Raw genomic sequence first — 56,518 nt, forward strand, 5'->3', positions numbered from 1 at the left:
CTTGTGCCAAGAGGCCCGTGATGCTGGCTTTACCCACACTAAATTCAAGGTGGGGCAAAGTGTCGAAGATGATATCCGTCGACTGACCATCGCCCGCGACGTACTGGGCGACGAGATGAACATTATGATCGACGCCAACCAAGTCTGGGAAGTTGATCAAGCTATTGATTGGGTAAAGAAACTTGCTTTTGCACGCCCGCTGTTCATCGAAGAACCAACCAGTCCGGATGATGTCATGGGACATCGCAAGATCCGCGAAGCCGTTGCGCCCATAAAGGTCGCAACTGGCGAAATGTGCCAGAACAGGATCATGTTCAAACAGTTCATCGCCAATCAAGCTATTGATTTTGTGCAGATCGACAGTTGTCGATTGGGTGGGTTGAACGAAGTGCTTGCGGTGCAATTGATGGCCGCCAAGTATGACTTGCCTGTGTGGCCTCATGCCGGGGGTGTTGGCTTATGTGAATATGTACAACACCTTTCCATGATCGACTTTGCCGCCATCACCGGCGAAAAAGATACCAAACGGATCGAGTATGTTGACCACCTGCACGAACATTTCCTGACCCCGTGTCGCGTCCGAAATGGTGCGTATATGGCACCAACAGAAGCTGGATTCTCTATCCAGATGAAGCCGGACACGCTGAGAGACTTCCAGCACAATCGTCGGATTGAGAGTGCCTGACCCAAGGAGCAGGGCCGATGCATTCGCCCAAATACCGATTGCAACGGCTACGAAATCCAGCCGCAACCAGGTTATGTTTCTCTAGAGCCCATGGCTGCGATCGTAGCCGTTCACACTTGGGCTGGCCCAGCTTGTCAATGCGCCGTTCTGTGGTTTGAAAGTTTCAACCAAAAGCGGGTAACACGCCGCTTCATCCGAACTGTGCTCGCTCGAACAGTCCCCGCCCGGACAGGCACTCAGCCCACCCAAAAGATCGATTTCCGCAAAGAAATCAATATAGTCACCGGGACGCACCGGGCTGGCCTTCATAAAGTACTGCCCCGTGTCCCGTGTGAACCCAGTACACATGAATACGTTCAAAACGTCATGCACATGCGGTTCTGCCTCATGCAGCGACAAGCCCAAGTGATCCGCCAGCGCGCGGGTCAGGTTAGAATGGCAGCAATAGTGATACTGGTTCGAGCTCAACAAGTTACCTGTATAGGGATCACATCTTGTCCCGATCACGTCATGTACAGACCCGCCGAAATCATCGATTCCGTACCAATCGAGACTGTCGGACACGACAGTCGCCATGGGCCGCAGATTCGGGAATGATGACCACATCCGCTCGCCGGTCGAAATATGTGTCCCGTGCAGCGCGCGCGTTTTACCGGAGTAAAACCGCTCAGACAGGTCAGTTAAATTCCAAAGGTTCAGGTCGCCCACTTGTGATCCTTCCACCGACGAAATGCGGAAAAAATGCCCGGCGGGCACCTCAAAACACCGCGCATCGCGCGCAGGAACCAATACTTCGTCTACCTTCTCTGCCGTGGCTCGTGCCCTCTGATACAAATCCAACGGCGCAGCAGGCAGTGTGTCATTGGGATAGCAAATAACCGGCTCCACTCGCCGCCGCGCCTCGGCATCTGAAGGCGGGGTGTGAATGTCTGTCATAGGCTATCCCAATACGTTGTCTTTGTTGATTATTTCACCGTGATTGTGATCACCTCGGACACAACGGGCGGATTGTGCGGCACATGAAATTCGTCCCCCAGAACCAGCTGCAGAGTATGCTCTCCGGCGGGCAAATCAAGCGCGACTTCGGTCTGGCCGCCACCAAAATGACGATGGTTATCGTCAGATGGAATACCAATCTCCAAAAGCTCCGCATCATCCGCGCCCTCGCCCAAGGCCGGACGGTTCAAGAAAATATGGTGATGGCCGGTGTTTTCCACTTCTGTCCCTGCTGGCGCAACACCCATGCCGGACAGGCCAAACCGTATCACAACCGGGCCATTAATCTCGGCGCCATTTTCGACTCCGATGAAATAGACTTTTGCGCCATCCGCTGACGGCGTGTCCCCGGCAAACGCCGCGCCCGCCATCAACCCTGCAACCAGAAAAGCAATTTTTTCATACCGTTAACTCCTGTTCGATATTTGACACTGCGGATCATACCGAAAATGCGTTCACTTACTCTTCACATCCTCGACACAGCCCGCGCAGGCGACCCCAGAGAACAATCGTCGTCTCAAAACTGCCCCCGCATCGCGACTTTACCGTGATACCCACTGCCCCCAAACCTGCTAGCCCTTAAGTTCTATCGTGCTGGCCCGCGTGTCAGCCGCCGACCATTTTCGCGCCAAGCCAAGGCAAATAAACCGCCGCGAAAACAAAAAAGCCCGCACAGATGTGCGGGCTTTCCAAAGAATGTAACTCTCGATCAAACGTGGCGTTCAACCATCATCTTCTTGATCTCGGCAATCGCTTTCGCCGGGTTCAGACCCTTGGGACAGGTCTTGGCGCAGTTCATGATCGTGTGACAGCGATACAGTTTGAACGGGTCTTCCAACTCGTCCAACCGCTCACCCGTGGCCTCATCTCGGCTGTCGATAATCCAGCGATAGGCATGCAGCAAAGCAGCTGGGCCAAGGTAACGATCGCTGTTCCACCAATAGCTCGGACAAGATGTCGAGCAACTGGCGCACATCACGCATTCATACAAACCGTCAAGTTTCTTACGATCCTCAATCGATTGACGCCACTCTTTCGCCGGACGGTTGGTCTTGGTCTCAAGCCACGGCATAACCGACGCGTGCTGAGCATAGAAATGTGTCAGGTCAGGGATCAGATCCTTGACCACTTCCATATGCGGCAGCGGATAGATTTTCACGTCACCCTTGATCTCGTCCAGACCATAGATACAGGCCAGCGTGTTGATGCCGTCGATATTCATCGAGCACGACCCGCAAATCCCCTCGCGGCACGACCGGCGGAAGGTCAACGTTGGGTCAATCTCATTCTTGATCTTGATCAGCGCGTCCAGCACCATCGGTCCGCATTTATCCATATCAAGGAAATACGTGTCGATCCGTGGGTTTTTGCCATCATCCGGGTTCCAGCGGTAAATCTGGAACTTGCGCACATTGGTCGCGCCTTCCGGTTTGGGCCATGTCTTACCCACCGTTATGCGCGAATTCTTGGGGAGTGCAAATTCAACCATCTGTTTGTCTCCTAATTTCCGCTGACATTGCCTGCAGTATCCTCAAAGGGATTACCGCGCTTTGGCACATTTCTCATCAGCAATAGCTATTTCCGCCGTAAATACCGCCGCTAGAATTGCGACAAACGAAGTGACCATACGTGCCGACTTCCTGAGCCTGACGCTTCACGCCTGCCCGATCAAGGCAGTCGCGGTATTCGCGATTTCCGGTCACGCCAACCGCAACCCCACCCCAGAATATCGCGGCGGCCGGTACAGCACCCGCTGCGACAAAGGTTCCGGCTGTCAAGACGCCACCCGCCGCTTTCTGCTGATTACGCGTGGTCTTACACTGCGCGGCACTTTTGTTTTCCCCAGACGCCGGACTGGATCCAGTTGCAGACTTCGCCCCGAACTGAACCGCGTATTTGTCTTGCAAACAGTCGTTCACATCGCGTGCGCCGCGCTCGGTGCCTCCATTGGAAACCACTACACTGGGTACAGCCGCCGCTTGGTTCACTGCGTAGCTACCCGGTGCCCGAGTTGCCTTCATGCAGGCCCGCACGTGTGTTGCGACTTGGTTGTTTTGCGCCTGCACTTCTACAGGTGAACCAAAGACAACACTCATCGCGCACGCCGCACCAGCGATCAACCGCACCGCCCCCGAAACCATCAGAATGTCCGCGCCTTTGGGGCGATTTTCTTGAGGCTGATACCGCCTTCGTCTTCGGTGGTCAGCGGGTCCTTGATGACTGGACGATAGCTCAGATCAACTGTCCCGCCGTCAACGCGCGCCACTGTGTGCACGCGCCAGTTCTCGTCGTCACGCTCGGAATAATCCTCATGCGCGTGTGCACCGCGGCTCTCCTTGCGCGCTTCGGCCCCCACAATTGTCGCCATGGCGTTTGGCATCAGGTTGGTCAACTCCAGCGTTTCCATCAAGTCGCTGTTCCAGACCAGCGACGTGTCAGTCACGCTCAGATCGTCCATCTTGGTCGCGATCGCTGTCATCTTCTCGACACCCTCTTTCAAGGTTTTGTCGGTCCGGAAAACAGCCGCGTCAGCCTGCATAGTACGCTGCATTTCAAGGCGTAGTTCTGCGGTGGGTGTGCCACCCTTGGCGTTGCGCAGCCCGTCCAGGCGATCAAACGCTTTGTCGACAGACGCCTGATTCAGAACTGGGTTGGGCGCCTCGGCGTCCACGACCTTGCCCGCGCGGATCGCAGAGGCGCGTCCAAACACCACGAGGTCAATCAACGAGTTTGAACCTAGACGGTTCGCACCATGCACCGAGGCGCATCCCGCCTCGCCCACAGCCATCAGGCCCGGTACAACTGCGGTTGGATCCCCCGCCGATGGGTTCAGCACCTCGCCCCAATAGTTTGTTGGGATACCGCCCATGTTGTAGTGCACCGTTGGCAGAACCGGTATCGGTTCCTTGTTCACGTCAACTCCGGCAAAAATCTTGGCGCTTTCGGAAATACCCGGCAGGCGTTCGGCCAATGCTTCGGATGGCAGGTGGCTCAGGTTCAGGTGAATGTGATCCCCGCCTTCGCCCACACCGCGACCTTCGCGAATTTCCATGGTCATCGAACGCGAGACATAGTCACGCGGCGCAAGGTCTTTGTACTGCGGTGCATAGCGTTCCATAAAACGCTCGCCTTCGGAGTTGGTCAGATAGCCACCCTCTCCACGCGCACCTTCTGTGATCAGACAGCCAGAGCCGTAAATGCCTGTCGGGTGAAATTGCACAAATTCCATATCCTGAAGCGGCAATCCGGCGCGCGCCACCATCCCGCCACCGTCACCAGTGCAGGTGTGCGCCGAGGTTGCCGAGAAATACGCGCGACCGTAACCACCCGTAGCCAAAACGACCATTTTGGCGTTAAAGACGTGCATGGTGCCGTCGTCCAGCTTCCAGCAGACCACACCCTGACATTGACCATCGTCAGACATGATCAGATCGATGGCGAAATACTCGATATAGAACTCAGCGTTGTTCTTGACCGATTGGCCATATAGCGTGTGCAGGATCGCGTGACCGGTTCGGTCCGCCGCAGCACAGGTGCGCTGCACGGCGGGGCCTTCGCCAAACTCGGTTGTGTGGCCACCAAATGGGCGCTGATAAATCTTGCCCTCTTCGGTGCGCGAGAATGGCACGCCGTAATGCTCAAGCTCGTAAACCGCTTTGGGTGCCTCGCGGGCGAGGTATTCCATCGCGTCCGTATCACCCAGCCAGTCGGACCCTTTGACGGTGTCATACATGTGCCACTGCCAGTTGTCGGGCCCCATATTCGAGAGCGACGCGGCAATGCCGCCTTGTGCGGCCACTGTGTGGGAGCGTGTCGGGAAAACCTTGGTCACACATGCGGTGCGCAGGCCCTGTTCGGCCATGCCTAGCGTCGCGCGCAAACCTGCACCCCCTGCGCCTACGACAACGACGTCGTATTCGTGGGTTTCATATTCATATGCTGCTGTCATCGTTCAGAATCCTTACGGCGCGTTCACAGGGCGAGTTTGACAAGGGCAAAAAGGCCCGCGGCGATCAGCGTATAGGCAATGGCGCCTACCGCGATATAGGTCAGTTTTTCCGCCAAACCGTGCATGTAATCTTCGATTGCGGCATGGGCTTCGCGCATCAGGTGAATGATGCCCACAACCAGCGTCAACCCGGTCACGATGGCCGGGAAAGGCCTGCTGTAATACGCCAACACCTCTTCATAGGTGCCGCCCAGTCCAATACCGAATGTCAGGACAAAGAGCGGGACCAGCACCACCAGAAGCGTAGAGCTGACCATCATCTGCCAATGATGATGCGTGCCGGCCCGGCCAGACCCATTTCCCACGGCGCGTTTGCGGTCGGTAAGGTATTGCATCGCCAGTCTCCTTATACGATCAGCGCGGTGAGCAACGTTAAAACGGTCGCCCCCACAAAAAGAGCAGTGCCCAGTTTCAGCGATGTCTCAAGATCAAGGCAATAGCCAAAGTCCCAGATGACGTGCCGCAACCTGCCCAGCATGTGGTAATAAATCGCCCAGGTTCCGCCCAGCAGGATCAAGTCACCCAAAAAGCTGCGTACTATACCATCAACGGTTGCAAACGCCTCAGGACCAGATGCCGCCGCCAAAAGCCACGCGACCACGATCACCGAAAGAACCAAACAGGCGATACCAGTGATACGAACCATGATCGACGATATCGATGTCATCTGCGGGCGGTAAATGGTCAGATGCGGAGACAGCGGGCGTTGTACCCTTTTTACCTCGGCCATACTCTTTCCTTTCATATTCCCTTGGATACTTACTAACGGTTTTTTCGTTTAAGTCACCTTTCCAAGTCGGGAAAATCTGCGTTTTTTTGGCACATCAGGTCAGATTTTTTGATTTTCGTGATCACAGCTTTTTGTTAGTGATCACAAAACCAAATTTAACTTTTTTTGTCAGGTAATTCCGACGATTTATTGAGGAAATATGGAGACTCACTTATCACCAGAGCCAAAATCGAATGTTTGCGCTCGCAGAAAAACCCAAATGACAAGGTGACGTGCGCGGATCAATATTCAGCAGTGAACAGAGAAATCTGTTCCGCAACTTCCCTAATCAGCTTTTCACGGATGCGTTTTGGGTATTCCTCAAATCCATTGGCGGTCACAACAAAGGCCCCAGAACCTGTGATCACATTTTCCCAGAAATACGCGGTCAGATCAGTTTCATCTGTTTCTATGACCAACGCATTCACCGTGATCTCTGCCGCCTTCATGATCCGCCGCACCTCTGACGGCTCCGCGCCTTCATTTGAGATACCGTCGCCCGACACGTCAATAACCCTGCGCCGACAGTCTGGCGCAGTATCAAATTCGTTGCGCGCGCGCAGCAGCGCATCACCAATCGCCGTCGAATATCGGTCCCAGCTTCGCGGAGCGGCTTCGATGGCAAGTGCCAGATCTTCCGCGGCCTCAAAACTCTCAACCGACGTCCAGGGAACAACCAGCGCCTGACGCCCTTCTCCGGTCCATTGCATCAATGCCACGGCGGCCTTTGCCTGCACGAGTGCTTCGACCACCACGCCATCGCGCATCCCGGCGGCCAGCCCATCCATCTGTATCCGGTATTCTTTGGGGTCCACACTGCCAGACACATCGACCGCCAGCAAAAGTGCAATGTCACAGGCCCGCGCCGAAACTGGCGCGATTCCGATCATCAGACACATCAAACGTCGCAACCACATGGCTTACCCTAGCGAGCAACAGACAATCGCAGCATCACAATGATGTGCAGACCGCGATTGCGACGGGCTACTCTGGTGCGATCTCGACCAGCCAATCAGCAAACTCTGTGCACATTACAATCTCGGCATACTGTGGATCGTAGAACGCGTTGGCCTCCTCGCAGGGGATAACAGACACCCGCAAAGTCTCTGGCAGACGGAATTCCATGTTCAGCGCCGCAATCTCGTCAGAGATCAGATCAAGCGTCAGCTGCCCGCCGTCTGAAACAACATCCACATCATGCATCTGGATCGATTTGCCCCCCTTGGGATGCGTCACCTCGTCCAGCGCGCGCCCCCAGCTGTCAGCGGCCTGCTCATATTCATCCGGACAGTATTCTGCCCGATCCTGCGGCAAACCCAAATCTTGGGCCACGTCATCCCGCTCATCAGGGTTCGCACCGTAAAATATGCACACCAGATTATAATAGCGCTGCAAATCTGGGCCGTGCACATCCCAGAACGCGACGTCCCCCGTGTTCTCCGCCTCGCCCAGAAATCCAAAGGCTGTGTCATACGCCAATTGAACCGCGGTGTCCTCTTCATAAAATGCGTCGATCAGGAACACAGACAATACATCCGCCGCATCCTCTTCTTGACCAAAAATAGGAAGGCCCAGAATGTCGATCAGCGCATGTCCCAGTTCATGATAGAAAATGCCAAGAAGGTTGCTTTCGACATAGCCAAGAACTTCGTCCGGCGTCTTGTCAAACTCGACCTCGGCGCGGGCGGGCGTCGCCAGCGCATAGGCCATGGCTATCAGTACAAGGAACTTATTGATCATGCACCGATCAAACTGGCATCAGTGCCCAGTAGTCAAGATCAAGCAAAACGTCCGGCAAGTATTTTCCATCGTCTCCGCGCAATTCAAATGGCGCGCCACCGCGTGTCGCCACCAGCCGCAACCGGATCGCGCCAACACCTGGCGCGCTGGTCTCGGCCTTGTCCAGTACTTCGGACCACGCTTTGACCGTTAGCCCGGAAAATGCCGGGTTGGCATGGGCCCCACCGTTCAGGCCGACAATCATCTGCGCATTGGCCAGCCCATTAAAGCTCAGCGCGCGGGCCAGCGAGATAATATGACCGCCGTAAATCAGCCGTTGCCCATCGGGTCGGAACGTCGCGTCAAAATGCACCTTGGCGGTGTTTTGCCACAACCGCGTCGCCATCATATGCTCGGCTTCTTCCAGCGTCACACCGTCGACGTGGTCAATGGTTTCACCAATCTCATAGTCACCCCAGCGATGCGTCTCACCTGCTTGCGCAAAGTCGTAGTTGGTGAAATCCAACCCCTCAGGGATCACCAGATCCTTGGGATCCATCACTTTGGCCAGCTCTGGCACGACGGCCTCTGGCGCGGGCGCGTCCACGTCACGTTTACGCACCATGACCCAACGCACATATTCCATGACCACTTCGTCGCGCTGGTTCGTACCACGTGTACGCACGTAAACCACCCCGGTTTTACCGTTGGAATTCTGCTTGAGCCCAATCACCTCGGACGAGGACCGCAGCGTATCGCCGGCATAAACTGGTTTTAACCAGCGTCCTTCGCCGTAACCGAGATTGGCCACGGCATTCAGCGAAACATCCGGAACGGTTTTACCAAACACCACGTGAAACGCTGCCAGATCATCCAACGGAGCAGCAGGCAGGCCACTGGCGCGTGCAAACTCATCCGAAGAATAAAGCGCATGGCGCGCCGGATAGAGCGCGTGATACAGCGCCCGCTCCCCTGCCCCAACAGTGCGAGGAACGGCGTGCTCGATCACCTGCCCCAGAGTGTAGTCTTCAAAAAACCGGCCCGGATTGGTCTTGGCCATTTACTGCTCTCCCAGTTTGATCTCCGGGCTGTAGTCTCCCTCAACCTCCTTCACCACGGATTGACCGCAGCGCATCACACCGGCGGCGTGATCCCAGGTTTGGGTGGGGGAGCCATACAGCTCCCAGCCCTTGTTTAGCGCGTCCGTCACCTTGTGACAAAACGCCGACGTGTCCTCTTCGGACAGAAAACGATAAAGTTTCATGCTTAAGACCTCACCCCGGAAACACTGGATAGCCCAGCCACCCGTGCACAAATCCAATGATCGCCATCAAAATCAGCGACGCGACCAGAAACATGCCGTCCTTGGCAATTGTGCCGGTTTCCGTCGGCGTCCAGTCCGGCTCGGATTTGTTGATCAACATCACTTCGACCAAGGCCCACACGAACAGCCCACCAAACAGGATGACCGACGCCAGATCGCCATTCACCAGCAAATGCGCAAACGCCCAGGCGCGAAAACCGGCAAGTTGCGGATGACGCACATTATTGAACAGCTTACCTTTGCGTGGCGCCGGGCTCATCAGGAACAGCGCAATCAGCACCAGCAAGTTGTTGACGTGCAGCGTCCAGCTTGGCGGGTACCAAAGGTCGACAGTTGGCGACATGCGATAGCCAAAGATCATCGCCAACACACCTGCAACGATAATGACCGTTGAAACCATACGCGCGCGGCTTCCTAGCCCTTCGTGCACCGCAGGCAAAGCCCGTTTCCACAAATGTCCTGCAATCCACAGCAGAACCCCCAGCACCAGCAATGTCATTTCGCTCTCCTATAAGATGGCTTTGAGACCAGCCTTACTCTGCCAGAGCCGCGATTGCATCCGCCTTTGCAAGAATTTCACGCGCCGTGACCACGTGCAGGTTCTCAACAATCTTGCCATCCACCACGGCCACGCCTTGCCCGCTGGCCTCGCATTCTTCAAACGCGGCAATTTGACGGCGGGACAGATCAATCTCTGCCTCTGACGGAGCAAACGCCGTGTTGGCCACATCGACCTGCGCCGGGTGGATCAATGTCTTACCATCAAACCCCATGTCACGCCCTTGGTCGCATTCCACCTTCAGGCCGTCCGCATCCTTAAATGCGTTATACACACCATCAACAATCACGATCCCTTCAGCCTTGGCCGCCAACAGGCAAAGCCCTAGCCCCGCCATCATCGGCAACCGGTCCGGGCGGAAACGAGTTTGCAATTCTTTGGCCAAATCGTTTGTGCCCATCACAAACCCGGTCAGCTGCGGATAGGCCGCGATTTCCGCAGCATTCAGCATGGCGCGCGGGGTCTCCATCATCGCCCAGATCGGCTTGCCTCCAATCAGTGCGGTCAGCGCATCCAATTGCTCTGTGCTTTCGACCTTGGGCAACAAAACGGCGTCGCAATCCATTTCTGCGGCGGCGCGTGCGTCGGCCTCGCCCCATTGCGTGTCTAACCCATTGATCCGCACGACGCGCATCCGATTGCCATAACCGCCTTGCGCCAACGCGGCTTTCAACGTTGCGCGCGCATTTTCTTTCTCATCCGGGGCAACTGCATCTTCAAGGTCAAAGATGATTGCATCCACCGGCAGGTTGCGGGCCTTATCCAAGGCCCGGTCCTTGGAACCAGGAATATAAAGAACCGAACGATAAGGGCGCGCGCGCTGATCCATGAACTTACTCCGCAATAATGTTGCGCGGAATGAGCCATTAATTGATAAAAAGTTCAAGCCCAAAAATGCCGCAGCGCAGAGAAAGCACGCCCGAACGCGCCATTAACTTATATTTTTCGCCTTTGGCGCGATGATTTTCATATCGAACCAAGCGGGAGGTCCGGGTCGGGTGGCACCGATAACCGGGGATAATCAAGCGTTCGATCCAACTTGCAATCCGGGGCCGCGCCGCCTTCGGGCCTGTCTGGCCCGGTCGCCACCGTGGCGCGCTCCGCATTTGAAAGGACAGACAGATGAAACGCAAACTTCTGACAATGACGTTCGGGCTTGGCCTCATGACGTTGGGTGCTGACCTGGTTCAGGCGCAAAATGCTCGGCAATGTGGTCCGCGCGATGTTGTGGTTCAACGGCTGGCGGACGGCTTTGGCGAAACCCGCCAAGCGCTCGGGTTGGGCACTCAGGGTGCCGTGGTGGAGGTGTTTGCCTCTGAGGCATCAGGCAGCTGGACCATAACGGTCACATATCCAAACGGCGCGACCTGCCTTGTCGCCAGCGGGCAGGCTTTCGAAACTCTTGCCGAAGCACTGCCCCCCAAAGGCGATGGTGCCTGACACCGCCTTGCTACGCGGATGTCCGCGCGTGAGATTGCCTCAAAAACGACTCTGCCCGCCAGCATCGGCAGGCAGAATCACCCCTTCGCGCGCTTTCATGCGCGCGCCATATTCCGGTTTCTGATTACTTGCGGTCCAGAATTTTTTCACGTTGGTCCTTGTATTCCTTTTCGCTTAGCAACCCGTCGGCATACGCTTTCTCCAGCGCTGCAAGCTCATCGCCCACCGTCGTCGCCGCAACGGTATTTTCGGTCGTGCTGTTGCCACATGCAGATAAGCTTGCCCCCAGAAAAGCCACGACAAGCAAGGATTTCAAAGCCAGTTTCATATGTTCACTACCCTAATCAAATGTGTGTTCACGCCGAACCTAACCAGCAAATTTGAGACGGGCAAGAATACTCATTCTAACGAAAACTATTTTGTTTTCACCCTGGGTAATTGGGCCTGCGTCCGTTTGCTGCAACTGCAAAGACTTGCGTCAGAGGGCAAATCGCCCTAAGCCACCTGCGATATTTCAATCGACCGGAGACAATTCCAATGGCCAGACCCAAGATTGCCCTCATCGGCGCCGGCAACATCGGTGGCACACTTGCTCACCTCGCAGCGCTCAAGGAACTCGGCGACGTCATCCTCTTTGACATCGCAGACGGCCTGCCCCAGGGCAAGGCGCTCGACATCGCGGAATCAGGCCCTGTCGAAAAAATCGACGCCCAAATGTCCGGCACCAGCAACTATGCGGATATCGCTGGCGCGGATGTGTGCATCGTAACTGCCGGTGTCGCTCGCAAACCGGGCATGAGCCGCGACGACTTGTTGGGAATCAACCTCAAAGTCATGAAATCGGTTGGCGAAGGCATCGCAGCACACGCACCTGACGCATTTGTAATCTGCATCACCAACCCTCTGGACGCGATGGTTTGGGCTTTGCAAAAATTCTCAGGTCTGCCTGCACACAAGGTTTGCGGCATGGCCGGTGTTCTGGACAGCGCGCGTTTCCGCCACTTCCTGGCAGACGAGTTCAACGTCTCTATGCGTGACGTGACCGCCTTTGTTCTGGGTGGCCACGGCGATACCATGGTACCGTCGGTTCGGTACTCGACAGTCGCCGGCATCCCCTTGCCCGACCTGATCGAAATGGGCTGGACCACGCAAGAGAAGGTGGACGCAATTGTTCAGCGTACCCGTGACGGCGGCGCTGAAATCGTTGGCCTGCTGAAAACCGGCTCCGCCTTCTATGCGCCTGCCGCATCGGCGATCGAAATGGCCGAAGCGTATCTGAAAGACCAAAAGCGCGTTCTGCCCTGCGCCGCCTATTGCGACGGCGACCTTGGCGTCAAGGATATGTATGTCGGCGTACCTACCGTGATCGGCGCGGGCGGCATCGAGCGTATCGTCAACATCAAGCTCAACAAAGACGAGCAAGTTATGTTTGACACATCGGTCAAAGCTGTTCAGGGCCTTGTTGACGCCTGCAAAGGCATCGACAGTTCTTTGAACTAAGCCACTTAAACAAACGACCTATCAAGCCCGCCTTATGGCGGGCTTTTTGTTTAAGCAGGACAGGTTCGGCAAAAGTCGACTTGCGCATTCGACAACACATTCCGGTTGGCGTTCGCTAATACCCATTTTTTCTGCTCAAATCGATTCAGACCATATCGGTTAAAAAGCACATGAGTCGCACATCGCACCGCAGCGTTAGCGCCACCTGTGCAGATTTGTGATCACAGCTAGAAAAAGTGTGATCACAAAAACCAATTATTTACCCAACATCCCAAAAAACGCTTAATAGACTGGTAAAACTGTGCCAGAACCAATCCAACCGCAGCAAGATGGGACAGTTCAATGAACATCCATGAATACCAGGCGAAGGCACTCCTTCGTTCTTACGGCGCCCCTGTTTCCGAAGGCCGCCCCGTCACCAGAGCCGAAGACGCAAAAACCGCAGCAGGCGAACTTGACGGCCCGCTTTGGGTTGTCAAAGCGCAAATCCACGCAGGTGGCCGCGGCAAGGGCACGTTCAAAGAAGCCGATGCCGGCGAAAAAGGCGGTGTGCGCCTGACCAAATCGGTCGAAGAAGCTGCTGAAGAAGCCAAGAAAATGCTGGGTCGCACCCTTGTGACCCACCAGACAGGCCCAGCTGGCAAACAGGTCAACCGCATTTACATCGAGGCCGGATCTGGCATCGAAAGCGAACTCTACCTCGCGCTGTTGGTCGATCGCCAGACATCGCGGGTTTCATTTGTCTGCTCGACCGAGGGTGGCATGGATATCGAAGAAGTCGCCGCCGCAACGCCTGAGAAAATCCTGTCCTTCTCTGTTGATCCCGCGACCGGCTATCAGGCGTATCATGGTCGCCGCATCGCGTTCTCCCTCGGCCTCAAGGGCGCGCAGGTCAAGCAATGTGTCAAACTGATGGGCCAGCTCTATACAGCCTTCATGGAAAAAGACATGGAGATGCTGGAAATCAACCCACTGATCGTTGCGGATGACGGCAACCTCAAAGTGCTGGACGCCAAGGTCGGCTTTGACGGCAACGCGGTTTACCGCCACCCCGACATCGCTGAACTGCGCGACACAACCGAAGAAGACCCCAAAGAGCTCGAGGCGTCGAAATACGACCTGAATTACATCGCTCTGGACGGTGAAATCGGCTGCATGGTGAACGGCGCGGGCCTCGCGATGGCCACCATGGATATCATCAAGCTCTATGGCGCAGAGCCTGCCAACTTCCTCGACGTTGGTGGCGGCGCGACCAAAGAGAAAGTGACCGAAGCGTTCAAGATCATCACTTCGGACCCGCAGGTCAAAGGCATCTTGGTCAATATCTTCGGTGGCATCATGCGCTGTGACGTCATTGCCGAGGGCGTTGTCGCCGCGGTGAAAGAGGTGGGCCTCAAGGTTCCGTTGGTTGTGCGCCTCGAAGGCACTAACGTCGAGGCCGGGAAAGAGATCATCAACACTTCCGGTCTTGATGTGATCGCTGCCGACAACCTGTCGGATGGCGCGGAGAAAATCGTGAAAGCAGTGAAAGGGTAAGATCATGCGGAAAGCGTTTGTCATGGCACTATTGGGTTTCAGCACACTCTTCGTGGCCGCATGTGGCCAGAACGAGTCGTTGCCAGTTCGGACCACACCTCAGGCCGCAGACCCGGTTAGCCCCCCCTCTTCGATCAACTAAGTTTGCGATGATTTTCTCCAAGGCGCCTGGGTCGCCTTGGGGGCACGTTCATCTCACAGTTGGTCCGAAATGGGATCCGCCACGGAACAAACCTGCTTGGGCTTGAAACAGCTCAGGTCTTTTCGCAGCCCTTTCGAAACATCCGCGCCTCGCTGCGCGACACAAAACAAGGAAAGCCAATATGGCCATTCTCGTAAACGAAAACACCAAGGTTATCTGTCAGGGCCTCACCGGCTCGCAGGGCACCTTCCACTCTGAACAAGCCATTGCCTATGGCACTAAAATGGTCGGCGGTGTGACACCAGGCAAAGGTGGCATGGAGCATCTGGGCCTGCCAGTGTTTGACTCGGTACACGACGCCAAAGCAAAAACCGAAGCTAACGCCAGCGTGATCTACGTACCACCCCCCTTTGCGGCGGACTCGATCCTCGAAGCAATTGATGCGGAAATGGAACTGATCGTTTGTATCACCGAAGGCATTCCGGTGCTGGACATGATGCGCGTTCAGCGCGCCCTCGAAGGTAGCGCAAGCCGCCTGATCGGCCCAAACTGCCCCGGTGTGATCACCCCAGACGCCTGCAAAATCGGCATTATGCCCGGTCACATTCACAAACGCGGGAGCGTGGGTGTTGTCTCCCGCTCGGGTACCCTAACGTACGAAGCTGTGAAACAGACCGCAGACATCGGCCTAGGCCAATCGACCGCCGTCGGCATCGGTGGTGACCCCATCAAGGGCACCGAACACATCGACGTGCTCGACATGTTCCTGTCGGATGACGAGACGCAGTCGATCATCATGATCGGCGAAATCGGTGGGTCCGCGGAGGAAGAAGCCGCCGAATTCCTCGCCAACGAGCGCAAGAAAGGCCGCTGGAAACCGACCGCTGGCTTTATCGCAGGCCGCACGGCCCCTCCCGGCCGCCGCATGGGCCACGCCGGTGCCATCGTCGCTGGTGGTAAAGGTGGTGCAGAAGACAAGATCGAAGCCATGAAAGAAGCAGGCATTGTTGTCGCTGACAGCCCGGCGGGCCTCGGTGAAGCTGTGCTGAAAGCCATCGGCTAACGCCGAGAACACGCCCCGGGCATTGTCCGGGGCCCAAAGCGGAGCTCACGGGCACCCCCCGTGAAGAAACGAGCAAAATGGCCAACGCCATTGAACATTTTCCAGCGGATCCATCCGCCCGTGACAAAAAATATGTGACGTGCGCCGCCGGCATATTGTGCCCATTTCTTCCGCTTGACGCATTTCGGCTGTTCCGTGCCACGGGCCAGCCAATCCACCTCGGCCCAAACTAATACGGTCCTAACCCTGACGAGGTACCATCATCATGACCGAACAGTCGCCCAACGACATCTTCCACGCCTCTTCCTTTATGCAGGGGCACAACGCGGAATACCTCGAACAGATGTATGCCCGCTATGCCAATGACCCCAACGCGGTTGACGAGGTCTGGCAAGACTTCTTTCGCCAGCTGGGTGACGCCGATTTGGACGTCAAGGCAGAGGCCACCGGCCCTTCCTGGGCACGATCCGATTGGCCGCCTCAGCCAAACGATGACTGGACCCAATCGCTGACGGGTGAATGGGCCGAACCTGTGGAAGCCAAGGCAGCAGGGAGCAAGATCAAAGCAAAAGCCGCCGAAAAGGGCATCGAGGTCTCAGACGAGGCGATCAAACGCGCTGTGCTGGACTCGATCCGCGCGCTGATGATCATCCGCGCCTACCGTATTCGGGGGCACCTTGTTGCCGATCTCGACCCGCTGGGAATGCGCGATCAGACGCCCCACCCTGAGCTTGATCCAAAATCCTATGGCTTTGCCGAAGCCGACATGGATCGCCCCATTTTTATTGATAAGGTTCTCGGCCTCGACATCGCCACGATGCGCCAGATCATGGATATCGTGAAACGCACCTATTGCGGCACCTTTGCCATGCAATACATGCACATCTCGAACCCGGAAGAGGCCGGTTGGCTCAAAGAACGTATCGAAGGCTACGACAAGGAAATCCGATTTACCCGCGAAGGCCGCAAAGCGATCCTTAACAAGCTTGTCGAGGCCGAAGGCTTTGAAAAATTTCTGCATGTCAAATACATGGGCACCAAACGTTTTGGTCTGGACGGTGGTGAATCCCTGATCCCCGCCATGGAACAGATCATCAAACGCGGGGGCGCGCTTGGGGTGCGCGACATCGTGGTTGGCATGCCCCACCGTGGGCGGTTGTCGGTGTTGGCCAACGTGATGGCCAAACCCTACAAGGCGATCTTCAACGAATTCCAAGGCGGCAGCTTCAAACCCGAAGATGTGGACGGTTCCGGCGACGTAAAATACCACCTTGGGGCGTCTTCGGATCGCGAATTTGACGGCAACACCGTGCACCTTTCACTGACTGCAAACCCCTCCCACCTTGAGGCGGTGAATCCGGTTGTGCTCGGCAAAGTCCGCGCCAAACAGGACCAGTTGGGTGATGCAAACCGCACGCAAGTTATGCCGATCCTGCTGCATGGCGATGCGGCCTTTGCCGGTCAGGGTGTCGTCGCCGAGTGTTTCGCACTGTCCGGTCTGCGCGGGCACAAAACCGGCGGCACCATGCATATCGTGGTCAACAACCAGATCGGCTTTACCACCGCGCCGCACTTTTCGCGCTCTTCGCCCTATCCCACCGACAACGCACTGGTGGTCGAGGCGCCAATCTTCCACGTCAACGGCGACGATCCCGAAGCCGTGGTTCACGCCGCAAAAATCGCCACTGAATTCCGTCAGAAGTTCCAGAAAGACGTCGTCATCGACATGTTCTGCTATCGCCGCTTTGGTCACAACGAGGGCGACGAGCCCATGTTCACCAACCCGGTCATGTACAAGCGCATCAAGGGTCACAAAACCACCCTGTCGCTCTATACCGAACGACTGGTCAAGGATGGACTGATCCCCGAAGGTGAAATCGAAGATATGAAGGCCGCCTTTCAGGCGCACCTGAATGAAGAATTCGAGGCCGGCAAGGATTACAAACCAAACAAGGCTGACTGGCTGGATGGCCGTTGGTCACACCTCGACCGCAAGGACGAGGACTACCAGCGCGGGCAAACCTCGATCAAACCCGAAACGCTGACAGAAATCGGCACGGCTCTGTCAACCTTGCCCGAGGGCTTCCCGGTACACAAAACCGTCGGTCGCCTGCTCGATACTCGCAAGGGCATGTTCGACAGTGGCAAAGGGTTTGACTGGGCCACAGCCGAAGCCATGGCCTTTGGTTCTCTCATGACCGAAGGCTACCCCGTGCGCCTCGCCGGCCAGGACGCCACCCGTGGCACCTTCTCGCAACGCCATTCCGGCATTGTGAATCAGGAAACCGAAGAGCGATACTACCCGCTCAACAACATCCGCGCGGGTCAGAAACAGTACGAAGTGATCGATTCCGCCCTCTCTGAATACGCGGTCCTCGGTTTTGAATACGGCTTCTCACTGGCCGAACCCAACGCCCTCACCTTGTGGGAGGCACAGTTTGGCGATTTCGCCAACGGTGCACAAATCATGTTCGACCAATTCATCAGCTCTGGTGAATCTAAGTGGCTTCGCATGTCCGGCCTGACGGTCCTCTTGCCGCATGGCTACGAAGGACAAGGCCCCGAGCACTCTTCAGCTCGTCTGGAGCGCTTCCTGCAAATGTGTGGCGGTGACAACTGGATCGTGGCCAACTGCTCGACCCCGGCAAACTACTTCCACATCCTGCGTCGCCAGCTGCACCGGACCTTCCGCAAGCCGCTGATCCTGATGACACCAAAATCGCTTCTGCGTCACAAACTGTGCATCTCCGAGGCCGAGGACTTCACTACCGGTTCCAGCTTCCACCGTGTGCTGTGGGACGACGCCCAAAAAGGCAACTCCGACACGCAGCTTCAAGCGGATGACAAGATCAAGCGCGTCGTCATGTGCGCGGGCAAGGTTTACTATGACCTGCTCGAAGAGCGCGACGCACGCGGTATAGATGACGTCTATCTGATGCGCATCGAACAGTTCTATCCCTTCCCGGCGATGTCGCTGGTCAAAGAACTCGAACGTTTCAAGGATGCCGAAATGGTCTGGTGTCAGGAAGAACCCAAGAACCAGGGGGCTTGGTCCTTTATCGAACCCAATATCGAATGGACCCTGACCCGCATCAAAGCCAAACACACCCGCCCGGTTTATGCAGGACGCGCCGCTTCTGCGTCACCTGCAACCGGTCTGGCAAGCCAACACAAAGCACAACAAGCAGCGCTGGTAGATGCCGCGCTCTCCATGGAAGGAAACTGATCCATGACCGAAGTTCGAGTCCCCACACTGGGCGAAAGCGTCACCGAGGCAACCGTGGCCACTTGGTTCAAGAAACCGGGTGATGCGGTGGCAGTGGATGAAATGCTGTGCGAGCTGGAAACTGACAAAGTCACCGTCGAAGTCCCCGCTCCGTCTGCCGGTGTGCTGGGTGAGATAGTGGCCGCCGAAGGTGAAACCGTGGGTGTAGACGCCCTGCTCGCCACGATCAACGCGGGCGAAGGCGCGGCCCCGGCTCCCGCGGCCCCTGCCGCCGTTGAGGCCCCCGCAGCAGGCGGCGACAGTGTAGATGTCATGGTACCTACATTGGGCGAATCCGTAACCGAAGCCACTGTATCGTCATGGTTCAAGGCTGTTGGTGACACCGTCGCACAGGACGAAATGCTCTGTGAGCTGGAAACCGACAAGGTCTCCGTCGAAGTACCCGCGCCCGCTGCTGGTGTGTTGGCCGAAATCACAGCGCCCGAAGGCAGCACAGTTGACGCCACCGCCAAATTGGCCGTGATCTCCGGCTCAGGCGCCGCACCGGCCCCAGCTGCCCCAGCAGCAGCGCAAGCCCCTGCCACGGCAACCACCCCGGCACGCGGTGATGTCGAAAATGCCCCCTCAGCCAATAAGCTGATGGCCGAAAAGGGTATCGATGCTGCCAATGTTGCCGGCTCTGGTCGCGACGGTCGCATTATGAAAGAAGACGTTCTCAAGGCCGCGCTGGCCCCGGCGCCCGCCCCGGCCGCCTCCGCACCCGCCCCGGCCGCAGCACCACGCGCTCCGGTTGCCGCCGAAGACGCGGCCCGCGAAGAACGGGTCAAAATGACCCGCTTGCGCCAGACCATCGCGCGCCGTCTCAAGGACAGCCAAAACACTGCCGCCATGCTGACCACCTATAACGAGGTGGACATGACCGAAGTGATGGCTTTGCGAAACCAGTACAAAGGGGACTTCGAAAAGAAACACGGCGTTCGTCTGGGTTTCATGTCCTTCTTCACCAAGGCCTGCGTGCACGCGCTGAAAGAAGTGCCCGAAGTCAACGCCGAGATTGACGGCACCGACATCGTCTACAAGAACTTCGTGCACATGGGCGTCGCCGCTGGCACGCCGACCGGCCTAGTGGTGCCCGTGATCCGCAACGCCGACGGCATGAGCTTTGCCGAAATCGAAAAGGCAATTGCCGAGAAAGGCAAACGCGCGCGCGACGGTAAACTGTCCATGGCCGAAATGCAGGGTGGCACTTTCACCCTGTCCAATGGCGGCGTCTATGGCTCGCTGATGTCCTCTCCCATCCTGAACCCACCGCAATCGGGTATCCTCGGTATGCACAAAATTCAGGACCGCCCCATGGCCATCAACGGCCAGGTTGTGATCCGTCCAATGATGTATCTTGCTCTGTCCTATGATCACCGCATCGTCGACGGCAAAGGCGCCGTGACCTTCCTCGTGCGCGTCAAAGAAGCGCTCGAAGATCCACGCCGCCTGTTGATGGATCTGTAAAACAAAGAAGGGAAGACCCACGTATTCATTTCGCTTCAAATATCCCGGGGGAGTCACGGCCTGCCGCGACGGGGACAGCGCCCCCTCCCCACCCTCAACGCGTCAAAACCACACCGACGCGATACCGACGTAATACCGACGCAAACCGAACCGGTTTCAGTCGTCGTTTTTCAAAGGAAATGACCCATGTCCCAATATGACGTCATCATCATCGGCGCGGGCCCCGGCGGCTATGTGTCGGCCATTCGCTGCGCTCAGCTGGGCCTGAAAACCGCCGTGGTAGAGGGGCGCGAAACCCTCGGCGGCACCTGCCTTAATGTGGGCTGTATCCCGTCCAAGGCACTGCTACACGCTACCCATATGCTGCACGAAGCCGAGCACAATTTTGCCGATATGGGCCTCAAGGGCAAAAGCCCCTCCGTCGACTGGAAGCAGATGAAAACCTACAAGTCCGACGTCGTTGGCCAGAATACAGGCGGCATCGAATTTCTGTTCAAAAAGAACAAGATAGACTGGATCAAAGGTTACGGATCGATCGAGGCCGCCGGCCAGGTCAAAGTGGGCGACACGACTTATGAGACCAAGAATATCGTGATCGCCTCCGGCTCCGTGCCCTCGTCTCTGCCCGGCGTCACGGTCGACAACGACAAGGGTATTGTGGTCGACAGCACCGGCGCGCTCGACCTGCCGAAAGTCCCAAAGAAAATGACCGTGATCGGCGCAGGTGTCATCGGGCTGGAACTCGGCTCCGTTTATGCCCGTCTCGGCTCCGAAGTCACGGTTGTCGAATACATGGACGCCGTCTGCCCAGGCATGGACGCCGACGTCCAGCGCACCTTCAAACGTATCCTTGAAAAACAAGAGCTTACCTTCATCATGGGTGCTGCTGTCTCTGGCGTGGATGCAACCAAAACCAAAGCCAAAGTCAAATACACGCTCAAGAAAAAGCCCGACGACGAACAAACGCTAGACGCCGACGTGGTGCTCGTCGCGACCGGTCGCAAGCCGTTCGCCGAAGGTCTCGGCCTTGACAAGATCGGCGTTGCCATGAGCGAACGCGGCCAGATCGCCACCGACGCCCACTGGGCCACAAACGTTCCGGGCATCTATGCCATTGGTGACGTGATCGAGGGCCCGATGCTCGCCCATAAGGCCGAAGACGAAGGCATGGCCGTGGCAGAGGTGATTGCAGGCAAACATGGTCACGTGAACTACGGCGTCATTCCTGGCGTGGTCTATACCACCCCCGAGGTAGCGACCGTCGGCGCAACAGAAGCCTCCCTCAAGGCCGAAGGTCGTAAGATCAAGGTCGGAAAGTTCATGTTCATGGGCAACGCCCGCGCCAAGGCGGTGCATCAGGGCGACGGGTTCGTTAAACTGATCGCGGACAAGGAAACTGACCGTATATTAGGCGCTGCGATCATCGGCCCGGCAGCGGGTGACATGATCCACGAGATCTGCGTCGCCATGGAATTTGGCGCGTCCGCTCAGGACATCGCCCTAACCTGCCACGCGCACCCAACCTATTCAGAAGCAGTGCGCGAAGCTGCGCTGGCCTGTGGTGACGGTCCGATCCATAGTTAAACCACTCGTAGGTCGGACAAATTTGCCCGACCTACCTAACCTACCACATGGTCGATTTGGCCCGTGCCAACCAAGCGTCGTCGTATGGTCGACCGCCCTCTTCGCCATCTGTCATCGCGGCAAGGATCTCGCCGGCACTGGGCAAGCCAGCGCTTTCATCCCCCGAAGCCCAAGTCTTTGCCCGCATCAGGGCCCGCGCGCATTGGGTGTAAATCTCACCAATCCGGATCACGATAACCGAACGTGGATTGCGCCCGTTCATCTCAAAGCTCCGACCAAGTGCCGCATCCGTCGTCACACGCGCAAACCCGTTCACCCGCACCACGGTGTTCGATCCCGGCACCATGAACATCAGCGAGATGCGCCCATCCGCCACGATGTTCGCAACGTGTCCATACGGTTGTTGCCTCGCCAGTCCGGCATGGCCAGCGTCTGTGTATCCAGCTCGCGTACAACCGGGCCATCATCGCCACGCGGGCTCCCATCAGTACCCTCTGGCCCCACGGTCGAAACGACACAAAACCGGCTTGCCATGATCCAACGCCGGTATTCCGGCGTCAATGCCTGCGCGACTTTGCGCAGCGCAGGCGCCGCTGGTGCGCCATAAAGTGCCTCCAGCTCGGCAATATCACTGACGTATTGTACCATCCGGATCGAACCCCGCTTCCCGCATCAGCGCATCCGAGCGGGTTTCCACAACATCTTCAAGCTGTCTCATAAATGCCTTGGACTGCATTCCAGTTGGAATTGGCTCAAGGAAATCCACCACGGCGACGCCCGGTTTGCGATACACGCCGTGGCGCGGCCAGAACACGCCAATATTTGTCGCAACTGGAACGCAGGGCTGATTCAGGTCCTTATACAGCGCATATGTGCCTATTTTGTAAGGCTTCTTGACCCCCGGCGCGACACGTGTCCCCTGCGAATATATGATCAGCTGACCGGGTTCCTGCGCCCCCGATGCCACGTCCGCCACCATCTGCAAAATCGCAGCGCCACGCTTGCCGCGATTGACAGGGACACAGCCAATCCATCTGGCATATTGGCCGAGGATCGGCGCCCACAACAATTCGCGTTTCATGATGAACTTACCCGCAGGGACAACGCTAAAGATGACGATAATGTCGAGAAACGACTGGTGTTTGGCCCCAATCATAACCTCGCCCGTCGGTGGCGTGCCCCGGATCTCCGTCTTCAGACCGATCATCCAGCGCGCGCTCCAGCGCACCCAATGGGCATAGGTTTTACACGCCCTTAGCGCACCGTGACGACTGAACATAGCCCACGGGAAAAACAGCACGCCAATCACGAACAAGGCCAGATACATGGTGAAATTGAAGATCAGGGAACGCACCCACTGGATCATGTATGCCATTACGCCAACTCCGCCAAAACACGCCTTGCGGCCGCTCCCGTTGCCGCAAATGCCACGGCACCTGTTAAGGGTGGTATGATCAAAGGCAAAACCCAGCCAAATCCGCTAAACCCAAGCCCGGTCAGGAACCCGCCTTCATCCTGCGCAGCCGGTAACAAGAGCATTGCCAACATGCCCAACCCGGCGCCAATGGTCGCCCCTAACAGCGCCCGCAGCGTGAACCGCCGCACAAAAGCCCGTGCAATATACGTATCTCGTGCGCCAATCAGGCGCAGCACGGCGATCACCTGAGAGTTTGCGGCCAACGCTGCATTGGCAGCAAGCGTGATCATCACACCCGTTGTGGCCGTTATCAAAAGAATGGCCACCCACCCCAACAAACGCAATCGCCCCGCTGCGCGCTCCAGCGGCTTGCGCCACCGCGTGTGGTCATCCAGCACCGCCCCCGGTACCTCGGCCTGCAACCGCAGCCGCAACCCCGCGGCATCATAGCCCTCATCGTCTTCGAGGATTTCAATCAACTGAGGTATCGGCAAGCCATCAACTGGCAAATCCGGGCCAAACCACGGAGCAAGCAAGGCGCGCTGCTCGTCGTCGCTCAGCGCCCGCGCCGAGGCTATGCCGGGTGTCGACTGTAGTACCGTCAAAGCGGCCTCTGTCTGGGCCTCCATTTGCTCCGCAGGTGCCGATATGCGCAACGTCGAACTTTGCGCCAGTTCATCTCCCCAGCGCGCAGCCAATCGCCCGGACGCCAATGATAACGCCAACGCAAAAACCGTGAGAAACGCCATTGTCGCTGCTGCGAACAGGGTCAATCGGGCCGTAAACCCAGTCGGCGGCACAACCCGATCGGCCTGTGAATCGCCCATGAAAATTGTTGAAATCGACGCTTTCAAACTCACAGATCCGCCCCCGCCAATTGCAATTTGCGGTTGGAGATACGCAAAACACGTGCCTGCACGTGGTGTTTGGCTGCCCGGATCAGGTTCATATCATGTGTCGCAATCAGGATGGTCTTGCCCATCCGGTTCAGCTCGACCAACAGCTGCAACAGCCGTTGGGACATTTCCCAATCAACGTTGCCTGTCGGCTCATCCGCCAAAACCACTTCGGGCGACATAATCACCGCCCTTGCCAACGCGGCGCGCTGCCTTTCGCCGCCTGACAATTCCGGAGGCAATGCTCCGGCACGATGACCCAACCCAACCCAGCTGAGCAACTCCTTCAGGTTTGCCACCTGATCAAGCGTGTCCCGCCCCGATACGGTCAGCGGCAAGGCCACATTGTCCGCAACCGGCAGGTGATTGAGAAACTGACAATCCTGATGCACTACGCCAATCCGGCGGCGCGTCAGCGCGTGATCATCGCGATCCATCTCTCGAACATCTTGCCCAAACAACATTGCGCGCCCCGCAGTGGGCGTCAGCACACCGTAGCACAGTTTCAGAAATGTCGTTTTCCCGGCGCCCGAAGGCCCGGTCAGAAAATGGAACGAGCCGGGCGCGAGTTTCAGGGAAATCTCGCTCAGCAGTTCTCCACCGCCGTAAGTATATGCAATATTGTCTAGCTCGATCACATTTTGGCCCTCTGGTGTCGAGCTTGTTGTGCACGAGCATCGGACTGGATTCAATCCAATCACGTCAAGGCTTTGCACTTTCCCGCGCGCTTGTTACACAATAAGGTCAGAAAATAATAACAAACAGTGGGGACATCGGGGGAAATCATGAGGCTGACTTGCCCGAATTGCGGAGCTCAATACGAAGTTCCGGACGATGTGATCCCGCAAGCGGGGCGCGACGTGCAATGCTCCAACTGCGGAGATACATGGTTCCAGGCTCACCCCGACGCTGAAGCGCCGGTGGAGGAAGACGCGTTTTCCTTGCCGGAAGACAAAACTGAATCCGACGCGACTGAACCAGCGGTATCTGACGATCACGATGAATTCGAAGAAGTAGAACCGCCAGAGATTTCGCTGGGCGAAGATACACCTGTGGACGAGACTTTCTTTGACACGCCTAAAGGAGACCAGCCTCCAGAGGACAGCTTTGGAGAAGAAGACACTCCTGAGGCCGAACCGGAATCGAACTGGGGAGTCGACCCCGATGAAACGAGCGATGATGAGCCGGACGAAGCCGAAGTCGACGATAGCGACCTGGATCTCGACGATTTGGTGGCAGACACCCCGGACACGGTGATTGCGGCAGATGATGACGCAACACAACCCGACGACGACAGCGACTATTTCCACGATTACGATAAAGAATTTGGCGACGAAGAAGACGGCGTTGCCGAGGATGAGCCTTTCGAAACGCACCCACCTGCGCGCGAGCGTCAGGAATTGGATGCATCAGTAGCGGATGTGCTGCGCCAGGAAGCCGAGCATGAGGCGCGCGCGCGCTCTGCCGATGCGCTAGAGACACAGCCCGATCTGGGCCTGCGCGCCCCAGAAAATGAAACCGACAAACGGCTGAAACAGGCAAAAGCCCGTATGCGGCGCCTGCGCGGTATGCCCGATGACCCGGAGGCTCAGGAACCCACCGAGCCGCCGAAACCGGATTCGCGCCGCGATCTTTTGCCGGACATCGAAGACATCAACGCTACGTTGCGTGGTTCGGGCGATACGCTGCGCCAGTCTGATGGCGAGACCGGCGAGACGAGCGAAACAAAGCGTCGCCGTGGGTTCCGCCTTGGATTTGGGATTGCGTTGTTGCTCGCGTTGGCCGCCATCGTGACCTACAGCTCAAGCCAACAGATTGCCGAAGCCTACCCTGCTGCTGCGCCATTTGTGAATTCGTTCATTGAATCAGCCAACAATGGACGAGTCTGGCTGGACACGCAGGTGACGAACCTGTTCCTGTGGTTGGATGGAATTGCCTCTGGGGAATAATCCCCGAGGCGTTCGTCAGAACCGCTCCAACAACCGCTCGAGATAATTGCGCTCCACTTCGGGGCGCTCTGTTTCGCCTGCACGGCGCCGGATCTCGTCCAGCAAACGGCGTGCCTGACGATAGACATCCTCGCCCTGCAACAGCCCCTCTTCGGTGCCCGCGGGACCACGGTTGCCCGCACTGCGCCCCAGCGGATCCTGCGCGTCACCTTGGTTCTCCGCTGTGCCTTGTTGGCCCTGCTGCTGTTGCTGCTGTTGCGCCATCGCTTCACCCAGATTTCGCATCCCATCGCGCAGTGCTTCCATGGCTTCGGCTTGACGATCGATCGCTTCGGCAAGGTCATCGCCGCGCAATGCTTCTTCGGCCCCTTCCATGGCCTCATCCGCGCGCCCCAGGGCTTCGCGGGCCGCGTCGCCCTCGGGTGAGCCCTGACCGGGGAGTTGTCCCATCTGACGGTTCAACTCGTCCCGCAACGCCTGTTGGCGGTCTTCGAGCGAGCCGCGACCGGGTTGTTGCCCTTCGGCGGTACCCTCTTCGCCTTCGCCAGTGCCTTGCCCGGTGCCATCATGTGCCTGACCGCGCCCGTCACCACCGCTATAGCCTTGGTTTTCCTGAGACTGGCCGCTCTGGGCGTTCGGGTTGAACTGCTCCTGCAATTCGCGGAACGCCTCGTCCGACAGGCCCTGCTGTTCACGCAGCGTATCGGCCAATCCCTCCATAGCCTGCTCACCTGGGCTGGGCTGGCCCTCGCCCTGGGTGACCCGCATGTTTTCCATCATCTGTTGAAGTTCTTCCAGCGCCTGCTGGGCTTCGGCCATGCGGCCCTGCTCCATCAGCTCCTGAATTCGGTCCATCATGCGTTGCAGATCGTTTTGATCCATCTGCATCGAATTTTCCGAGAGCTGCTGCTCCTCGCCGCCTTCACCCTCTTCCTGATTCCGCCGCGCCAGCTCGCGCATATAATCCTCGGTCGCCTCGCGTAGCTCCTGCATCAGCTCAGCAATCTCCGCATCGCTGGCGCCGTTTTTCATGGCCTCTGACAGCCGTTCCTGCGCACGCCGCAAACGTTCCAACGCACTGCCAAGATCTCCGTCTTCCAGCTCCATCGCCAGATCCCAAAGGGCATCGGCAAGTTCGTCGCGCTTTTCATCACTCAGCCCATGACCAAGATGCGCCTCTAGGCGGCGTAGAATGGTCCGCATCCGCAGATAGTCTGTCTCTTTCTGAAACACCCCCTCTTCGGGGCGGTGCGACACAGCGCGTAAAATCTGTGCCACTCGCGCAGCATTGTCGCGCGACCACAACAGATCACGGCGCATTTCGATCACGACTGCCGCCAATGGATCAAAAAACCGACGTGCAGGCAAATCCAACGGGGCGGGCGTCGCCTGCCCGGTCAGCCCGGCGTCGTCCTCTGCTTTCAGGTGCACGATCACCGGCAAATGCGCCCAAGGGTGCTTGGAGAAATCCTCGATCAACACTTCTTCAAACGCGGCGCGATCACCTGAAATCGGCAGCGGCAATTCTACTTCAATCGCCGGCCTATCTTCCGGCGTCGCACTCAGGCCATAAACCCGTTCAATAGAGGGTAAATCCAGAGTGATTAAAGCTGTACCGCCAGCAACGCCATAGTCATCTTCGGCCTTGAACGGCAATGACATCTCGCCCCTCGCAGACACATCCGCAAGCCCGCTGATAGACACGCTTGGCGCATTATCCTCGATAATCGCAATCTCCCATGCCCGCCCACCGGGCCCGACAATTTCAAGCTTGCCTGATTGCGCAATAACAAAGTCCTGTTCGCTTTCTGCAGCACTTGGCACATCGCCAACTCGACCCGACACCGTCTCAGCCACAGTCAGCGCGCCCACTTCGCCGTAAAGGCGCAGCAATATGCGGCTCCCTTCAGGAAGTTCCAGCGATGCGCCGGTCTGATCGTTTAGATACAGCGCAGGTAATCCAGTATAGGACGGCGGTTCGATCCAGCCCTCCCATGTTGGCCCAGATGCCAGTGCGGCACCATTGCCCGGCGTCATCTCAGTGACTGACCCAACCTTAGCAAACGAGCCGAACAGTAAAGCAACCGCCAACGCCAACACCGCGAGATATCGCATTCCAAAAGGATCAAGCCTCGACACTTTCAGATCCGGCTGTACCGGGCGCGCCTGCATTGTGCGTTCTGCCATGCGCGATTGATGGGCACGCCAAAGCGCCTGACTGCCCATATCTTGGGCACCAATCGCCGGTTCATCCATCAATGCCTGAATAGGTCGCCCCGGAAGTGTCGCGTCCAATCGCGCCAATGCATCGGCGCGACTCGGTATATGTACGCGCCGCGCGCCATGGACCAAGGCCACAAGCCCGGCCCCAACGACAACAACACCACAGACCCACACCGCCTCAAGCGGCAGAGCATCCTGCGCGCCCATCATCAGGGCAGCAATCACTATAAAAATAAGTGACCAAAGCGGCCAAAAGGCTCGCGTCACCTGCTCCGCCAAAAGGCCAGCCCGCGTCAGGCCAAGCACCCAGCCCAGCCGCTTTAATGCAGTTTCAGCCTCAGTCCGGTGTCCCACGACGCTCCTATCCGCAAGGGCTTGGGCAGCAATGCCCTATAACCATGTAGGGATGCTATCGCGATTTATCATCTCTTCATAGCTCGGGCGTCGGCGGATAACCGCAAATTGATCACCATTCACCAGAACTTCGGGGATCAACGGGCGCGAATTATACTCGCTCGACATGACCGCCCCATATGCCCCCGCACTGCGAAACGCGATCAGATCCCCCGCCTTGGACGTCGCCAGCGCACGCCCTTTGGCAAATGTATCGCCACTTTCACAAACGGGGCCCACGATATCGTAACGCGCAGGCTCTTCGCCCGGTACAGGCTCAACAACTGGCACAATATCATGATGCGCCTCGTACATGGCCGGGCGGATCAAATCGTTCATCGCACCATCCACGATCAGAAACTCGCGATCTTCGCCCTCTTTCACATAAATCACTTCGGTGACCATGATCCCGGCGTTCCCGGCAATCAGCCGCCCCGGCTCAATCTCGATTTCGCATCCCTGCGGGCCCAGAACACGCTTGATCATCGCGCCGTATTCTACCGGCAACGGCGGCGCCGAGTTGGAACGCTCATAAGGAATGCCCAATCCACCACCCAGATCCAACCGCGTGATTTCGTGCCCGTCCGCGCGCAACTGCTCAGTCAGCTCCGCAACCTTGTTATAGGCCAGCTCAAACGGTTCCAGCTCGGTCAATTGCGAGCCGATATGCACGTCGATCCCGATCACCTTCAACCCTTTGAGGCTGGCGGCATGGGCGTATACGTCGCGCGCCCGGCTGATCGGAATGCCGAACTTGTTTTCGGATTTGCCGGTGGCAATTTTGGCGTGGGTCTTGGCGTCGACATCCGGGTTCACCCGAACGGTTATCGGAGCGACCTTGCCCAGCTCCAGCGCGACGGCATTAATCGCCTCCATTTCGGGTTCACTCTCGACGTTAAATTGGCGAATGCCCCCGGTCAGCGCGGCTGAAATCTCTTCCCGCGTTTTACCGACGCCGGAAAACACAATCCGTTCACCCGGCACACCGGCGGCGATCGCGCGCGCATATTCCCCGCCCGAGACAACATCCATGCCCGCACCCAACGCGGCCAGCGTCTTCAGAATTGCCTGATTGCTCGCCGCCTTCATCGCGTAACACACCAGATGGTCGACACCCTCCAACGCCTCATCAAACAGGCGGAAATGGCGTTCCAGCGTGGCCGTTGAATAGCAATAAAACGGTGTCCCAACCGCTGCGGCAATCTCAGAGATTGGCACATCCTCGGCATACAGCGCACCGTCACGATAAAGAAAATGATCCATGGGGCACGTCTCCTGCCTTTGCGTCCGGTCCCTCATAAACACGGACGCTGTGGCATTCAATCCACTCGAGGCAAATCCAGCTCAGCTCAGAACATGTTCCACAACCAAACGCCCGTATTTCGCGTTCATATGGCTGAAATCGTCCCGCTTGTGCTCTTCATTTGCCTCTGGCGTAAACAGCACCGACCCCTGACAATAGACATGCTCGGTAAAGAAGCCGCTGTCTTCCAATGCGGCTGACGGCGGCGGCGAAAACCTAAAATTACTCTCGCCAAGCGCTGCAACCTTTTGCGTGATCAGAGTTTTTAGTTGCTTGGCCCGCACCCCAAACTCTGATCCCACCTCATGATAGCTCGAAATAAACTTTTTCGCCCTTGGGCTTTGTGTCGAAATCAACGGGCTGCCGATATGCGTGACGGTTACGGATCGGTTCGCCTGAGCAATCTCGCGTGCAAGGTTAATCGCCCAATCTTCCTTTACGCGATGCGCGAGGATCGCATCGGCCAACCCGCTGCTGACAAATGGGACTTCGGCATTGGCCTGATAATGCGCAGACGAGAACAGCGACAATCCCGCAAGAACCACAATCTCGTCGTAGCGCCCGATGTCCAGCTCCGACATCCCGCCCGACGTCCATTGAAAATTGTTGCGCACAAATTTGCTGGACGACGTGACAACACCATTTTTTATTTCAGCGGCGCGCAACGAGTTGCGCTGGCTGCCAAAAACATCGATTTCGACATCCTTGGCGACGCAGTACTCTTGCATCTCGCCAATCGCCAGACGCACCGCGGCAACATGCGAGTTTCCGAGAAAACAAAGCCGTTTCATCGTCCAAACGCCTCCAGCATCTGCTCATCACATTGCACATCATCGACGTTGCGCGCGGGTGCTGGCTCAGCTTCTGTGCCTAGCTCTGTAATTTGCGGGGGGTGCGCCGCAAAAAAGGTCTTCATGACGACGTCCACGCCTTCTTTCAAAACCGATCGCAGGTTTGGTGCAAAAAATGTTCCACGCGCTGCAGGGTTGGTGATGATCTCAAAACTGGGGAAATAATCCACTGTGTCATGACTTTCGCATAATTGCCCCGCCGCCGTGCGCAACACGGCCTTGGAATAGGTCGACGCCGCCAATACGTGCTGCCCCGTCGCCGTCGCCGTCAACGGTACAGGCGACACCGTCAACAAAAACCGCATGTCCTGGCCTCTGCGCACGGAACGCAAAAGATCCATCGCCGCCCGGAACTCGCTCACCACATCTTCAAGCGAGAAGTTCTCGAACACATACTCGTCCGCCACATCCTCCCCCGCGACAACACCCGGCGCCAGCGGGACAACACGCCCGCTCTCGCGGTGCACCCAGGCTTCGGTCAATCCCATTGTGAAGACAAATACATCCGCCGTCAGGAACAGCTCACGCAGCCGCTCAAGATGATAGTCACGCGCCAGCACCGCCTCCTCGCGGCTCTCAAATCCAGCCGGCTCGATATTCGGGCGCATCACATCAAAGAAACGCCCGCCCTTTTCCCAGATCAGATAGGGCTCAGGGTCTTTGTCAAAGGCACTCGCGATCAATTGACGGAACTGCCGTGTGGTATACAGATTGCCATAGCGTCCCGAATACATGCCAAAGCCAAAAGACTGATGTAGTTCCGGCGCAAGCCCCATTGGCGCGGGCTCTACATCCAACACGCTATAGCCGTTCTGGCGCATATGGCGGGCGATATGCTGCGCAAAACAACTTCCGGCAGTGCCGATTTTCCAATCGGGCTGAATGTCCCACTTTTTACGGTAGAGATCAGCAAGCGCCAGCGCACTCTTATCTGCAACACCGGTTTTCCAGAACGCCCGTTCCTCTAGATCCGAATAAAAGCTCGTCAAAATACCCTCAAACCCTGTGCGCAGCAGATCATGTCTGCAAAACCCTGCTCCGGTCCTTCGCGCTCATTTTTAGGTATTTATGCCAAAGGCAGTCAGTGTTGTCACGAACCTTGACGCACCGCTTGGGTCACCTGACCGGCTTAGCCCGCAAAAACAGATACAGCGGTAAACCGCAGCTGACGCCAATTAAAAACGTGGCCGGTATGGCCAACAGCGCCAGCCAATTTCGACGCACAGCAACCTCGGCCAAAATCCACACCGACAAGGCGATCGCAGCAATCACGAGGTCCCAATACAGGCCGGTCGTCGCTTGACTAACCTTCCACTCGGCCACCAGCCGCTGCAAATCCAACCCGTTTTCAAGGATCCATGGCCCGAAATAAATCATCGGATGAACTGCACCCCAGATTGCAAGGCCTAAAAAAACAAGTCTCAGCGGGGACATACGTCACCTCCAGTCGAAATCAATCTTGAGGTTTACGCCACAGCATCGCTGTCAGATCATCGCGCGCGTTACCAACACCCGTGCCGATAACAGCCACCGCCCACCGAAATGCTCACCGGGCCGTTGGTCACCCCAACATGCCCTGACGTGTGCACGCCACCGGTCCCAACCCCCACGCCAACATTCATTGTTGGCGTCCAGGGTTCACCATCCACGCCACAGGCGGCCAAGCCTGACAAACAGATCAACAAAAAACCGACTCGCAGCATGTGTCATACCCCCGACTAGCAGGCCCTAAGTTTAGCTCACGCCACACCGCTTTGCAAAACACAGTTTGGCACGCATTCGCGCCCAAACGCCGTTACCGCCGCAGAACAACACCCGTCCGAGCCTCGCCCGAGATAGTCACACCCGTTGTCGGCTCGGGCTCTGGCGCGCGCGAATGGTTCGACGGCCCTTCACAAGCTGCAATCGCTGTGAGTGCCGCCAAAATTAGGGCGGTCCTCATCCGACAATCTCTCGCCAGCGTGCCGCCTGTTCGCGAACCCGGGTCGGGGCAGTTCCGCCGTAAGACATACGTGAGGCAACCGAGTTATGCACTCCAAGCACGCCGAAAACATCCGCAGTTATCGCAGAGTGGACCGACTGCATGTCCTCAAGCGTCAGATCCGGCAGGTCGCACCCGCGCTCCTCTGCCATCGCCACCAACGTGCCTGTCACATGATGTGCATCACGGAAGGGCATGTTCAATGCGCGCACCAACCAGTCAGCCAGATCAGTTGCAGTTGAAAACCCACTGCCCGCCGCCGCCTCCAAGCTGTCGCGGTTGGCGGTCATGTCCTTGACCATGCCTTCCATCGCGGCCAGCGCCAGCATCAAGTTATCAGCAGCGTCGAACACCTGCTCCTTGTCCTCTTGCATGTCCTTGGAATAGGCCAACGGCAGCCCCTTCATTACCATCAACAATGCGGTGTTGGCGCCAAAGATACGGCCCACCTTGGCCCTGATCAATTCCGCCGCGTCGGGGTTTTTCTTTTGCGGCATGATGCTCGACCCGGTCGAGAAACGATCCGACAAGGTGACAAACCGGAATTGCGCGCTCGACCAGATCACCAATTCTTCGGCAAAACGGCTTAGGTGCATAGCGCAAATGCTGCTGGCGGCCAGAAACTCCAGCGCAAAGTCACGGTCGCTCACTGCATCCAGCGAGTTCGCGGCAGGCCGGTCAAATCCCAACGCCTCTGCGGTCATGTGCCGGTCGATTGGAAAAGAAGTCCCCGCCAGCGCAGCCGCACCCAAAGGCGATTCATTCATCCGCGCCCGCGCATCCTTGAATCGGGTCAGATCCCGTCCGAACATTTCGACATAGGCCAACATATGGTGGCCCCATGTGACAGGCTGTGCAGTTTGCAGATGGGTAAATCCGGGCATGACCCAATCCGCACCGGCTTCGGCCTGTGACAACAACGCCCTGATGAGTGCAAGTAGACCGCTTTCTGCCGCGTCCAGCTGATCACGCACCCACAATTTGAAATCCGTCGCGACCTGATCATTGCGCGACCGACCTGTATGCAACCGTCCAGCCGGTTCACCGATGATGTCCTTCAACCGCGCCTCGACATTCATGTGGATGTCTTCCAATGCGGTAGAAAACGCAAAAGTTCCTGCGTCAATTTCTGACAAGACCGTGAGCAGACCTTCCCGAATGGCTTCAGCATCATTATCAGTCAGAATGCCTGCCTTGGCCAACATGGCCGCGTGGGCTCTGGAACCGGCGATGTCTTGTGCCGCCATCCGCTGATCGAAGCCGATCGAGGCATTGATTGCCTCCATGATCGCATCCGGTCCGGCGGCAAAGCGGCCGCCCCACATTTGGTTCGAGGTATCTTTGGTCATGAGCTGCCCTTCGGAGGGAAAATGAAACGGAACGCGCAGAAACGCCCCCTTGCAGGGCTGGTTTATACAGGCTTGGCCGCAATCGCAATCGCCGCCGTGGGCTTTGTCGCCTTGCAAAATCCGGCAACCGCAGGGTCGACGCTTGATACCGCTGAAATTGCCGAAATGCGCAGCGGCGACATGCGCAAACTGAACTTTCACTCAGACCCACGCGCGCTCTCGACCAAGTCCTTCACCACCGATGACGGTGGTGAGGCGGTGCTCGCCGACTATGAGGGCAAAGTCATCCTGCTCAATTTCTGGGCCACGTGGTGCGCCCCGTGCCGTCACGAGATGCCGATGCTGTCGGCACTACAATCTGAACTGGGCGGCGAAGATTTCGAGGTTGTCACATTGGCAACCGGGCGCAATCTGGTGCCCGCCATGCAGAGGTTTTTTGACGATATCGGCGTGACAAACCTGCCTCTGCACCGCGACCCAAAGCAGCTGGTCGCGCGCGACATGGGGGTCTTTGGCCTGCCTGTCACGGTCATCATTGACCGCGAAGGACGCGAGATCGCCCGCTTGCAAGGAGATGCGGACTGGTCGAGTGACAATGCCCGTGCTATCCTATCGGCCGTAATTGACCAGACAGCCGCGCACTAGAAAGGTGCCTCGCACCTGAAAGACCCATTGATGAAACACTCAATCGCTGCGGCAATTCTGGGGATTGCCGCTTCCTTAGTGGCTCTGCCCGTTCTCGCGCAAGACATCAATATCGAGAAAAAGCGCTCGCGCGTGCACGAAATGTCTGACCTGAAACTCAAGGGCAGCGCCCGCAAGGATTTTCGGCGTTTCAAGCGCAAGGCCAAGTATTACGGCGCGTTTTATGTCAATTATGCAGAGAAGAAGGCCGGGGCATACTGGGGTGCACCAAATATTGAGGCCGCCGAGCGCCATGCGCGCATTTCATGTCAGATCAATTCCGGCAAACCCTATGGCTGCTACCTGCATGCCCGCATTCTGCCCAAACATCACGATCCGAGCGAAGCCGGTTTAACACTGTCCCGAGAGGGCAGCCTCGAATTTCGCGAATATTCAAACCTGCAAGCCGATGATCGCTTTGGTGCGTTCGCAATCTCCGAAAGCGGTGCTATCGGCTACTCCTGGGCCGAAGCCTCACGTGACTGGGCCGCGCGCGAGGCGGTCAAGAGATGCGACAAGGCGGCGCGAAAAATGCTGAAATCTGCAGACAAGGACCTGCGTGCGGCGTTGAAGGCCACGGGCGGCCAAACGTGCCGCGTCGTACATTACGCGCGGTAACAACTCAGCTTGGGGAAACACGAAATCCGCAGCGCTCCCGCCCCTTTGCACCCGTGGCAAAGCCACGACCGAAAGCGTTGGGCGTGGCTCGGCCTTTGGCCGAGCCTGCCGAGAGCTTCAAGCAAACAATGAAAATCGCGAGGAAAGCCCGACCGGGGCTTGAGGAGCAGTTACGCCTCCCGCGCCAGCCGATCTTCGAGCACATCAAAAGGCACACCCGGCGCATCTTTGGCACCTCGTATAACCAGCGATGTCTTTACGCTCGCCACGTTCTCTGCCGCTGTCAGCTCTTCTGTCAAAAAGCTCTGAAATGTGCTCAAATCCGGCGCAACACACTTTAGAATAAAGTCCACTTCGCCATTTAGCATATGGCATTCACGCACAAGCGACCAGTTGCGGCAACGTTCCTCGAATACGCTCAGATCCGCCTCAGCCTGACTTACCAAACCGACCATTGCAAAAACCTGCACCTCAAAGCCCAGTTCACGCGCATCAACGTCTGCGTGATAGCCACGAATATAACCGGCTTCTTCCAAGGTGCGCACCCGGCGCAGGCAAGGCGGAGCGGATATTCCAACCCTTTTGGCCAGCTCAACGTTGGTCATGCGGCCATCCGCCTGCAATTCCGCAAGAATTTTGCGATCAATCGGGTCCAGACGGGTTCCGGGCATTGGGGCTGACTCTCCTGTTGAATTTGCAGTTCTTATAACACCCGCCAACGCACGCGCAATAATATTTCATACCTGCGCAATTTCCTTTTGCAATTCATACCAGCCATGTAACTGCAACACATCCGCGTTGCGTGAATGGCAACAGGGTTTTACTGCACCGCCGCGCAGACTATATCCGGTCTTCGAGATTCGCTTTGACACTATGAGAGGGCACCCCATGGCCGACACCAAACATACCAAGGTTCTGATCATCGGCTCCGGCCCCGCGGGCTATACCGCCGGGGTTTACGCGTCCCGCGCGATGCTGAACCCGATTCTGGTGCAAGGCATTGAGCCGGGCGGCCAGTTGACAACCACAACCGAAGTCGAAAACTGGCCCGGCGATACCGAGGTTCAGGGTCCCGATCTGATGGTGCGCATGCAGGCACATGCCGAGGCGATGGGCACTGAAATCATTGGCGACATCATCAATGACCTCGACATGTCCGAGCGCCCCTTTCGCGCCACCGGCGATAGCGGCACGGTCTATACTGCGGACGCTGTGATACTTGCCACCGGCGCACGGGCCAAATGGCTGGGACTGGAGAGCGAAGAAAAATTCAAGGGTTTTGGCGTTTCGGCCTGCGCCACATGTGACGGTTTCTTCTATCGCGGCCAAGAGATCGTGGTGATCGGCGGCGGCAACACGGCCGTCGAAGAAGCGCTGTTCCTGACGAACTTCGCCTCCAAGGTCACTTTGATACACCGCCGCGACGAGCTGCGCTCTGAAAAGATCCTCCAGGATCGCCTGTTCAAAAACGAAAAAATCGTTCCGCTGTGGTTCCACGAACTCGAAGAGGTGATCGGCACCGACGCGCCGCTGGGTGTCGAAGGGGTCCGCGTCAAAAACGTCAAAACTGGCGAGATCACCGAGATCCCTGCCAAAGGTGTATTCGTCGCGATTGGACACGCGCCTGCCAACGAGTTGGTCAAAGACACACTGGAGCTGCACAATGGCGGTTACGTCAAGGTCGAACCGGGCACCACGCGCACAACCGTCCCCGGTGTGTTTGCCGCTGGCGACCTGACTGACCACGTCTACCGCCAAGCCGTAACATCGGCTGGCATGGGTTGCATGGCAGCGCTAGACGCCGAAAAATTTCTTGCCGAGCAAGATTAAACACAGCCTTGTGAAACCAATCGGGTCAAGCCTTTCAATGGCTTGACCCCTCCGCTCTGGCGCGCCACCCTGCAGGTCGAGGCAAACGGAGACCAAAATGGCCACCTCACTCTGGCAAGGCAACTGGCGCACCAAAGCACGTATTACATCCGGCCTCATCCTGTTCACCTATGTGTTCTGGCATTTGCTCGCTGTCGGCATGGGGCTTTTCTCGCTCGATCTGATGCACACCGCTCAGGAAATGCAGGAAGAAATCACCGAAAGCCTACCGGGCGCCGTACTACTTTATGGCGGGCTGCTGACCCATCTCGGGCTTGCCCTTCATCGCATCGCTATGCGTCGCACATTGCGGATGCCGTTTGTCGAACTGCTTCAAGTCATTCTAGGGCTGACAATCCCCTTCCTGCTTTGGACGCATATCGTCCACACCCGCATCGCTCAGAACGATTTTGGGGTAGAGGCGGAGATGGGATATATTGCCGGGCTGATCTGGAATACTCAGAGCGGCTGGAACCAGGCAGTACTGCTTTTGATCGTCTGGATTCATGGCTGCATTGGCCTGCACTATTGGCTGCGCACGACGGCCCTGTGGCGGCGTCTGGTGCCCGTCATGATTACCCTCGCGACCCTAATCCCCGCCTTTTCTCTGGCAGGTTTTCTGACACAGGGCCGCCTTCAACGTCAGTTAATGTTTGCACCCGACACCGGTCCTGCTCTGCGTGACAGCTACAACTTTCCGACCAGCGAGACGTTTCAATCGCTCGCGTCAGCAACCGAGCGCGGCATATGGGTTTTTTCCGGCCTCTTGGTTCTGACCGCTGTGCTTTATGCCGGTCGCAAGCTGCTTATCAACCGCGGATCCTTGCGAATTCGCTACATTGACGGGCCGGAGATCAGCGGCCAGCGCGGCATGACACTCTTGGAAATGTCCCGCGCGAATGGGGTGCCGCATATGGCGCTATGCGGGGGGCGCGGCCGTTGCACGACTTGCCGCGTGATGATTGAACATGGCCAGGATCTTTTGCACCCACCCTCACCCGAAGAGACCGCCAGTCTCGCCGCAGTCAATGCGCCAGCCAATGCGCGGCTTGCTTGCCAAATCCGCCCGACCGATCCCGCAACAGTGCTGCGCGTATTCCGCGCCGATGGCCGCCGCGCGCGCGAACACCAAAGTCTGGGTCAAGAGCGTCGCCTTGCCATTCTTTTCCTCGATATGCGCGGGTTTACAGCGCGCACCACCGGTCAGCTACCCTATGACGTGGTTTTTCTTCTGAACCGCTTTTTCGACGCGATTGTGCCATCAATCACAAGTGCAGGAGGCACCATAGACAAGTACCTTGGTGACGGTCTTCTGGCCCTGTTCGAACTCGAAACAGAACAAGCCTCAGCTGAGGCCGCGCTCAAGGCCGCCGCTGGAATAGGATCGGCACTTCAGGTCTTCAATCGCGCGATGGTGGCCGAAGGATCAGACCCGGTAGCTATTGGCATGGGCTTACATCTGGGCGATCTCGTTCTTGGTGAAATCGGGGCCGCGGAGAATGCGCCGCGGACAATCATTGGCGACACAGTGAATGCCGCATCCCGTTTAGAGGCCAAGACCAAGGATTTAGGAGTAGAAACGCTGGTGTCGCGTGACGTATTGCTCGCGGCAGGGGTCGATTTGGCGCCTTTGAAGTTACAATTGGTTGAGTTGCGCGGCGTTGCCCAGCCTCTGAGCGTTTTAGCTGTGCCACGGGCGGCCAACTTGCCTGCGCTACTCGGCGCCCCTCTCTGATCGTGTGAATGCGGGCAGCGTCGCGGTAAAATGCGGCGTTGCAGCAATGCAACGGTGGCGCAAATCGAACTATACCCCCAAAAAGGACTTTGCACAGGCGATGTTTCACCATATGTGTTCACGAGTGAACACACATTTTGAGTCGATTATTTTATGCCAACACCAGACATAAAACTCTATACAGACGAGGAAGACTTGCGCTTTCGCCTCCTGCGCCAGCTTGATGCTGCGCCGGGCGCGTCGCAACGGGTTACCGCCTCGGCTCTTGGGGTTTCTCTGGGACGGCTCAATGCATTGCTGCGCGCGACAGCGGACGCCGGACTGATCACAGTCAGCGATCGGCCAGGCCCCGACAAACGCCAGCGCTTTGCCTATACAATCACAACACGAGGCGCATCGGAAAAATTGCGCCTCACTGACCAATTCCTCGCCCGCAAGCGCGCCGAATACGACGCGCTGCATGCGGAACTCACCGGAACCGCAAGCGGCAACTCGCCCCTTAAACACAGGACCCATCCTATGCAAAATAACCTGGCACCCATCCCCGAGCTCTACGTCTCTTACGAGAGCGCTCAGAAACTCAAGGTCGAAGCGGCCGATTTGATCAGCTGGGACCTGACCCCACGCCAGATTTGCGACCTCGAACTCTTAATGAACGGCGGTTTCAACCCGCTCAAGGGCTTTCTGAGCGAAGCCGACTACGAAGGCGTTGTCGAAAACATGCGCTTGGCTGATGGCACACTGTGGTCCATGCCAATCAACCTTGACGTCTCCGAAGATTTTGCAGCTTCGCTCGAGGTAGGTCAGGACATCGCTCTGCGCGATCAAGAAGGCGTAATACTCGCCACTATGACCGTCACCGACAACTGGGTGCCTAACAAAGCGCGCGAAGCCGAAAAGGTATTTGGTGCCGATGACGACGCGCATCCGGCCGTCAACTACCTGCACAACACTGCGGGCAAAGTGTATCTCGGTGGCCCTGTCACTGGCATCCAACAGCCCGTGCACTATGATTTCCGCGCCCGCCGCGACACTCCAAACGAACTGCGTGCCTATTTCCGCAAGTTGAGCTGGCGCAAAGTTGTTGCGTTCCAAACTCGCAACCCGCTGCACCGCGCTCACCAGGAACTGACCTTCCGCGCCGCGAAAGAAGCGCAAGCCAACCTGCTGATTCACCCCATCGTAGGCATGACCAAGCCCGGTGACGTTGACCACTTCACCCGCGTGCGGTGCTACGAGGCGGTTCTGGACAAATACCCAGCCTCGACCACAACAATGTCGCTGCTGAACCTCGCAATGCGTATGGCTGGCCCACGCGAAGCTGTTTGGCACGGCTTGATCCGCGCCAACCACGGCTGCACACACTTCATCGTTGGCCGCGACCACGCTGGCCCCGGCAAAAACTCGGCTGGCGAAGATTTCTACGGTCCCTATGACGCTCAGGATCTCTACCGCGAGAACCAGTCTGAAATCGGCTGCGAAATGGTCGACTTCAAACACATGGTCTATGTACAAGAGCGCGCCCAGTACGAGCCCAACGATGAAATCGCAGATCGTGACAATGTCACCATCCTGAATATCTCGGGTACCGAACTGCGCCGCCGTCTGGCTGAAGGTCTGGAAATCCCCGAGTGGTTCTCCTTCCCCGAAGTGGTCAAAGAACTGCGCCGCACCAAGCCACCACGTTCGCAGCAGGGCTTCACCGTATTCTTCACTGGTTTTTCCGGATCGGGCAAATCCACCATCGCCAACGCTCTGATGGTCAAGCTGATGGAAATGGGCGGTCGCCCTGTGACCCTGCTTGATGGTGATCTGGTCCGTAAGAACCTGTCGTCCGAGCTGGGCTTTTCTAAAGAGCACCGCGATCTGAACATCCGTCGTATCGGTTACGTGGCCTCCGAGATCACCAAAAACGGTGGTATTGCGATCTGCGCGCCCATCGCACCTTACGCCACCACGCGCCGCGCTGTTCGTGAAGACATCGAGTCATTTGGTGCCTTTGTCGAAGTGCACGTCGCTACTTCGATCGAAGAGTGCGAACGTCGCGATCGCAAGGGTCTCTACAAGCTGGCACGCGAAGGCAAGATCAAAGAGTTTACTGGCATCTCCGATCCTTATGACGTCCCAGTCAACCCTGAGCTCAGCGTCGAAACCGAGAATGTCGACGTTGACAACTGCGCCCATCAGGTGCTGCTCAAGCTGGAAAGCATGGGCCTCATCACTGCCTGATTTGGCAGGCAATCACATCAAGAGGAAACGGGGCGCTTCTGGCGCCCCGTTTTTTTGGTCAGGTCAAAAATGCTTTTTAGCTATTTGGCACGCCGTGTTAAAATTGAAACTTGGCTGTCTTTCGCCAGAATCTAGTCGACGGTGCGGGCGAAACAGCCGTGCACTCGCAATCTAGTGACGTCAAATTTCAACTAGCAGATGCCCAGCTCGACCTAATTTTCAAGGCACGTTCGGACTGCACCCGTCGACGCATCATCGACAATCTGAGCAAGAGACCTGCTCGATCGTTGTTCGAGGTGTGCGCCGCGTCGGTTGCGGAGGACGGAATCGCGTTGTCCCCACAAACGGTTTCCCAGCATCTCGCTGTTTTGGAAAGAGCGGGATTGATTGTGATCGAATGGAAGGGGCGCACAAAGGCGCACACCTCGAGTGTCAACGAAATGACATCGCCGCGGCATCATGGCTTACAAAAATACAAACCGAAGGGAAGCAAGGCATGAAGATCTACGTCACAAGTGTTTTTGGTGATGGCCAAAACAAGGCCGAAAAATACTACGCTGACGTCCTCGGCTTCAAGACAAAACACAACACTCCTATGGGCGCAAATCGTTGGCTGACCGTTGTTTCAGACAAGGACCCGAACGGAACAGAGTTGCAGCTGGAGCCAAGTGAACACCCGGCTGCAAAACCGTTCAAGGAAGCTCTTGTTGCAGACGGCATTGCTGCCCATTCGTTTCACGTGCAAGATCTCGATGCCGTAACGAGAAATCTGAGCGCGCGCGGAGTTGAGTTCGTTACGGAGCCAATTGATGCAGGCCCAGTTCAAATGGCAGCCTTTGATGACACTTGCGGCAACTTGATTCAGTTGATCCAGATGAAAGACATCTAAACAAACGCAACCTTGGCCAAGGTGATTATTCTTTGCCCCGAAGCCAAAAACCGCCGCACATCGGGTGGAATGATCGTTCTTTCCTCAGGAAATTTACCGCAAGAGCGCAAGACGAACTTGGCAGAAACAAAATTTGGTTGGCGTTTCCCTACCGTGCAACGCGCGCAGGGCGTACACCCCGGAAATGAGGCCAAAGCAACATCAGCCCAAAGACCGTAGATTTCTTGTATCGATGCGTACGTTAATGATCGAACTTGTAAATGACTTTCCGCTTCCGGTTTCGAATTCATCGACAAACAATCGATCATAATACAGGGCAACTTGCCAAAATCCCTTTCACTTTTGGGATTTGACCTCGCTGTCTAGGCGCAGCTTTTTGATTGACCGGACAAAACTCTGACCATATTTCTCACTCCAAAAGCATGCAAAAATAATAATTTGCCCGAGTAACGCCGGTGACTAGTAGTACACTTGCTGTGCGCCGACATCTTCCCGCAAATTTCAAACATCCCGGGAAAGCCACCCCAGTAAGCGCCCTGGCCTTGCAACGCTTGTGGCCTGGTCTTTGAGGCGCGTTACCTCAACAAGCCGTGCGAGTGCAACAGATCCTCCACCTCGGCACCAAAAAGATGGCGATACCGCGCAGGTTTTATGCGGGTAGCATCGCGTGACCGTTGACGGATTTGTTGAATTGTTGAGGGGCAATCCCGAAATCCCGACAGATCTCTGCTATCGACACATGATCTGAGCATAGATGGCGCAGGTTTTTCGAATGATTGTCGCGCAAGACAATCGCCTCACAAAAGACAGAAAACAATTATTTTATACGCGTTAACACCACGAACAGCCCCACTTGAGTGGTCCAATTTGATTGTTAGCCTTTGGCCCATCGGGACGAAGGTCTCCGGGGCCGATGAGCTGTAGCCCAATGCGCAGTTAGGAACCTTAAGTTTGCTCTTGCTGGATGTATTTAGCCAGTTTTACATTTTGGCAGTTGGGGCATTTGCGGTCTTCTCTATCGCGGTTGCCGCCATTCGGGCCAGCGGGAAACAAATTTTGGGTACACTGGGCGAGCCGCCAGAATTCTCCAACTTTTCATGGTTCTCAATGACGTTCGGCGCCGGACTTGGCGTCGGTCTGATGGTTTTTTTACAAGCGCCGAGCCGGTCTTGCTTTCGGGCAACAACCACAACCTAGCACCACGAGCCTGATCACCGCTTTGGTTCTGATCATGGGCTTGTCCAAGTTGTCAGCGGATTCCGAGGTAGGCCGGGGCGTCAAGTACCGCTCGAACCTCAATACGGTCTCATCGCTGATCCTGCCGGGCACTTTCCTTGCCTTGGGGTCGGTCGTCTTTGCCGCAACCACCCATACACAGGTTTTGGCCGACGACTTGCTGCACTTCTTCGAAATTCTGTTCGCGGCACATGAAACTGGCACACCACTAGGTGACTGGCAAAAGGGATGGACGACATTCTACTGGGCTTGGCAGGATGCATTCGCACCGTCTGTTGGGCTACTCCTTGCTCGGATTTCACGACGACGCAGCGTTCGAGGCTTTGTTCTTGGTACCGTGGTTGCCCGTCGCTGACCTTCTTTTTTTGGCTCGTGGTCTTAGGTGGCGCCGCGATTGGTTCAAAACTGAAAGGAGCGGGAAATGGCGCGATCATCGGGCCACGACAACCAACATGCTCTTTGCGAACTTTGAAGTCATGCCAGGTTACACGCTTCTGAAAACCATCGCTTCGGGCGGCAGCCTACAGGCTGTTATTCGCCACCGAATGACCTGGGGTATCTTGCTCGCGCTTGTCATTGGAACAATGTTGGTCGCAGGCAACACGGGTGCAGAGGACCCGCGCCGCGTCCTTCGCAACGCGATGATGATCGGCACATTGCCACACTGCAGGGTCATGATTCTAAAGTGCATAACGCTTACCAAACCGCTGAAACGCGGCACCCTTCGCGGCCAGATTATTGAATCAGATCAGCCACCGGAGTAACTTCTGAGAAGGTGCAGCATCGCTTGCGGCTCCAGATCAAAAAGAGGAACACATCTCTTCATACGCCTATTCGCAAAACCGCGATCGACGGTTCATTCCATTCATACATCCTGCCTGAACGAGCCGTAGCGCCGCACGCCAGACCAGGTTTCCGCAGCAAACGCAAACTTGGCAATGCAAAACAGATCTATTCAGAACGACGACAAAGCCGCTTTCCTGCTTGTGTCACGGCCCCAAAAAAATGACCTGCGTCGCCTGTGGCACGCGCCAGAATAATGGCGCCTTGAATCATAGCCACAACTTGCGTTGAGATGATCTGAGCACAATTTTCGGAAAAACCCTGGCACACAAGACAGGTGGCCAGGCTATCCAGCCAGCGATCAAAATATCCCGCAATCTGATCCGAAAAATGGTCTCGCGTTGCGTCCAACGCGAAGATACCGACAAGGCATATTCTGCCGCCGGATTGGAAATACTCAGTCACCGACGCAAACATGGTCTCAATGGCCAACGCCGGGTTACCACCTTCGAGCACTGCGAAGATGTTTTGCTCAAACCACCTATCCACATGATCAAGGACCACTCTGGCCATCTCCTCCTTTCCGCCGGGAAAGAAATGATAGAGACTGCTGCGTTTCAGCTTAATTCCTTATTCTATGCGCCCAATTTTTGCCCCTTCGTATCCGTAGCGGCGGAATGCTTCGCCCAAGGCCGGGATCGCATCTTTACGCTCAGCAACAAGTCGGGCCATTAGCTGGGATCCAGCGGAAATGTGGTGCCGGATAGACGGTGGTAAATCGTCGCGATCGCAACCAAGGCGACGGCAACGGACAGCACTGGAAACAGCAGGAACAGAAACCCCGGGTCAGCGGCAAAAATGACCAATGGATTCGCCCCAGCTGGCGGATGCGTTACCCGCAGGGCAGCCATAAGCGCAATAGCAAGGCCAGCTGCCAAAGCGACGGCCCACCAGACATTTGGCAAAACCGCCGTCAGGACGAGACCCACGAAAGTGGACTGCAGATGCCCGCCAATCACGTTTTCCGGTTGTGACAATGGGCTTGCAGGAACTGAAAAGAGCAGCACACAACTTGCTCCAAAATGGGCCATGATGAACGACAAATTCGCCTGACTTGTTGCCAATGCGAGACACGCAATGGCAATCGCGCCTCCGACCGCTGTGGCCATGACCGCGCTAGCCGAAGGCCGGGGCAGAGTACGGGTTTAAAATTTGTTTACCACGGTGGAACCTTTGTAACGATCGTTTCAGTTTGTATTGATCGTTACAATCCTTCGCGACCTGAGTAAGCGAATGATGAGCCCAGCGACTTACCTGGTGCCAAAACTTCCAAGAGGTGTCTTTAGTACAAAGTGCCAAATTAACTGGTTTTAGCTCGCAGCCATCCTCACAGGCGGCGCAGTCCAGCAGCCCGGACTTTTGCCGCAGCCTCCTACTCGATCAACGAGTAAACAAACCGTTTGTGAGCCAATCAGCCCTCAGTTTCTCGGTGGAACATATGGGTCAGGCGTGCCCGGCGGAATCGGCGGGTACTGTTTGAAGGATGCGGTGTGTTCCTGCAATTGCGGTAGCGCCTTTTCTACGGCCCAAGTGTGTGGAAACAGAACGCTCTCCCGTTCGTGAGGGTCGTTCAAAAGGTTATAGACTCGCGGTGTGTCAAAGGTTTGGGTGGGGCTGAATGTTGTCTCGTTTTCCTTGAACAAAACTTTCCAGTTCTGCCATTTGACCCCGAAAATCTCGTCCCCCATGTAAACAATTACGCCCTCACGGTTCGAATTCGGCTGATTGCCGAGGAAAAACTCTGACTGATCAATGCCGTCAAAAGCGCGGTCCGTTGGCACCGAGCCACCGGCAAAGGCGGCAAGCGTCGGGAACAGGTCCATGGAATGCACCACATCGTTACTGGCCGAACCTGCGGGAATTTTGCCCGGCCATTTCATGGCGAAAGGCACGCGTAGGCTGCCTTCAAGACTGGTGAAAAGAGTGCCACGCCATGGCCCTGCTGTTCCATGCACAGCCGGAACCGGGGACACGTTGGCATTGCCCACGGGCAGAGCTTCGGGCCCGTTGTCGGCTGTAAAGATCACCACCGTGTTGTCTGCCACGCCCGCGTCTTCCAGCGCCTGATTAACTCGTCCGATGTAGGTATCTGTCTGAAGCAGGATATCGGCCCAGACACCATTGCCCGTGGCGCCGTCAAACTCTGGATGCGCGACATTGGGGTAATGTGTCTGCGTGTAGGCAAGATAGATGAAGAACGGATCGTCCTCGCCTGACTTGCGACTGATGAAATCGATGGCCCTTTCGGTGAGGTCCCCGTCGATTAAACCACGATATTCAAAGTCGTAGTCACGGGCGACGGTCGCGTTCTGACCTGCGACCCCTTGCATAACGACCGGCTCTTCCATGTCAGCTTCGGCAAAACCGTCCAGCGAACGCCAGACTGTCACGTCCGTCGTCTCTACTCCGTAAAACTCGTCAAAACCTTGATCTGTGGGATACCGGCCTTCAGACCAGCCCAGATGCCATTTCCCAAGCATGGAAGTACTATAGCCTACGTCTTTCAGCATCTCGGCCATGGTGATTTCCCATTGTGTCAGCCCATAAACGCCACCACCCAATGGTACTGTATGGTTGCCGCTGCGAACGCCATAGCGCCCTGTCATGGTTGCAGCCCGAGACGGAGTGCACTGGCTTTCGACGTTGAAATTTGTCAGCCGCAAACCTTCTGCGGCGAGCGCGTCCATTTCCGGAGTTGGAGTCCCTCGAATAATGCCACCACCGTTAAATCCCGGCTCCCCCCATCCAAAGTTATCTAGAAAAATGAAAACAATGTTGGGTTGCTCCTGAGCGTGGCCCGCTGAGCCGATGCAAAGAGCAAACAAGGTCGACAACATCGTGGTTCGAAAGGATTTCATGACAATGCTCCTCAAGGTAATAGATACCACACTAGCCTAAGAGCGCTGGCACTCGTCAACGATTTCTGTCTGCCTGTGGTCCAACACTCTCTGTCACCGCGTTCAAACCAAAGACCGGTTTGCGGGGCTTTGGGTCAATTCTTTGCGCAAATATCAACGACCGTTTGAGGCGCCACAACCGCTCCCCACTCCTGATGGTTTTGTGAACACCAACCCGCCCTCTGAGCATACTTTTTGTGTTAGACAACCGAGACAGGTTCGCAACAATTTGGATGTCACCACCATGAAATATTTGTTTCCGCTCATTTTCGTTACGGCCCCGGCTTTCGCAGACCCTGCCACAATCGAAGTGGTTAAGGCCCAAAAATCTGGTTCCACATGGCGCTTTGATGTTACCTTGTCTCATCCGGACACAGGTTGGGATCATTACGCCGACGGATGGCGCATTGAAACGTTGGACGGCCAAGTTCTGGGCACCCGAACCCTTGCCCACCCACATGTCAACGAGCAGCCATTCACACGCGCACTCTCATCCGTGAATATTCCACCAGAAATCACAGAGATTCTAATCCGGGCAAGTTGTAACGTGGACGGCTGGGATGATCACACATTTGCGGTGAAACTGACCGAGTGAACCGGTGCCACTGATACCTGCCAACTAACCTTTCGCGCAAGTGCGTAAAATATGCTAAACTTCCGATTGTTTTCGGAGGTGCTCATATGTCCAATTTGTTTTTTTCTGACGATGATATTAACCGTGTAGAGGCTGATCTCAAATCTCGACTGCTGGAATGGGACAAACGCCGATTTGCGACTATCGGTGTGGTTATACTCGTTGTTGGATATTTCGGATTCACGTCCATAGTCTCATCTATCGTGCGAGACAAAACCGACGCACCGATTGAAGAAGCCAAGCAACAGGCCATCCGCGCCGAATTCATCTCGGAATCGATTACCAAACGCCTCAATGAGATCGAAATAGAAATCACCAAGCTTGAAAAGCTGTCCGACGAATTCAACACAACTCTCAATCAGAAATTGGACGAACTCAGCCAACGCAGCGCGGCGATGGACTCTCTCTTTGATCGAAACACGCAGAAACTCACTGATCTGGGACGCAAGGCCCGCGAACTCGAAGTCGCCTTCGTGCGCTTTGACGGCACGGGATTAACAGCCGGAGTGGTGACGACGGAAACTGCGCCATCACAGCCCTCCGCATGTGGGCCGGCATCCGTATCATCTCTCATTCAATCCTCAAACCCATCCACTTTGGGCTGTGGCGAGCCGCTGGCGGAAGGTCAACTGAGCAAACTGGCCGAAACATATGGCGTCGACCTCAAAGCTCTGACCGCCTTCATCGATGCGCAAAACCCCGGCGCAATCCAATTTGCCCAAAATGGCTTTCCACTCCTTGTGTTCGAGCGCCATGTTTTCTATCGCACCTTGAGCGACCCCGCCGCGCGTCAGGCAGCGTCCCAACAGCAACTTGCCAGCGCCAATTGGGGTGACATACCTTACCCCAAGACACTGGAGGAACGCCAAGGCCAATTGCGCGAAGCTAGCAAAATCGACGCAAAGGCCGCCATACGAGCGACCAGTTGGGGGCCAATTGGGCTTTTGGGGGAAAATTATGAATTCCTCGGTTATGAAAGCGAAGAAGCCTTTGCCAAGGCGATGTTCGTATCCGGTATGAACCAATATGACGCTGTTCTGCGTTTCCTCGAAAAACGAGAGATCATAGCTGACCTTAACGCCCGAAACTGGTCCGCCGCAGTGCGCAAATTCAATGGCAGCAGTCAAGTTACACGGTTAACCGGCGTGATAAATGCCAATTACAATCAGCTGCTGAACGACGAAATTGCTGGTGATCGCTATGAACTCAGCCCCACAGATATCGCCAATATCCAAGTCGAGCTGGAAAGTCGCTCGCTTTACTCTGGAATTGTAGACGGAATCTATGGTCAGGCAACACAACGGGCATTGCGCCAGTTTCAAACGGAAAATGGCCTTCCAGAGACAGGGTTACCTGATCAGGCAACCCTCTCAATCATCAAGACACCAACCAAATAATGCGGAACGGCGCCATGCTATGGCGCCGCTTTGAGGTTCAGTGAACTGCTACCGGCGCGTAATTATGTTCACGCGCTAGAACAAACGCCATTTCGCGTTCCGTCACCAATGCCAGACGCTCGCCATCCGAATTATGCACGGCAAACAACATCTCTGCGCCGCCGACCTTATCCTGCACTTCCATCGGAAGGTCGGCCACCGGGACTTCGCGCACATAAACAACATGTGCGAGGTCTTTCTGGTCAAAATTGTATTTCGTGTTCATGCTCAGCCCTTTCGAATATTGATTGTCTGCACCACGGTTTCGGGTACGGACTGGCTTAGATCGACGTGCAGCAACCCGTTTTCCATGATTGCCTCGCCCACCTCGACACCATCAGCCAGCACAAACGAACGCTGAAACTGGCGCGCGGCAATGCCACGGTGCAAAAACACGCGATTGTCCGCGTCATCGCGTTGGCGGCCACGGATCACCAACTGGCGATCCTCCACCGTAATGCTTAGATCTTCTTCGGGAAAACCCGCCACGGCCAGCGTGATGCGATAGGCGTAGTCCGCCGTCTGTTCGATATTGAAAGGGGGGTACCCTTCGTTGCCGGTCTTGGCAGTGCGTTCCAGCAACCGCTCCAGCTGTTCGAACCCCAGCATATGGGGATAAGACCCCAAAGTCATTTTTGTCATCGACACGTCCTTAATCTCAAGCGACAGTCCAATACCGGGCCCCGTTCTGGCGACCCGACTATTGGAAATATGGGAGTTTGCGCGCCGGAACGCAAGAGGGCGCCCCACATCCACCGCCGTACCGCCAACCGTCCAAATCCTTTGCGCGACTCATGCGGAACGGTTATGCTAGGGGCCTGCAATACCTAAGGAATTCTCGCCCATGAATGCGCCCACTGACCTGTCGATGCAAACCGACGATGTTCTCTCGGTCGAATTGGAAGTGTTCAAGCAGAAACACCGCGATCTGGATGATGCGATCCACGCGCTTGTGGATCGGGGCACGGGCGATCAACTGACAATTCAACGTCTGAAAAAACAGAAACTGCGCCTCAAGGATATGATCGCCCTGATCGAAGATCGCCTGACACCTGACATTATCGCCTGACGTCTCGACCACACCTTTCCCCGCATTGCGCAAACGCAGCAATTCTCTATAAGAGCGGCTCAGCATTTTGGCAGAGGCGGATATGACGGAAACAGCAAAAGTTGGCATTATCATGGGCAGCCAGTCGGACTGGCCCACCATGAAACTCGCAGCCGATATTCTTGATGAGCTGGGCATCTCTTATGAGGCCAAGATCGTCTCGGCCCACCGCACCCCGGACCGACTCTGGAGCTATGGCAAAGCCGCAGCCGATCGTGGGTTGCAAGTGATCATCGCAGGTGCGGGTGGTGCTGCGCATCTGCCCGGCATGATGGCTTCCAAAACCCGCGTGCCCGTGGTGGGTGTTCCCGTCCAGACCCGTGCCTTGTCCGGTGTCGACAGCCTCTACTCGATCGTGCAGATGCCCAAAGGATTTCCAGTTGCTACAATGGCAATCGGTGCCGCCGGGGCTTCCAATGCAGGCCTGATGGCCGCAGGTATCCTCGCTCTGCAAGACCCTGATCTCGCCGCCCGCCTTGATGCGTGGCGCGAAGCCCTTTCCGCCTCTATCCCAGATGAGCCCCAAGATGACTGATACCCTCCCTCTCGGATCCACCATTGGTATTCTGGGCGGTGGTCAGCTTGGCCGAATGCTCTCGGTTGCAGCGTCTCGTCTGGGGTACAAGACATGCATCTTTGAACCTGGTGGCGACTGTCCTGCCAGCCACGTTGCCAATTACCATTTCCAAAAGAACTACGATGACAAAGACGCGCTTATCGCCTTTGCCAAGTCCGTCGACGTCATCACCTATGAGTTCGAAAACATCCCCACATCCGCTCTGGATATCCTTGAAGCGCACCGCCCGATCCGACCGGGCCGCGAGGCGCTACGGATCAGCCAGGATCGCCTCACCGAAAAAACCTTTCTGAATGAGCTAGGCCTTGCCACCGCGCCCTTTGCGAATGTGGAATCCGCAGAAGACATGATCGCTGCCGTTTCCGAAATCGGCGCGCCATCGATTCTTAAGACGCGGCGCTTTGGCTATGACGGCAAGGGGCAGGCCCGCCTAAAATCAGCCGAAGATGCAGAAACCGCATTGATCGATATGGCTGGTGCCCCCGCATTGCTGGAAGGCTTTATCGACTTCACTCACGAGGTCTCGGTCATTGCAGCACGTGGGCTTTCAGGCGAAGTTGCCTGTTTTGACCCCGGCGAAAACGTACACGAAGCCGGTATCCTGCGCACCACAACGGTGCCCGCACGGTTGAGCGCGTCTCAGCGCACTGACGCCATTCTATTGGCGGCGCGCATTTTGAACGCATTGGATTACGTCGGTGTTATGGGCGTCGAACTGTTTGTTACGCGCCAGGGTCTGATTGTGAACGAAATCGCACCTCGCGTGCATAATTCCGGGCACTGGACCCAGAATGGCTGTGCCGTGGATCAGTTCGAACAGCACATTCGCGCCGTTGTTGGTCTGCCGCTTGGCGATGGGCAACGCCATGGCGACGTGGTTATGGAAAATCTGATTGGCGAGGATATGGATCGTTTACCTGAATTGCTCAAGACCCGCGATGCGGCTGTGCATCTTTATGGCAAGGCGCAAACCAAACCGGGGCGCAAGATGGGGCATGTGAACCACATCAAGGGCAAGGCTGGGTAAGTGTGCAGGTTGAGGGGGCCAGCCCCCTCTTTTGCCCGACGGGCAAAATTCACCCCCGAAGTATTTCTTGGCAAGATGAAAAGGCTTTAACTTAGAAAGCGTGACGCGACATCCCCAGAAAGATAGCTGATTTTTCCCGCAACAAGCGTTGCGCCGATGCGACCAGTCTCGGGCTCCATCACAATCAGGTCGGCGCGTTTTCCAAGTGTAAAACTGCCGCGATCGCTCAACCCCATCACCTCGGCAGGGCGTGAAGACACCAGCGCCCAACCGGCTTCTAGTGTCACGATACCTTCGTTGATCAGCCTCAGCACGGATTGGCGCAGCGCAGGGTAGTGATAATCTGACGCCAAGGCATCACACAGCCCCGCGCCCACCAGATCGCTGGCCGCGGCATTGCCTGAATGTGAACCGCCCCGAACCACGTTTGGCGCGCCAAGCACGATGGCGTCGTTGCCGTCGTGGGCGGACGCCGCTGCGTTTTGTGTTTCGGGGAATTCAGAAATGGATACACCACGCGCCCGCCATTTCGCGCGTATTTCATCCGTTGCATCATCATGACTGCCCAACAGCACCCCACGCGCATTGAGTCGCGACGCCAACCCGTCCAGCGCGGCCTCAACTTCGCTGCGGCGAGCGTGCAGCGCCTGTAACAGTGTAAGATGCGCCTCTGGGCTCCGCCCGCTTTTGAGGGCCTGCCCGGTCAGGCGCGGTGGGCGCTTGCCGTTTTCCAGTGCGGCATGTGGCAAGTGGTCGTTGAACACTACATACCCAACATCATAAGCCGCCACAGTCTCTTCAAACGCTGCATAATCGTCCAGTAGATGTGTCTCGAACCGCAGCTGCACGCGACAATCTGTGAGCATCCTTGTCTTATCCAACGCCGTCAGAAACCGGCGCGCAAAATCGGCAGAACGCATACCGCCCTCCCAGCTCCAGAATTGCGCCAGTACCGCCGTTGTGATCCCATTCGCTGCCAGTTCAGCGTCGACCGATGCGAGACCGGGCGCGAGGTCTTTCATCACACCTCGTCGCGGTGCCAGATGCCGCTCAAAACCGTCGCCATGCATATCCACAATCCCCGGCAGCACCAAATAACCGCTCAGATCGACTTCGCGCCCTCCCCCTGCAGCGGCAATCCGCCCGGCGCACAGACCCAGAGGCGCACGCATCAGCCCTTCGGGCCACAGCACATCTGCACCCACCAGATCAAATTCAATCACCGTGATTGTCCTTGCACTGACCCTCGTCGCAGTCGCCCTTGCGCCACAGATCAATTTCCCTCAGCGCCGCCGCCGCATCGCCCCACTCCATAAAGGGATCAAACCTGCCCTCGCTCAGGAACAGACGCACCTGCGCGATCACTAGTGGATTGTTCATCATAAACGTATGCGTCACCGGCAGTACCAGATGCTGTTTCATCCCCGCCACTTTGGTGCTTTCCACGGAAACCTTTCCATCATCTGGGCCGTCGATCAGCGCCGAATAAAGTGGATTCAGCGACCGGTTACCGGCGATCACGCCCAGCTCAAAATCCACTGGCGGCAGTTCCACCGGCAAACCATCTGTCCCCAGCTGCGCGCCTGCCGGGCCATTGATCCAGTCAAACGGTTCCAGCTGCCCCAGCACATCCACCAATTCCGATCCCTTATTAGGTGGCCCCAGCATCACCACGCGGCCCAAATTTTCGGGCCGATTGTCCAACAACCACAGCCTCAGCAAAATGCCCCCCATCGAATGGGTCACAAAATGCACTTCTTTGTCACGGCATTGCTGCACAGCGGCCGGCAATGTCTCGCGTGCCAGCGTTTCGATTTCTTTGCGTGTTGACGGATATCCCGGGCGCACCACAGTATAGCCAAAACGCTCCAGCGCGGCCTCCATCAGCACAAACGACGCCTCTGTTCGGGCCAACCCGTGCAACAAAACCACGCAATCGGCCCTTGCCATTGTGGGCAGAACCGTTCCAAGACACATAAATATGAAAGCAAATCGAACCATATCCCATACCTAGGCATTCCTGCCGCCCTGCAAAAGCCAAAACCCTACGGAAAGCAGCCATGTCGTCGCCCCGCCTCGCCGCCCGCGCGCTCATCGTGCAAGATAACCGCCTGTTGCTGGTCAACGCCTACCCAGCCGGTCAAAGCAGCCTGTGGTGCGCGCCCGGTGGTGGCGTGGAACGAGGTGCTTCGTTGCCGGACAATCTCAGGCGAGAGGTTTACGAGGAAACCGGCCTGACCGTTGCTGTGGGAGATCCCTGTCTGGTCAACGAATTTCACGATCCAAATGGCACGTTTCATCAGGTCGACATCTATTTCCGCTGCACCATTACCTCTGGCGTACTGTCTGACAGTTGGCAAGATCCCGAAAACATCGTCTCCAAGCGGCGCTTTTTCTCACGAGCGGAGATGGATCAAATCGCTTTCAAGCCCGATAGCCTGCCCGCCGTGGCATGGGGCAGTGACCTGCTCTATGATCCCCTGGAGCCAATCGTTAAACCGCGATGACGCCCGCCAGGGCGAAAGAGCATCACCGCCGCATCGACACCAATACGCCCGCAATCACCAGCACTGCCGCCCCAACAAATCGCAGCGTCAAAGGTTCGCCCAAAGTGGCCATTCCGCCCGCCAAAGCGATCACGGGCACACTGAGCTGCGCCACTGCTGCACGGCTTGCGCCCAATTGAGGCATCAATTGATACCAAAGCGCATATCCGAGACCGGATGTGATCCCACCAGACACAACAGCCAGCGCCACAGCACCTGCGCTCACCGCGCCCGGCCCCGCCAATCCCACTGCCAACACCGCCGCAATCGGCACTGCACACAAAAAGTTCATCGCAGTGGCCTGTGTCGCGTCCCTCTCCTTGCGTCCCTGAAGCGAATACACGCCCCACCCGATACCAGCGCCAACCATCATCACCGCGTGCCAGAAAGACACGTCAACCGTGCCACCGGGCCAAAGCAGCCAAACCAACCCGGACAAGCCCAGGGCGGCTCCGATCCAGCGATGTGCGGGCACCTCTTCGCGCGCAATCACCGCACCGCCAAACATCGTGACCTGCACGACGCCAAACAGGATCAGCGCGCCAAGCCCCGCATCCAAAGCCAGATAAGCCCCTGAAAACCCGAAAATATATATTAGCAAGCCCGCCACACCCACGGCCCGGCCCAGCCCACCTAATGCAAAGCCACGCCCTTGCATTGCCACTAAAATGCCCAGCACGGCTGCCCCTGCCGCCAGCCGCATAGTTCCAAAAACAACCGGGTCCATGCCCAGTTCGCCCACGGCGGCGCGGTTCAGTACAGAGTTGGCCGCAAATGCGGTCATGGTGAGGGCTGAGAGTAGAAACAGGCGCATAACAAATCAGTTGGCACGCGAGACGTCCGAGGGCAAGTCCGGTTACGTCTCGCGTGCCTCGCGCGGCAGGGCAAGGACCAGCGCCACCGCCGCGACTTTCAGGATGCAGGGCAAAACCGCGTAGCCCAAAGTTAACGCCCAAAGCGCCTCTGCATCATTCTCTATGCCTGGCTGGAAACCAGCCCAATCCAACAGCGGCAAAACAAGCGCCGCCACCAACGCCAGTGACATCTTGGTCACCAAAGACCACAGACCAAATCCGGCGCCGCCCTCCAATTCTTCTTCATCCAACGCCACCGCAAAAAGTGCGGGCAACAGCACCATATCCGCCCCCAGCGCCAGCCCTGATCCGAAGCAGACCAAAGCAAACCCAGCCGCTGCCCCCGGCCCCAGCATCACAACGCCAAAAAAGCTGATAATCGCGAGCGACATTCCCACCAAAAGAACTTGTCGCGCACCCCATCTGCGCGCCGCGCGGGCCCATAACGGCGCGCTCAAACCTGCGCAGGCAAAAAACAGCAACAAGAACGGACCTGCTTGGCCCGTCAACCCCAGCCGGTCTTCTACAAAAAACAGGAACAACGTCGACGTCACCGCGACAGGCATTGCATTGACCAGCCCTAATGCCAGCAAAAATCTCATCCGTGCGTGACTCAATATGGCGCGCAAACCCATCCCTTGTGTTGGGTTTGCGCTACCCCGGCTCCACAACCGGGCCATGGCAAATGTCGCCAGAACCACAAGGCCAAGATAAACAAAGGCAAACCCTTGATATCCCAACGCGGTTGGCAATATCGCAGCCAGCAAAATTCCAACCACCGTGCCCGCCTCACGCGCGCCCGCCAGTCGAAAATGCGCGCCGGATCCACCAGCCGCAACCAAACGCACGCCCTGCGCGTAAAACAGAATGGTCAACAAGCTGTAGCTCGTGAAAATCACCATCAGCACACCCACCA

General features: G+C 56.7%; 60 protein-coding genes and 1 pseudogene (2 of these 61 running past the window's edge). 25 read left to right on the plus strand and 36 right to left on the minus strand.

Annotated elements, in window-relative coordinates:
* Positions 1–685, plus strand: the 3' portion of a protein-coding gene (locus tag CLV88_RS09625; protein ID WP_106608172.1) for an L-fuconate dehydratase. Its footprint begins 605 nt before the window's first position; 685 of the gene's 1,290 nt are visible here — the last part of the coding sequence; the start codon falls outside the window, past its left edge; its stop codon occupies positions 683–685.
* Between the two features lie 81 nt (positions 686–766).
* On the opposite strand, the gene CLV88_RS09630 is transcribed toward CLV88_RS09625, so the two are convergent.
* From CLV88_RS09630 to CLV88_RS09690, 13 genes are all read right to left on the minus strand, one after another.
* Positions 767–1,621, minus strand: coding sequence for an urea carboxylase-associated family protein (locus tag CLV88_RS09630; protein WP_106608173.1), 855 nt, complete (start codon positions 1,619–1,621; stop codon positions 767–769).
* A 29-nt stretch (positions 1,622–1,650) separates the two neighbouring features.
* Positions 1,651–2,052 carry a DUF4399 domain-containing protein gene (locus tag CLV88_RS09635; protein WP_106608174.1) on the minus strand — a complete coding sequence of 134 codons (402 nt, stop codon included), beginning with the start codon at positions 2,050–2,052 and terminating at the stop codon, positions 1,651–1,653.
* Between the two features lie 338 nt (positions 2,053–2,390).
* Positions 2,391–3,170: a succinate dehydrogenase iron-sulfur subunit gene (locus CLV88_RS09640; RefSeq protein WP_106608175.1), complete on the minus strand. Its 780-nt coding sequence runs from the start codon at positions 3,168–3,170 to the stop codon at positions 2,391–2,393.
* A gap of 76 nt (positions 3,171–3,246) precedes the next feature.
* On the minus strand, positions 3,247–3,822 hold the full coding sequence (locus CLV88_RS09645) for a hypothetical protein (protein ID WP_106608176.1): 576 nt from the start codon (positions 3,820–3,822) through the stop codon (positions 3,247–3,249).
* Positions 3,822–5,630, minus strand: a complete 1,809-nt coding sequence (sdhA, locus tag CLV88_RS09650) for a succinate dehydrogenase flavoprotein subunit (protein WP_106608177.1) — start codon at positions 5,628–5,630, stop codon at positions 3,822–3,824. Before sdhA ends, CLV88_RS09645 begins: the two co-directional genes overlap by 1 nt.
* Positions 5,631–5,653: 23 nt before the next feature.
* Entirely contained in the window at positions 5,654–6,025 is a 372-nt protein-coding gene (locus tag CLV88_RS09655) for a succinate dehydrogenase, hydrophobic membrane anchor protein (protein ID WP_106608178.1), read from the minus strand.
* Positions 6,026–6,036: 11 nt separating this feature from the next.
* Positions 6,037–6,420, minus strand: coding sequence for a succinate dehydrogenase, cytochrome b556 subunit (gene sdhC / locus CLV88_RS09660; RefSeq protein ID WP_106608179.1), 384 nt, complete (start codon positions 6,418–6,420; stop codon positions 6,037–6,039).
* Positions 6,421–6,701: 281 nt separating this feature from the next.
* Positions 6,702–7,376 carry a DUF1194 domain-containing protein gene (locus tag CLV88_RS09665; RefSeq protein WP_106608180.1) on the minus strand — a complete coding sequence of 225 codons (675 nt, stop codon included), beginning with the start codon at positions 7,374–7,376 and terminating at the stop codon, positions 6,702–6,704.
* 67 nt (positions 7,377–7,443) lie between these two features.
* Complete coding sequence (locus CLV88_RS09670; protein ID WP_106608181.1) at positions 7,444–8,199, minus strand: DUF4344 domain-containing metallopeptidase; 756 nt, start codon at positions 8,197–8,199, stop codon at positions 7,444–7,446.
* Positions 8,200–8,206: 7 nt separating this feature from the next.
* Positions 8,207–9,238, minus strand: coding sequence for a MaoC family dehydratase (locus CLV88_RS09675; protein ID WP_106608182.1), 1,032 nt, complete (start codon positions 9,236–9,238; stop codon positions 8,207–8,209).
* On the minus strand, positions 9,239–9,442 hold the full coding sequence (locus CLV88_RS09680) for a DUF1737 domain-containing protein (RefSeq protein ID WP_106608183.1): 204 nt from the start codon (positions 9,440–9,442) through the stop codon (positions 9,239–9,241). It lies immediately after the preceding gene.
* Between the two features lie 10 nt (positions 9,443–9,452).
* A complete protein-coding gene (locus tag CLV88_RS09685; RefSeq protein WP_106608184.1) occupies positions 9,453–10,001 on the minus strand; it encodes an NnrU family protein in 549 nt (182 codons plus the stop codon).
* 34 nt (positions 10,002–10,035) lie between these two features.
* The gene (locus CLV88_RS09690; RefSeq protein WP_106608185.1) at positions 10,036–10,890 is read right to left on the minus strand and encodes an HpcH/HpaI aldolase/citrate lyase family protein; all 855 of its coding nucleotides are present in this window, start codon (positions 10,888–10,890) and stop codon (positions 10,036–10,038) included.
* Positions 10,891–11,183: 293 nt separating this feature from the next.
* On the opposite strand from CLV88_RS09690, the gene CLV88_RS09700 reads away from it, so the two are divergent.
* Complete coding sequence (locus CLV88_RS09700) at positions 11,184–11,501, plus strand: hypothetical protein (RefSeq protein WP_106608187.1); 318 nt, start codon at positions 11,184–11,186, stop codon at positions 11,499–11,501.
* 124 nt (positions 11,502–11,625) lie between these two features.
* Here the strand turns inward: CLV88_RS09700 and CLV88_RS09705 are convergent, their stop codons facing one another.
* Positions 11,626–11,829, minus strand: coding sequence for a hypothetical protein (locus tag CLV88_RS09705; RefSeq protein WP_106608188.1), 204 nt, complete (start codon positions 11,827–11,829; stop codon positions 11,626–11,628).
* 209 nt (positions 11,830–12,038) lie between these two features.
* Between CLV88_RS09705 and mdh the strand changes: the two genes are divergently transcribed.
* From mdh to lpdA, 6 genes are all read left to right on the plus strand, one after another.
* Entirely contained in the window at positions 12,039–13,001 is a 963-nt protein-coding gene (mdh, locus tag CLV88_RS09710) for a malate dehydrogenase (protein ID WP_106608189.1), read from the plus strand.
* Between the two features lie 342 nt (positions 13,002–13,343).
* Positions 13,344–14,537, plus strand: a complete 1,194-nt coding sequence (gene sucC / locus CLV88_RS09715) for an ADP-forming succinate--CoA ligase subunit beta (RefSeq protein WP_106608190.1) — start codon at positions 13,344–13,346, stop codon at positions 14,535–14,537.
* A gap of 323 nt (positions 14,538–14,860) precedes the next feature.
* Entirely contained in the window at positions 14,861–15,742 is an 882-nt protein-coding gene (gene sucD, locus CLV88_RS09720; RefSeq protein WP_106608191.1) for a succinate--CoA ligase subunit alpha, read from the plus strand.
* A gap of 265 nt (positions 15,743–16,007) precedes the next feature.
* Entirely contained in the window at positions 16,008–18,968 is a 2,961-nt protein-coding gene (locus CLV88_RS09725; RefSeq protein ID WP_106608192.1) for a 2-oxoglutarate dehydrogenase E1 component, read from the plus strand.
* A 3-nt stretch (positions 18,969–18,971) separates the two neighbouring features.
* Positions 18,972–20,474, plus strand: coding sequence for a 2-oxoglutarate dehydrogenase complex dihydrolipoyllysine-residue succinyltransferase (gene odhB / locus CLV88_RS09730; RefSeq protein WP_106608193.1), 1,503 nt, complete (start codon positions 18,972–18,974; stop codon positions 20,472–20,474).
* 186 nt (positions 20,475–20,660) lie between these two features.
* Positions 20,661–22,058: a dihydrolipoyl dehydrogenase gene (gene lpdA / locus CLV88_RS09735; protein ID WP_106608194.1), complete on the plus strand. Its 1,398-nt coding sequence runs from the start codon at positions 20,661–20,663 to the stop codon at positions 22,056–22,058.
* 40 nt (positions 22,059–22,098) lie between these two features.
* On the opposite strand, the pseudogene CLV88_RS09740 reads toward lpdA, so the two are convergent.
* The 4 genes and pseudogenes from CLV88_RS09740 to CLV88_RS09755 all read right to left on the minus strand — a co-directional run bounded on the left by CLV88_RS09740 (position 22,099) and on the right by CLV88_RS09755 (position 25,009).
* Positions 22,099–22,706, minus strand: a pseudogene (locus tag CLV88_RS09740) (pyridoxamine 5'-phosphate oxidase family protein).
* Positions 22,687–23,433 (minus strand): lysophospholipid acyltransferase family protein, encoded by a 747-nt coding sequence (locus tag CLV88_RS09745; protein ID WP_106608195.1) that lies wholly within the window; start codon positions 23,431–23,433, stop codon positions 22,687–22,689. The pseudogene CLV88_RS09740 and the gene CLV88_RS09745 overlap by 20 nt, the downstream one beginning before the upstream one ends.
* Positions 23,433–24,302: a cell division protein FtsX gene (locus CLV88_RS09750; RefSeq protein WP_106608252.1), complete on the minus strand. Its 870-nt coding sequence runs from the start codon at positions 24,300–24,302 to the stop codon at positions 23,433–23,435. The genes CLV88_RS09745 and CLV88_RS09750 overlap by 1 nt, the downstream gene beginning before the upstream one ends.
* A 29-nt stretch (positions 24,303–24,331) precedes the next feature.
* On the minus strand, positions 24,332–25,009 hold the full coding sequence (locus CLV88_RS09755) for a cell division ATP-binding protein FtsE (RefSeq protein ID WP_106608196.1): 678 nt from the start codon (positions 25,007–25,009) through the stop codon (positions 24,332–24,334).
* Between the two features lie 147 nt (positions 25,010–25,156).
* On the opposite strand from CLV88_RS09755, the gene CLV88_RS23350 reads away from it, so the two are divergent.
* Positions 25,157–26,320, plus strand: coding sequence for a zinc-ribbon domain-containing protein (locus tag CLV88_RS23350; protein WP_243403624.1), 1,164 nt, complete (start codon positions 25,157–25,159; stop codon positions 26,318–26,320).
* Positions 26,321–26,335: 15 nt separating this feature from the next.
* On the opposite strand, the gene CLV88_RS09765 is transcribed toward CLV88_RS23350, so the two are convergent.
* From CLV88_RS09765 to argH, 8 genes are all read right to left on the minus strand, one after another.
* Positions 26,336–28,897 (minus strand): TIGR02302 family protein, encoded by a 2,562-nt coding sequence (locus CLV88_RS09765; protein ID WP_106608197.1) that lies wholly within the window; start codon positions 28,895–28,897, stop codon positions 26,336–26,338.
* 36 nt (positions 28,898–28,933) lie between these two features.
* Positions 28,934–30,199 (minus strand): diaminopimelate decarboxylase, encoded by a 1,266-nt coding sequence (gene lysA, locus CLV88_RS09770; protein WP_106608198.1) that lies wholly within the window; start codon positions 30,197–30,199, stop codon positions 28,934–28,936.
* 81 nt (positions 30,200–30,280) lie between these two features.
* Positions 30,281–31,030, minus strand: coding sequence for a hypothetical protein (locus tag CLV88_RS09775; RefSeq protein ID WP_106608199.1), 750 nt, complete (start codon positions 31,028–31,030; stop codon positions 30,281–30,283).
* Complete coding sequence (locus CLV88_RS09780; RefSeq protein WP_165798849.1) at positions 31,027–32,079, minus strand: GSCFA domain-containing protein; 1,053 nt, start codon at positions 32,077–32,079, stop codon at positions 31,027–31,029. Before CLV88_RS09780 ends, CLV88_RS09775 begins: the two co-directional genes overlap by 4 nt.
* A gap of 127 nt (positions 32,080–32,206) precedes the next feature.
* Complete coding sequence (locus CLV88_RS09785; RefSeq protein ID WP_106608201.1) at positions 32,207–32,524, minus strand: DUF2834 domain-containing protein; 318 nt, start codon at positions 32,522–32,524, stop codon at positions 32,207–32,209.
* A 68-nt stretch (positions 32,525–32,592) separates the two neighbouring features.
* Positions 32,593–32,793 (minus strand): hypothetical protein, encoded by a 201-nt coding sequence (locus CLV88_RS09790; RefSeq protein WP_106608202.1) that lies wholly within the window; start codon positions 32,791–32,793, stop codon positions 32,593–32,595.
* Positions 32,794–32,885: 92 nt separating this feature from the next.
* Complete coding sequence (locus CLV88_RS23000) at positions 32,886–33,032, minus strand: hypothetical protein (protein WP_165798850.1); 147 nt, start codon at positions 33,030–33,032, stop codon at positions 32,886–32,888.
* Entirely contained in the window at positions 33,029–34,420 is a 1,392-nt protein-coding gene (gene argH / locus CLV88_RS09795; RefSeq protein ID WP_106608203.1) for an argininosuccinate lyase, read from the minus strand. Before argH ends, CLV88_RS23000 begins: the two co-directional genes overlap by 4 nt.
* Positions 34,421–34,441: 21 nt before the next feature.
* Between argH and CLV88_RS09800 the strand changes: the two genes are divergently transcribed.
* Together CLV88_RS09800 and CLV88_RS09805 are read left to right on the plus strand one after the other, a co-directional pair.
* The gene (locus CLV88_RS09800) at positions 34,442–35,065 is read left to right on the plus strand and encodes a TlpA family protein disulfide reductase (RefSeq protein ID WP_106608204.1); all 624 of its coding nucleotides are present in this window, start codon (positions 34,442–34,444) and stop codon (positions 35,063–35,065) included.
* Between the two features lie 30 nt (positions 35,066–35,095).
* Positions 35,096–35,722, plus strand: coding sequence for a hypothetical protein (locus CLV88_RS09805; protein WP_106608205.1), 627 nt, complete (start codon positions 35,096–35,098; stop codon positions 35,720–35,722).
* A gap of 170 nt (positions 35,723–35,892) precedes the next feature.
* On the opposite strand, the gene CLV88_RS09810 is transcribed toward CLV88_RS09805, so the two are convergent.
* Positions 35,893–36,393, minus strand: a complete 501-nt coding sequence (locus CLV88_RS09810; RefSeq protein ID WP_106608206.1) for an Lrp/AsnC family transcriptional regulator — start codon at positions 36,391–36,393, stop codon at positions 35,893–35,895.
* 217 nt (positions 36,394–36,610) lie between these two features.
* Between CLV88_RS09810 and trxB the strand changes: the two genes are divergently transcribed.
* From trxB to CLV88_RS23005, 8 genes are all read left to right on the plus strand, one after another.
* Positions 36,611–37,552: a thioredoxin-disulfide reductase gene (trxB, locus tag CLV88_RS09815; RefSeq protein WP_106608207.1), complete on the plus strand. Its 942-nt coding sequence runs from the start codon at positions 36,611–36,613 to the stop codon at positions 37,550–37,552.
* Between the two features lie 97 nt (positions 37,553–37,649).
* A complete protein-coding gene (locus tag CLV88_RS09820) occupies positions 37,650–39,326 on the plus strand; it encodes an adenylate/guanylate cyclase domain-containing protein (RefSeq protein ID WP_106608208.1) in 1,677 nt (558 codons plus the stop codon).
* A 153-nt stretch (positions 39,327–39,479) separates the two neighbouring features.
* The gene (locus CLV88_RS09825; protein ID WP_106608209.1) at positions 39,480–41,555 is read left to right on the plus strand and encodes a bifunctional sulfate adenylyltransferase/adenylylsulfate kinase; all 2,076 of its coding nucleotides are present in this window, start codon (positions 39,480–39,482) and stop codon (positions 41,553–41,555) included.
* Between the two features lie 158 nt (positions 41,556–41,713).
* A complete protein-coding gene (locus CLV88_RS23770) occupies positions 41,714–42,055 on the plus strand; it encodes an ArsR/SmtB family transcription factor (protein ID WP_106608253.1) in 342 nt (113 codons plus the stop codon).
* Positions 41,953–42,444: a VOC family protein gene (locus CLV88_RS09835; RefSeq protein WP_243403625.1), complete on the plus strand. Its 492-nt coding sequence runs from the start codon at positions 41,953–41,955 to the stop codon at positions 42,442–42,444. The genes CLV88_RS23770 and CLV88_RS09835 overlap by 103 nt, the downstream gene beginning before the upstream one ends.
* 951 nt (positions 42,445–43,395) lie before the next feature.
* Positions 43,396–43,641 carry a BCCT family transporter gene (locus tag CLV88_RS09845; protein WP_106608212.1) on the plus strand — a complete coding sequence of 82 codons (246 nt, stop codon included), beginning with the start codon at positions 43,396–43,398 and terminating at the stop codon, positions 43,639–43,641.
* 10 nt (positions 43,642–43,651) lie between these two features.
* Entirely contained in the window at positions 43,652–44,035 is a 384-nt protein-coding gene (locus tag CLV88_RS09850; RefSeq protein WP_279338346.1) for a BCCT family transporter, read from the plus strand.
* Positions 44,036–44,132: 97 nt separating this feature from the next.
* Positions 44,133–44,444 carry a BCCT family transporter gene (locus tag CLV88_RS23005; protein ID WP_165798851.1) on the plus strand — a complete coding sequence of 104 codons (312 nt, stop codon included), beginning with the start codon at positions 44,133–44,135 and terminating at the stop codon, positions 44,442–44,444.
* A 187-nt stretch (positions 44,445–44,631) separates the two neighbouring features.
* Here CLV88_RS23005 and CLV88_RS09860 read toward each other — a convergent pair whose 3' ends face one another.
* From CLV88_RS09860 to CLV88_RS09870, 3 genes are all read right to left on the minus strand, one after another.
* Complete coding sequence (locus CLV88_RS09860) at positions 44,632–45,036, minus strand: LmrA/YxaF family transcription factor (RefSeq protein WP_207797041.1); 405 nt, start codon at positions 45,034–45,036, stop codon at positions 44,632–44,634.
* A gap of 158 nt (positions 45,037–45,194) precedes the next feature.
* Positions 45,195–45,659, minus strand: coding sequence for an HPP family protein (locus CLV88_RS09865; protein WP_423827732.1), 465 nt, complete (start codon positions 45,657–45,659; stop codon positions 45,195–45,197).
* 282 nt (positions 45,660–45,941) lie between these two features.
* Positions 45,942–47,381 carry an arylsulfatase gene (locus tag CLV88_RS09870; RefSeq protein WP_106608216.1) on the minus strand — a complete coding sequence of 480 codons (1,440 nt, stop codon included), beginning with the start codon at positions 47,379–47,381 and terminating at the stop codon, positions 45,942–45,944.
* A 283-nt stretch (positions 47,382–47,664) separates the two neighbouring features.
* Here CLV88_RS09870 and CLV88_RS09875 point away from each other — a divergent pair, with 283 nt between their 5' ends.
* Positions 47,665–48,015, plus strand: coding sequence for a hypothetical protein (locus CLV88_RS09875; RefSeq protein ID WP_106608217.1), 351 nt, complete (start codon positions 47,665–47,667; stop codon positions 48,013–48,015).
* A gap of 86 nt (positions 48,016–48,101) precedes the next feature.
* Complete coding sequence (locus CLV88_RS09880) at positions 48,102–49,451, plus strand: N-acetylmuramidase domain-containing protein (RefSeq protein WP_106608218.1); 1,350 nt, start codon at positions 48,102–48,104, stop codon at positions 49,449–49,451.
* Positions 49,452–49,488: 37 nt separating this feature from the next.
* Here the strand turns inward: CLV88_RS09880 and CLV88_RS09885 are convergent, their stop codons facing one another.
* Together CLV88_RS09885 and CLV88_RS09890 are read right to left on the minus strand one after the other, a co-directional pair.
* The gene (locus CLV88_RS09885; protein WP_106608219.1) at positions 49,489–49,716 is read right to left on the minus strand and encodes a DUF1150 family protein; all 228 of its coding nucleotides are present in this window, start codon (positions 49,714–49,716) and stop codon (positions 49,489–49,491) included.
* 2 nt (positions 49,717–49,718) lie between these two features.
* Positions 49,719–50,132, minus strand: coding sequence for an Hsp20 family protein (locus CLV88_RS09890; protein ID WP_106608220.1), 414 nt, complete (start codon positions 50,130–50,132; stop codon positions 49,719–49,721).
* 202 nt (positions 50,133–50,334) lie between these two features.
* Between CLV88_RS09890 and CLV88_RS09895 the strand changes: the two genes are divergently transcribed.
* The 3 genes from CLV88_RS09895 to CLV88_RS09905 all read left to right on the plus strand — a co-directional run bounded on the left by CLV88_RS09895 (position 50,335) and on the right by CLV88_RS09905 (position 52,202).
* A complete protein-coding gene (locus CLV88_RS09895) occupies positions 50,335–50,559 on the plus strand; it encodes a YdcH family protein (protein ID WP_106608221.1) in 225 nt (74 codons plus the stop codon).
* An 82-nt stretch (positions 50,560–50,641) separates the two neighbouring features.
* The gene (gene purE, locus CLV88_RS09900) at positions 50,642–51,133 is read left to right on the plus strand and encodes a 5-(carboxyamino)imidazole ribonucleotide mutase (protein WP_106608222.1); all 492 of its coding nucleotides are present in this window, start codon (positions 50,642–50,644) and stop codon (positions 51,131–51,133) included.
* Complete coding sequence (locus tag CLV88_RS09905; protein ID WP_106608223.1) at positions 51,126–52,202, plus strand: 5-(carboxyamino)imidazole ribonucleotide synthase; 1,077 nt, start codon at positions 51,126–51,128, stop codon at positions 52,200–52,202. Before purE ends, CLV88_RS09905 begins: the two co-directional genes overlap by 8 nt.
* Before the next feature lie 86 nt (positions 52,203–52,288).
* Here CLV88_RS09905 and CLV88_RS09910 read toward each other — a convergent pair whose 3' ends face one another.
* Together CLV88_RS09910 and CLV88_RS09915 are read right to left on the minus strand one after the other, a co-directional pair.
* Positions 52,289–53,425: an alpha-D-ribose 1-methylphosphonate 5-triphosphate diphosphatase gene (locus CLV88_RS09910; RefSeq protein WP_341477156.1), complete on the minus strand. Its 1,137-nt coding sequence runs from the start codon at positions 53,423–53,425 to the stop codon at positions 52,289–52,291.
* Positions 53,418–54,203 (minus strand): esterase/lipase family protein, encoded by a 786-nt coding sequence (locus CLV88_RS09915; RefSeq protein WP_106608224.1) that lies wholly within the window; start codon positions 54,201–54,203, stop codon positions 53,418–53,420. The genes CLV88_RS09910 and CLV88_RS09915 overlap by 8 nt, the downstream gene beginning before the upstream one ends.
* A gap of 59 nt (positions 54,204–54,262) precedes the next feature.
* Here CLV88_RS09915 and CLV88_RS09920 point away from each other — a divergent pair, with 59 nt between their 5' ends.
* The gene (locus tag CLV88_RS09920) at positions 54,263–54,709 is read left to right on the plus strand and encodes an NUDIX domain-containing protein (protein WP_106608225.1); all 447 of its coding nucleotides are present in this window, start codon (positions 54,263–54,265) and stop codon (positions 54,707–54,709) included.
* Between the two features lie 22 nt (positions 54,710–54,731).
* Here CLV88_RS09920 and CLV88_RS09925 read toward each other — a convergent pair whose 3' ends face one another.
* Positions 54,732–55,562, minus strand: coding sequence for a DMT family transporter (locus tag CLV88_RS09925; RefSeq protein ID WP_106608226.1), 831 nt, complete (start codon positions 55,560–55,562; stop codon positions 54,732–54,734).
* 42 nt (positions 55,563–55,604) lie between these two features.
* On the minus strand, positions 55,605–56,518 hold the 3' portion of the coding sequence (locus tag CLV88_RS09930) for an MFS transporter (protein WP_106608227.1). It continues 292 nt past the right edge of the window; 914 of the gene's 1,206 nt are visible here — the last part of the coding sequence; its start codon lies beyond the right edge, outside the window; it ends in the stop codon at positions 55,605–55,607.

This window comes from Shimia abyssi (assembly GCF_003014475.1).
Taxonomy (GTDB): Bacteria; Pseudomonadota; Alphaproteobacteria; order Rhodobacterales; family Rhodobacteraceae; genus Shimia; species Shimia abyssi.

Excerpts from the sequence above, each read along its gene's own strand:
- CLV88_RS09680 (WP_106608183.1), bottom strand. The coding sequence starts at position 9,442 with ATGAAACTTTATCGTTTTCTGTCCGAAGAGGACACGTCGGCGTTTTGT.
- CLV88_RS09685 (WP_106608184.1), bottom strand. The coding sequence starts at position 10,001 with ATGACATTGCTGGTGCTGGGGGTTCTGCTGTGGATTGCAGGACATTTG.
- CLV88_RS09800 (WP_106608204.1), top strand. The coding sequence starts at position 34,442 with ATGAAACGGAACGCGCAGAAACGCCCCCTTGCAGGGCTGGTTTATACA.
- CLV88_RS09825 (WP_106608209.1), top strand. The coding sequence starts at position 39,480 with ATGCCAACACCAGACATAAAACTCTATACAGACGAGGAAGACTTGCGC.
- CLV88_RS09895 (WP_106608221.1), top strand. The coding sequence starts at position 50,335 with ATGAATGCGCCCACTGACCTGTCGATGCAAACCGACGATGTTCTCTCG.
- CLV88_RS09775 (WP_106608199.1), bottom strand. The coding sequence starts at position 31,030 with ATGAAACGGCTTTGTTTTCTCGGAAACTCGCATGTTGCCGCGGTGCGT.
- CLV88_RS09810 (WP_106608206.1), bottom strand. The coding sequence starts at position 36,393 with ATGCCCGGAACCCGTCTGGACCCGATTGATCGCAAAATTCTTGCGGAA.
- CLV88_RS09890 (WP_106608220.1), bottom strand. The coding sequence starts at position 50,132 with ATGACAAAAATGACTTTGGGGTCTTATCCCCATATGCTGGGGTTCGAA.
- CLV88_RS23005 (WP_165798851.1), top strand. The coding sequence starts at position 44,133 with ATGCTCTTTGCGAACTTTGAAGTCATGCCAGGTTACACGCTTCTGAAA.
- CLV88_RS09750 (WP_106608252.1), bottom strand. The coding sequence starts at position 24,302 with ATGGGCGATTCACAGGCCGATCGGGTTGTGCCGCCGACTGGGTTTACG.
- purE (WP_106608222.1), top strand. The coding sequence starts at position 50,642 with ATGACGGAAACAGCAAAAGTTGGCATTATCATGGGCAGCCAGTCGGAC.
- CLV88_RS09880 (WP_106608218.1), top strand. The coding sequence starts at position 48,102 with ATGTCCAATTTGTTTTTTTCTGACGATGATATTAACCGTGTAGAGGCT.
- CLV88_RS09645 (WP_106608176.1), bottom strand. The coding sequence starts at position 3,822 with ATGGTTTCGGGGGCGGTGCGGTTGATCGCTGGTGCGGCGTGCGCGATG.
- CLV88_RS09635 (WP_106608174.1), bottom strand. The coding sequence starts at position 2,052 with ATGGCGGGCGCGGCGTTTGCCGGGGACACGCCGTCAGCGGATGGCGCA.
- CLV88_RS09705 (WP_106608188.1), bottom strand. The coding sequence starts at position 11,829 with ATGAAACTGGCTTTGAAATCCTTGCTTGTCGTGGCTTTTCTGGGGGCA.
- CLV88_RS09875 (WP_106608217.1), top strand. The coding sequence starts at position 47,665 with ATGAAATATTTGTTTCCGCTCATTTTCGTTACGGCCCCGGCTTTCGCA.
- CLV88_RS09700 (WP_106608187.1), top strand. The coding sequence starts at position 11,184 with ATGAAACGCAAACTTCTGACAATGACGTTCGGGCTTGGCCTCATGACG.
- odhB (WP_106608193.1), top strand. The coding sequence starts at position 18,972 with ATGACCGAAGTTCGAGTCCCCACACTGGGCGAAAGCGTCACCGAGGCA.
- sdhC (WP_106608179.1), bottom strand. The coding sequence starts at position 6,420 with ATGGCCGAGGTAAAAAGGGTACAACGCCCGCTGTCTCCGCATCTGACC.
- CLV88_RS09870 (WP_106608216.1), bottom strand. The coding sequence starts at position 47,381 with ATGAAATCCTTTCGAACCACGATGTTGTCGACCTTGTTTGCTCTTTGC.
- CLV88_RS09905 (WP_106608223.1), top strand. The coding sequence starts at position 51,126 with ATGACTGATACCCTCCCTCTCGGATCCACCATTGGTATTCTGGGCGGT.
- CLV88_RS09640 (WP_106608175.1), bottom strand. The coding sequence starts at position 3,170 with ATGGTTGAATTTGCACTCCCCAAGAATTCGCGCATAACGGTGGGTAAG.
- CLV88_RS09745 (WP_106608195.1), bottom strand. The coding sequence starts at position 23,433 with ATGGCATACATGATCCAGTGGGTGCGTTCCCTGATCTTCAATTTCACC.
- CLV88_RS09725 (WP_106608192.1), top strand. The coding sequence starts at position 16,008 with ATGACCGAACAGTCGCCCAACGACATCTTCCACGCCTCTTCCTTTATG.
- lysA (WP_106608198.1), bottom strand. The coding sequence starts at position 30,199 with ATGGATCATTTTCTTTATCGTGACGGTGCGCTGTATGCCGAGGATGTG.
- CLV88_RS09820 (WP_106608208.1), top strand. The coding sequence starts at position 37,650 with ATGGCCACCTCACTCTGGCAAGGCAACTGGCGCACCAAAGCACGTATT.
- CLV88_RS09785 (WP_106608201.1), bottom strand. The coding sequence starts at position 32,524 with ATGTCCCCGCTGAGACTTGTTTTTTTAGGCCTTGCAATCTGGGGTGCA.
- CLV88_RS09860 (WP_207797041.1), bottom strand. The coding sequence starts at position 45,036 with ATGGCCAGAGTGGTCCTTGATCATGTGGATAGGTGGTTTGAGCAAAAC.
- CLV88_RS09690 (WP_106608185.1), bottom strand. The coding sequence starts at position 10,890 with ATGGATCAGCGCGCGCGCCCTTATCGTTCGGTTCTTTATATTCCTGGT.
- sucC (WP_106608190.1), top strand. The coding sequence starts at position 13,344 with ATGAACATCCATGAATACCAGGCGAAGGCACTCCTTCGTTCTTACGGC.
- argH (WP_106608203.1), bottom strand. The coding sequence starts at position 34,420 with ATGACCAAAGATACCTCGAACCAAATGTGGGGCGGCCGCTTTGCCGCC.
- CLV88_RS09920 (WP_106608225.1), top strand. The coding sequence starts at position 54,263 with ATGTCGTCGCCCCGCCTCGCCGCCCGCGCGCTCATCGTGCAAGATAAC.
- lpdA (WP_106608194.1), top strand. The coding sequence starts at position 20,661 with ATGTCCCAATATGACGTCATCATCATCGGCGCGGGCCCCGGCGGCTAT.
- CLV88_RS09655 (WP_106608178.1), bottom strand. The coding sequence starts at position 6,025 with ATGCAATACCTTACCGACCGCAAACGCGCCGTGGGAAATGGGTCTGGC.
- CLV88_RS09805 (WP_106608205.1), top strand. The coding sequence starts at position 35,096 with ATGAAACACTCAATCGCTGCGGCAATTCTGGGGATTGCCGCTTCCTTA.
- CLV88_RS09835 (WP_243403625.1), top strand. The coding sequence starts at position 41,953 with ATGGAAGGGGCGCACAAAGGCGCACACCTCGAGTGTCAACGAAATGAC.
- CLV88_RS09885 (WP_106608219.1), bottom strand. The coding sequence starts at position 49,716 with ATGAACACGAAATACAATTTTGACCAGAAAGACCTCGCACATGTTGTT.
- CLV88_RS23350 (WP_243403624.1), top strand. The coding sequence starts at position 25,157 with ATGAGGCTGACTTGCCCGAATTGCGGAGCTCAATACGAAGTTCCGGAC.
- CLV88_RS09925 (WP_106608226.1), bottom strand. The coding sequence starts at position 55,562 with ATGCGCCTGTTTCTACTCTCAGCCCTCACCATGACCGCATTTGCGGCC.
- CLV88_RS09670 (WP_106608181.1), bottom strand. The coding sequence starts at position 8,199 with ATGATCAATAAGTTCCTTGTACTGATAGCCATGGCCTATGCGCTGGCG.
- CLV88_RS09790 (WP_106608202.1), bottom strand. The coding sequence starts at position 32,793 with ATGCTGCGAGTCGGTTTTTTGTTGATCTGTTTGTCAGGCTTGGCCGCC.
- trxB (WP_106608207.1), top strand. The coding sequence starts at position 36,611 with ATGGCCGACACCAAACATACCAAGGTTCTGATCATCGGCTCCGGCCCC.
- CLV88_RS23000 (WP_165798850.1), bottom strand. The coding sequence starts at position 33,032 with ATGAGGACCGCCCTAATTTTGGCGGCACTCACAGCGATTGCAGCTTGT.
- mdh (WP_106608189.1), top strand. The coding sequence starts at position 12,039 with ATGGCCAGACCCAAGATTGCCCTCATCGGCGCCGGCAACATCGGTGGC.
- CLV88_RS09915 (WP_106608224.1), bottom strand. The coding sequence starts at position 54,203 with ATGGTTCGATTTGCTTTCATATTTATGTGTCTTGGAACGGTTCTGCCC.
- CLV88_RS09675 (WP_106608182.1), bottom strand. The coding sequence starts at position 9,238 with ATGGCCAAGACCAATCCGGGCCGGTTTTTTGAAGACTACACTCTGGGG.
- CLV88_RS09665 (WP_106608180.1), bottom strand. The coding sequence starts at position 7,376 with ATGTGGTTGCGACGTTTGATGTGTCTGATGATCGGAATCGCGCCAGTT.
- CLV88_RS09630 (WP_106608173.1), bottom strand. The coding sequence starts at position 1,621 with ATGACAGACATTCACACCCCGCCTTCAGATGCCGAGGCGCGGCGGCGA.
- sucD (WP_106608191.1), top strand. The coding sequence starts at position 14,861 with ATGGCCATTCTCGTAAACGAAAACACCAAGGTTATCTGTCAGGGCCTC.
- sdhA (WP_106608177.1), bottom strand. The coding sequence starts at position 5,630 with ATGACAGCAGCATATGAATATGAAACCCACGAATACGACGTCGTTGTC.